This is a genomic window from Pseudosulfitobacter sp. SM2401 (genome assembly GCF_042932805.1).
Taxonomy (GTDB): Bacteria; Pseudomonadota; Alphaproteobacteria; order Rhodobacterales; family Rhodobacteraceae; genus Ascidiaceihabitans.
In genome coordinates, this window is the sequence record NZ_CP170633.1 from 1 (window position 1) to 55,373 (window position 55,373).

The 55,373-nt window shown below is 55.3% G+C and carries 59 protein-coding genes and 1 pseudogene (1 of these 60 running past the window's edge); 43 read left to right on the plus strand and 17 right to left on the minus strand.

The genetic code is table 11. The features are described 5' to 3' along the window. Positions 1-234: 234 nt before the first annotated feature. The 7 genes from ACFIO0_RS00005 to ACFIO0_RS00035 all read left to right on the plus strand — a co-directional run bounded on the left by ACFIO0_RS00005 (position 235) and on the right by ACFIO0_RS00035 (position 8,334). Positions 235-807, plus strand: coding sequence for a hypothetical protein (locus ACFIO0_RS00005; protein WP_390912397.1), 573 nt, complete (start codon positions 235-237; stop codon positions 805-807). A gap of 377 nt (positions 808-1,184) precedes the next feature. Continuing rightward, positions 1,185-2,765 carry an ABC transporter substrate-binding protein gene (locus tag ACFIO0_RS00010; RefSeq protein ID WP_390912399.1) on the plus strand — a complete coding sequence of 527 codons (1,581 nt, stop codon included), beginning with the start codon at positions 1,185-1,187 and terminating at the stop codon, positions 2,763-2,765. Positions 2,766-2,856: 91 nt separating this feature from the next. Beyond that, positions 2,857-4,422 carry an ABC transporter substrate-binding protein gene (locus tag ACFIO0_RS00015; RefSeq protein ID WP_390912401.1) on the plus strand — a complete coding sequence of 522 codons (1,566 nt, stop codon included), beginning with the start codon at positions 2,857-2,859 and terminating at the stop codon, positions 4,420-4,422. 51 nt (positions 4,423-4,473) lie between these two features. Then, positions 4,474-5,454: an ABC transporter permease subunit gene (locus ACFIO0_RS00020; RefSeq protein ID WP_390912403.1), complete on the plus strand. Its 981-nt coding sequence runs from the start codon at positions 4,474-4,476 to the stop codon at positions 5,452-5,454. Further along, positions 5,454-6,398: an ABC transporter permease subunit gene (locus ACFIO0_RS00025; protein ID WP_390912405.1), complete on the plus strand. Its 945-nt coding sequence runs from the start codon at positions 5,454-5,456 to the stop codon at positions 6,396-6,398. The genes ACFIO0_RS00020 and ACFIO0_RS00025 overlap by 1 nt, the downstream gene beginning before the upstream one ends. Next, on the plus strand, positions 6,398-7,372 hold the full coding sequence (locus ACFIO0_RS00030; RefSeq protein WP_390912407.1) for an oligopeptide/dipeptide ABC transporter ATP-binding protein: 975 nt from the start codon (positions 6,398-6,400) through the stop codon (positions 7,370-7,372). Before ACFIO0_RS00025 ends, ACFIO0_RS00030 begins: the two co-directional genes overlap by 1 nt. Next, complete coding sequence (locus tag ACFIO0_RS00035; protein ID WP_390912409.1) at positions 7,372-8,334, plus strand: oligopeptide/dipeptide ABC transporter ATP-binding protein; 963 nt, start codon at positions 7,372-7,374, stop codon at positions 8,332-8,334. Before ACFIO0_RS00030 ends, ACFIO0_RS00035 begins: the two co-directional genes overlap by 1 nt. Positions 8,335-8,452: 118 nt before the next feature. Here ACFIO0_RS00035 and ACFIO0_RS00040 read toward each other — a convergent pair whose 3' ends face one another. Next, a complete protein-coding gene (locus tag ACFIO0_RS00040) occupies positions 8,453-8,917 on the minus strand; it encodes an Rrf2 family transcriptional regulator (protein WP_390912411.1) in 465 nt (154 codons plus the stop codon). Positions 8,918-9,024: 107 nt separating this feature from the next. Between ACFIO0_RS00040 and ACFIO0_RS00045 the strand changes: the two genes are divergently transcribed. The 5 genes from ACFIO0_RS00045 (at position 9,025) to ACFIO0_RS00065 (ending at position 12,759) form a co-directional block, all read left to right on the plus strand. After that, positions 9,025-9,651 carry a peroxiredoxin gene (locus ACFIO0_RS00045; RefSeq protein ID WP_390912413.1) on the plus strand — a complete coding sequence of 209 codons (627 nt, stop codon included), beginning with the start codon at positions 9,025-9,027 and terminating at the stop codon, positions 9,649-9,651. A gap of 57 nt (positions 9,652-9,708) precedes the next feature. Continuing rightward, positions 9,709-11,118 carry a cytochrome ubiquinol oxidase subunit I gene (locus tag ACFIO0_RS00050; RefSeq protein ID WP_390912415.1) on the plus strand — a complete coding sequence of 470 codons (1,410 nt, stop codon included), beginning with the start codon at positions 9,709-9,711 and terminating at the stop codon, positions 11,116-11,118. An 11-nt stretch (positions 11,119-11,129) separates the two neighbouring features. Next, positions 11,130-12,131, plus strand: coding sequence for a cytochrome d ubiquinol oxidase subunit II (gene cydB, locus ACFIO0_RS00055; protein ID WP_390912417.1), 1,002 nt, complete (start codon positions 11,130-11,132; stop codon positions 12,129-12,131). Next, positions 12,131-12,241, plus strand: coding sequence for a DUF2474 family protein (locus ACFIO0_RS00060; RefSeq protein ID WP_390912419.1), 111 nt, complete (start codon positions 12,131-12,133; stop codon positions 12,239-12,241). The genes cydB and ACFIO0_RS00060 overlap by 1 nt, the downstream gene beginning before the upstream one ends. A gap of 77 nt (positions 12,242-12,318) precedes the next feature. Next, entirely contained in the window at positions 12,319-12,759 is a 441-nt protein-coding gene (locus tag ACFIO0_RS00065; protein WP_390912421.1) for a hypothetical protein, read from the plus strand. 290 nt (positions 12,760-13,049) lie between these two features. Here ACFIO0_RS00065 and ACFIO0_RS00070 read toward each other — a convergent pair whose 3' ends face one another. Beyond that, positions 13,050-13,973 carry a LysR substrate-binding domain-containing protein gene (locus ACFIO0_RS00070; protein WP_390912423.1) on the minus strand — a complete coding sequence of 308 codons (924 nt, stop codon included), beginning with the start codon at positions 13,971-13,973 and terminating at the stop codon, positions 13,050-13,052. A gap of 101 nt (positions 13,974-14,074) precedes the next feature. Here ACFIO0_RS00070 and ACFIO0_RS00075 point away from each other — a divergent pair, with 101 nt between their 5' ends. From ACFIO0_RS00075 to ACFIO0_RS00090, 4 genes are all read left to right on the plus strand, one after another. Further along, positions 14,075-15,061, plus strand: a complete 987-nt coding sequence (locus ACFIO0_RS00075) for a sterol desaturase family protein (RefSeq protein WP_390912425.1) — start codon at positions 14,075-14,077, stop codon at positions 15,059-15,061. Beyond that, complete coding sequence (locus ACFIO0_RS00080) at positions 15,062-15,844, plus strand: 3-methyl-2-oxobutanoate hydroxymethyltransferase (RefSeq protein ID WP_390912427.1); 783 nt, start codon at positions 15,062-15,064, stop codon at positions 15,842-15,844. After that, positions 15,841-17,109, plus strand: coding sequence for an FAD-dependent oxidoreductase (locus ACFIO0_RS00085; RefSeq protein WP_390912428.1), 1,269 nt, complete (start codon positions 15,841-15,843; stop codon positions 17,107-17,109). The genes ACFIO0_RS00080 and ACFIO0_RS00085 overlap by 4 nt, the downstream gene beginning before the upstream one ends. 226 nt (positions 17,110-17,335) lie before the next feature. Next, positions 17,336-17,524, plus strand: coding sequence for a lysozyme inhibitor LprI family protein (locus ACFIO0_RS00090; protein WP_390915380.1), 189 nt, complete (start codon positions 17,336-17,338; stop codon positions 17,522-17,524). Between the two features lie 436 nt (positions 17,525-17,960). Here ACFIO0_RS00090 and ACFIO0_RS00095 read toward each other — a convergent pair whose 3' ends face one another. The 5 genes from ACFIO0_RS00095 to ACFIO0_RS00115 form a co-directional block, all read right to left on the minus strand. After that, on the minus strand, positions 17,961-18,896 hold the full coding sequence (locus tag ACFIO0_RS00095) for a radical SAM protein (RefSeq protein ID WP_390912430.1): 936 nt from the start codon (positions 18,894-18,896) through the stop codon (positions 17,961-17,963). Positions 18,897-18,912: 16 nt separating this feature from the next. Continuing rightward, a complete protein-coding gene (locus ACFIO0_RS00100) occupies positions 18,913-19,227 on the minus strand; it encodes a hypothetical protein (RefSeq protein ID WP_390912432.1) in 315 nt (104 codons plus the stop codon). 120 nt (positions 19,228-19,347) lie between these two features. Next, positions 19,348-19,674: a hypothetical protein gene (locus ACFIO0_RS00105; protein WP_390912434.1), complete on the minus strand. Its 327-nt coding sequence runs from the start codon at positions 19,672-19,674 to the stop codon at positions 19,348-19,350. A 35-nt stretch (positions 19,675-19,709) separates the two neighbouring features. Then, on the minus strand, positions 19,710-20,825 hold the full coding sequence (locus ACFIO0_RS00110) for a hypothetical protein (protein WP_390912435.1): 1,116 nt from the start codon (positions 20,823-20,825) through the stop codon (positions 19,710-19,712). 10 nt (positions 20,826-20,835) lie between these two features. Beyond that, positions 20,836-21,120, minus strand: a complete 285-nt coding sequence (locus ACFIO0_RS00115) for a hypothetical protein (RefSeq protein ID WP_390912437.1) — start codon at positions 21,118-21,120, stop codon at positions 20,836-20,838. 317 nt (positions 21,121-21,437) lie between these two features. Here ACFIO0_RS00115 and ACFIO0_RS00120 point away from each other — a divergent pair, with 317 nt between their 5' ends. The 3 genes from ACFIO0_RS00120 to ACFIO0_RS00130 are packed head-to-tail and all read left to right on the plus strand — an operon-like array spanning position 21,438 to position 24,521. After that, on the plus strand, positions 21,438-22,334 hold the full coding sequence (locus ACFIO0_RS00120) for a YcaO-like family protein (protein WP_390912439.1): 897 nt from the start codon (positions 21,438-21,440) through the stop codon (positions 22,332-22,334). 23 nt (positions 22,335-22,357) lie between these two features. Continuing rightward, complete coding sequence (locus tag ACFIO0_RS00125; RefSeq protein WP_390912441.1) at positions 22,358-23,800, plus strand: hypothetical protein; 1,443 nt, start codon at positions 22,358-22,360, stop codon at positions 23,798-23,800. Positions 23,801-23,816: 16 nt separating this feature from the next. Continuing rightward, positions 23,817-24,521: a hypothetical protein gene (locus ACFIO0_RS00130; RefSeq protein ID WP_390912443.1), complete on the plus strand. Its 705-nt coding sequence runs from the start codon at positions 23,817-23,819 to the stop codon at positions 24,519-24,521. Here ACFIO0_RS00130 and ACFIO0_RS00135 read toward each other — a convergent pair. Then, positions 24,462-26,393, minus strand: a complete 1,932-nt coding sequence (locus ACFIO0_RS00135) for a BTAD domain-containing putative transcriptional regulator (RefSeq protein ID WP_390912445.1) — start codon at positions 26,391-26,393, stop codon at positions 24,462-24,464. The two genes, ACFIO0_RS00130 and ACFIO0_RS00135, sit on opposite strands and share 60 nt — an antisense overlap. 276 nt (positions 26,394-26,669) lie before the next feature. Then, entirely contained in the window at positions 26,670-27,038 is a 369-nt protein-coding gene (locus tag ACFIO0_RS00140; protein WP_390912447.1) for a hypothetical protein, read from the minus strand. Between the two features lie 304 nt (positions 27,039-27,342). On the opposite strand from ACFIO0_RS00140, the gene ACFIO0_RS00145 reads away from it, so the two are divergent. Then, the gene (locus tag ACFIO0_RS00145) at positions 27,343-28,299 is read left to right on the plus strand and encodes a GNAT family N-acetyltransferase (RefSeq protein WP_390912448.1); all 957 of its coding nucleotides are present in this window, start codon (positions 27,343-27,345) and stop codon (positions 28,297-28,299) included. Then, positions 28,299-29,189 carry an EamA family transporter gene (locus ACFIO0_RS00150; protein WP_390912450.1) on the plus strand — a complete coding sequence of 297 codons (891 nt, stop codon included), beginning with the start codon at positions 28,299-28,301 and terminating at the stop codon, positions 29,187-29,189. Before ACFIO0_RS00145 ends, ACFIO0_RS00150 begins: the two co-directional genes overlap by 1 nt. A 100-nt stretch (positions 29,190-29,289) precedes the next feature. On the opposite strand, the gene ACFIO0_RS00155 is transcribed toward ACFIO0_RS00150, so the two are convergent. After that, positions 29,290-29,694 carry an Rrf2 family transcriptional regulator gene (locus ACFIO0_RS00155; protein WP_390912452.1) on the minus strand — a complete coding sequence of 135 codons (405 nt, stop codon included), beginning with the start codon at positions 29,692-29,694 and terminating at the stop codon, positions 29,290-29,292. A 174-nt stretch (positions 29,695-29,868) separates the two neighbouring features. Between ACFIO0_RS00155 and ACFIO0_RS00160 the strand changes: the two genes are divergently transcribed. Genes ACFIO0_RS00160 through ACFIO0_RS00190 form a run of 7 tightly spaced genes read left to right on the plus strand, consistent with a single transcriptional unit; the run spans position 29,869 to position 35,639 of the window. Then, positions 29,869-30,084, plus strand: a complete 216-nt coding sequence (locus tag ACFIO0_RS00160) for a DUF6525 family protein (protein WP_390912454.1) — start codon at positions 29,869-29,871, stop codon at positions 30,082-30,084. A gap of 11 nt (positions 30,085-30,095) precedes the next feature. Continuing rightward, positions 30,096-31,619 (plus strand): ABC transporter substrate-binding protein, encoded by a 1,524-nt coding sequence (locus tag ACFIO0_RS00165; protein WP_390912456.1) that lies wholly within the window; start codon positions 30,096-30,098, stop codon positions 31,617-31,619. After that, positions 31,616-32,299: an ATP-binding cassette domain-containing protein gene (locus tag ACFIO0_RS00170; protein WP_390912458.1), complete on the plus strand. Its 684-nt coding sequence runs from the start codon at positions 31,616-31,618 to the stop codon at positions 32,297-32,299. Before ACFIO0_RS00165 ends, ACFIO0_RS00170 begins: the two co-directional genes overlap by 4 nt. A 32-nt stretch (positions 32,300-32,331) precedes the next feature. Continuing rightward, positions 32,332-33,018: an ATP-binding cassette domain-containing protein gene (locus ACFIO0_RS00175; protein ID WP_390912460.1), complete on the plus strand. Its 687-nt coding sequence runs from the start codon at positions 32,332-32,334 to the stop codon at positions 33,016-33,018. Beyond that, entirely contained in the window at positions 33,018-33,953 is a 936-nt protein-coding gene (locus ACFIO0_RS00180; protein WP_390915381.1) for an ABC transporter permease subunit, read from the plus strand. The genes ACFIO0_RS00175 and ACFIO0_RS00180 overlap by 1 nt, the downstream gene beginning before the upstream one ends. Next, complete coding sequence (locus tag ACFIO0_RS00185) at positions 33,946-34,740, plus strand: ABC transporter permease subunit (RefSeq protein ID WP_390912462.1); 795 nt, start codon at positions 33,946-33,948, stop codon at positions 34,738-34,740. The genes ACFIO0_RS00180 and ACFIO0_RS00185 overlap by 8 nt, the downstream gene beginning before the upstream one ends. After that, entirely contained in the window at positions 34,737-35,639 is a 903-nt protein-coding gene (locus ACFIO0_RS00190; protein ID WP_390912464.1) for an EamA family transporter, read from the plus strand. Before ACFIO0_RS00185 ends, ACFIO0_RS00190 begins: the two co-directional genes overlap by 4 nt. 453 nt (positions 35,640-36,092) lie before the next feature. Here the strand turns inward: ACFIO0_RS00190 and ACFIO0_RS00195 are convergent, their stop codons facing one another. Next, positions 36,093-36,785 carry a LysR substrate-binding domain-containing protein gene (locus tag ACFIO0_RS00195; RefSeq protein ID WP_390915382.1) on the minus strand — a complete coding sequence of 231 codons (693 nt, stop codon included), beginning with the start codon at positions 36,783-36,785 and terminating at the stop codon, positions 36,093-36,095. A 36-nt stretch (positions 36,786-36,821) separates the two neighbouring features. Next, a pseudogene (locus ACFIO0_RS00200) lies at positions 36,822-37,010 on the minus strand (LysR family transcriptional regulator); the annotation flags it as partial. A 199-nt stretch (positions 37,011-37,209) separates the two neighbouring features. On the opposite strand from ACFIO0_RS00200, the gene ACFIO0_RS00205 reads away from it, so the two are divergent. From ACFIO0_RS00205 to ACFIO0_RS00270, 14 genes are all read left to right on the plus strand, one after another. Beyond that, the gene (locus tag ACFIO0_RS00205) at positions 37,210-38,262 is read left to right on the plus strand and encodes an extracellular solute-binding protein (protein ID WP_390912466.1); all 1,053 of its coding nucleotides are present in this window, start codon (positions 37,210-37,212) and stop codon (positions 38,260-38,262) included. A gap of 56 nt (positions 38,263-38,318) precedes the next feature. Continuing rightward, complete coding sequence (locus ACFIO0_RS00210) at positions 38,319-39,368, plus strand: ATP-binding cassette domain-containing protein (RefSeq protein ID WP_390912468.1); 1,050 nt, start codon at positions 38,319-38,321, stop codon at positions 39,366-39,368. Beyond that, entirely contained in the window at positions 39,365-40,207 is an 843-nt protein-coding gene (locus ACFIO0_RS00215; RefSeq protein WP_390912470.1) for an ABC transporter permease subunit, read from the plus strand. The genes ACFIO0_RS00210 and ACFIO0_RS00215 overlap by 4 nt, the downstream gene beginning before the upstream one ends. Beyond that, on the plus strand, positions 40,204-40,995 hold the full coding sequence (locus ACFIO0_RS00220; protein WP_390912472.1) for an ABC transporter permease subunit: 792 nt from the start codon (positions 40,204-40,206) through the stop codon (positions 40,993-40,995). Before ACFIO0_RS00215 ends, ACFIO0_RS00220 begins: the two co-directional genes overlap by 4 nt. Positions 40,996-41,026: 31 nt before the next feature. Beyond that, positions 41,027-42,136, plus strand: a complete 1,110-nt coding sequence (locus ACFIO0_RS00225) for a DUF917 family protein (RefSeq protein WP_390912474.1) — start codon at positions 41,027-41,029, stop codon at positions 42,134-42,136. 15 nt (positions 42,137-42,151) lie between these two features. Next, the gene (locus ACFIO0_RS00230; RefSeq protein WP_390912476.1) at positions 42,152-42,544 is read left to right on the plus strand and encodes a hypothetical protein; all 393 of its coding nucleotides are present in this window, start codon (positions 42,152-42,154) and stop codon (positions 42,542-42,544) included. Continuing rightward, positions 42,510-42,746 carry a hypothetical protein gene (locus ACFIO0_RS00235; protein ID WP_390912478.1) on the plus strand — a complete coding sequence of 79 codons (237 nt, stop codon included), beginning with the start codon at positions 42,510-42,512 and terminating at the stop codon, positions 42,744-42,746. The genes ACFIO0_RS00230 and ACFIO0_RS00235 overlap by 35 nt, the downstream gene beginning before the upstream one ends. A gap of 210 nt (positions 42,747-42,956) precedes the next feature. Continuing rightward, positions 42,957-43,934, plus strand: a complete 978-nt coding sequence (locus ACFIO0_RS00240) for a substrate-binding domain-containing protein (protein ID WP_390912480.1) — start codon at positions 42,957-42,959, stop codon at positions 43,932-43,934. After that, positions 43,931-44,950, plus strand: coding sequence for an extracellular solute-binding protein (locus ACFIO0_RS00245; RefSeq protein WP_390912482.1), 1,020 nt, complete (start codon positions 43,931-43,933; stop codon positions 44,948-44,950). The genes ACFIO0_RS00240 and ACFIO0_RS00245 overlap by 4 nt, the downstream gene beginning before the upstream one ends. A 75-nt stretch (positions 44,951-45,025) precedes the next feature. Further along, the gene (locus ACFIO0_RS00250; protein WP_390912484.1) at positions 45,026-45,847 is read left to right on the plus strand and encodes an ABC transporter permease subunit; all 822 of its coding nucleotides are present in this window, start codon (positions 45,026-45,028) and stop codon (positions 45,845-45,847) included. A 4-nt stretch (positions 45,848-45,851) separates the two neighbouring features. Continuing rightward, the gene (locus tag ACFIO0_RS00255) at positions 45,852-46,628 is read left to right on the plus strand and encodes an ABC transporter permease subunit (RefSeq protein ID WP_390912486.1); all 777 of its coding nucleotides are present in this window, start codon (positions 45,852-45,854) and stop codon (positions 46,626-46,628) included. After that, positions 46,621-47,634, plus strand: coding sequence for an ATP-binding cassette domain-containing protein (locus ACFIO0_RS00260; RefSeq protein WP_390912488.1), 1,014 nt, complete (start codon positions 46,621-46,623; stop codon positions 47,632-47,634). Before ACFIO0_RS00255 ends, ACFIO0_RS00260 begins: the two co-directional genes overlap by 8 nt. Next, on the plus strand, positions 47,631-48,539 hold the full coding sequence (locus tag ACFIO0_RS00265; RefSeq protein WP_390912490.1) for a nucleoside hydrolase: 909 nt from the start codon (positions 47,631-47,633) through the stop codon (positions 48,537-48,539). Before ACFIO0_RS00260 ends, ACFIO0_RS00265 begins: the two co-directional genes overlap by 4 nt. Next, a complete protein-coding gene (locus tag ACFIO0_RS00270) occupies positions 48,529-50,307 on the plus strand; it encodes an adenine deaminase C-terminal domain-containing protein (protein ID WP_390912492.1) in 1,779 nt (592 codons plus the stop codon). The genes ACFIO0_RS00265 and ACFIO0_RS00270 overlap by 11 nt, the downstream gene beginning before the upstream one ends. A gap of 148 nt (positions 50,308-50,455) precedes the next feature. Here the strand turns inward: ACFIO0_RS00270 and ACFIO0_RS00275 are convergent, their stop codons facing one another. Genes ACFIO0_RS00275 through ACFIO0_RS00285 form a run of 3 tightly spaced genes read right to left on the minus strand, consistent with a single transcriptional unit; the run spans position 50,456 to position 52,634 of the window. Further along, positions 50,456-51,010 carry a YbhB/YbcL family Raf kinase inhibitor-like protein gene (locus tag ACFIO0_RS00275; RefSeq protein ID WP_390912494.1) on the minus strand — a complete coding sequence of 185 codons (555 nt, stop codon included), beginning with the start codon at positions 51,008-51,010 and terminating at the stop codon, positions 50,456-50,458. Beyond that, the gene (locus ACFIO0_RS00280) at positions 51,007-51,969 is read right to left on the minus strand and encodes a YHYH protein (RefSeq protein ID WP_390912496.1); all 963 of its coding nucleotides are present in this window, start codon (positions 51,967-51,969) and stop codon (positions 51,007-51,009) included. Before ACFIO0_RS00280 ends, ACFIO0_RS00275 begins: the two co-directional genes overlap by 4 nt. 23 nt (positions 51,970-51,992) lie before the next feature. Beyond that, the gene (locus ACFIO0_RS00285) at positions 51,993-52,634 is read right to left on the minus strand and encodes a PEBP family protein (RefSeq protein ID WP_390912498.1); all 642 of its coding nucleotides are present in this window, start codon (positions 52,632-52,634) and stop codon (positions 51,993-51,995) included. A 203-nt stretch (positions 52,635-52,837) separates the two neighbouring features. Here ACFIO0_RS00285 and ACFIO0_RS00290 point away from each other — a divergent pair, with 203 nt between their 5' ends. Continuing rightward, positions 52,838-53,689, plus strand: coding sequence for a polysaccharide deacetylase family protein (locus ACFIO0_RS00290; RefSeq protein ID WP_390912500.1), 852 nt, complete (start codon positions 52,838-52,840; stop codon positions 53,687-53,689). A 69-nt stretch (positions 53,690-53,758) separates the two neighbouring features. Here the strand turns inward: ACFIO0_RS00290 and ACFIO0_RS00295 are convergent, their stop codons facing one another. Together ACFIO0_RS00295 and ACFIO0_RS00300 are read right to left on the minus strand one after the other, a co-directional pair. Continuing rightward, positions 53,759-54,109, minus strand: coding sequence for a hypothetical protein (locus tag ACFIO0_RS00295; protein WP_390912502.1), 351 nt, complete (start codon positions 54,107-54,109; stop codon positions 53,759-53,761). A gap of 218 nt (positions 54,110-54,327) precedes the next feature. Continuing rightward, on the minus strand, positions 54,328-55,373 hold the 3' portion of the coding sequence (locus ACFIO0_RS00300) for an ATP-binding protein (RefSeq protein ID WP_390912504.1). Its footprint extends 283 nt past the window's final position; 1,046 of the gene's 1,329 nt are visible here — the last part of the coding sequence; its start codon lies off the right edge, out of view; its stop codon occupies positions 54,328-54,330.

A 55,373-nucleotide genomic window follows, 5' to 3' on the forward strand; every position in this document is an offset into this window, starting at 1 on the left:
TAATCAATAGCGGATGTTCTCTCTGCGGACTTTGCTGTCTTTTGCTTGACGTTCACAAATGTCTGATTAGGCTTATTACATGCAATTACGTGCCAGCAACAAAAGCATGAATTTTTGGTAAATCCGCGCCTCCCTCGCCCATTTCGCTCGGCATTAACTCGTCTGACAATTGCCTTCGCGTCTATGCTTTTTCTGGCTGGATGCGAGTTCGAGCTTTATAGATGGAAGCAGGCTGTGTCGCTCGTCGTCAATACGCCATTCGGTCCAGTGACAAGTACGTCAATCCAATGGGTCGAGGTCAAAGAATATGACAAACCACTTTTTGCGACTACTACGAAATATGAGCGCAATGGAGGCGGCGGCCCCATCATTTTGAACATGGGCGGCGACAATGTGTTGTTTGGCGTTTTTGAAGGGTTTCAATTTGCTGAAGGGACCGGTGTTGGTTCTGAACATGGCGGATACGTTTACGAAAACATGACCACTGAAGTTCTGCCCGAGGCGAGGGAGATTGATTTCCAGTCCGACAGGGCAAAACGTGGGTTAACCTTCTTTCGATTTCGCAATCTGAACGATCCACTTAGTGGCGAATTGGTCGATATCGAAAATCTCGCGGCGCATTTCGGAGAGGGGTATGCTCTCCAGGATGGATTTCTTGCCATTACACATCAGCCCGTCGAAGAAGGTCGTGCCGAAGCGTTGCTGCCGTGGCTCGCGACGTACGAAGACGACATCTTTCTAGATCGAAATGTTTATGACCGAGGCACATTGGCCCCGAGTGCGATCATTTCGGGGTTTGAAAGATGACTTCTCATTTTTCGTGATCTTTTCAGAAACGCTTTTCACCCCGATAAAGGACATTCGTTCATGATGCAGCATTTGTTTGTTTGGGTTCAAAGCGGACGTTCTCCGCGTTGCTGCATCACCGCACTACACTTATTTGCGTAACGTCACGAGGGGCCTCATCCGGATCTTTGATCGGCTTTGAATACATCGCACTGCAGTTGTCTGAAACCTGACATTGGCTTTGAGCCGGTCACAATACGCCGTGCAAAACGTCACTGCTGCTACCAAGATTCGCCTTACGAAATGCAAATTTGGTTGAGCGAATTCGTCGAGGGCCTTGCCATTGGCGAAAAATGAATCAACCTTGAGTGGGAAGATAACAACCATGGGGAATCTCGATGAAACCGACAATGGCACTCACAATCAGCGCTTTGCTGCTGAGCACAGCTGCACCACTTAGCGCGGAAACGCTGCGTTGGGCACGTTCAGGGGACGCGCTGACGCTTGATCCGCATTCGCAAAACGAAGGGCCGACACATACGATCCGCCACCAGATGTACGAACCGTTGATCATTCGCGATGTGACAGGCGCGTTTGAACCGGCGCTCGCCACGGACTGGGCCCCAAAAGTGGACGATCCAAATGTCTGGGTTTTTAACCTGCGCGAAGGCGTGAAATTCCATGACGGCGCTGACTTCACATCTGAGGACGTTGTGTTCAGTTTTGAACGTGCCAAACAACCCAATTCCGACATGAAAGAACTGATCGGCTCCATCACCGAAGTGCGCGCTGTTGGCGATTATTCGGTCGAAATTGTCACAGACGGACCGAACCCGATCCTGCCCTCAAACCTGACCAACCTTTACATGATGGACAAAGGCTGGACCGAAGCGAACAACACCGTCGACGTTCAGGACTTTGAAGGTGGCGAGATCACTTTCGCGACGACACATGTCAACGGCACCGGGCCTTATGTACTGGCCAGCCGCGAACCTGACGTGAAAACCGTGATGACGCGCAACGACGCCTATTGGGGCCGTGACCAGTTCCCGATGGAGGTCAGCGAAATTGTCTATACTCCGATCCAGAATGCAGCGACCCGTGTGGCTGCCATGTTGTCGGGCGAGATTGATTTTCTGCAAGACATGCCGGTGCAAGACCTTGCGCGCGTGAATGCCGTCGACGGATTAGTGGTGAAACAAGCACCGCAAAACCGCGTGATCTTTTTTGGAATGAACCAAGGGGCAGCTGACCTTGAAGGGGATAACGTCGACGGTGCGAACCCGTTGGCCGATGTGCGTGTGCGCAAGGCGATGTCGATGGCCATTAATCGCGATGCGATCCGCCAAGTTGTGATGCGCGGACAAAGCGCGCCTGCAGGTATGATTGCGCCTCCGTTTGTGAACGGTTGGACAGCAGAGATGGACGCGGAATCCTCGACTGACATCGAAGGTGCCAAAGCCCTGATGGCAGAGGCAGGATACGGCGACGGTTTCTCTATCCGGCTTGATTGCCCGAACGATCGTTACGTGAACGACGAAGGCATCTGCCAAGCGGCTGTTGGCATGTTGGGTCAAATCGGCGTCAAAGTGAACCTCGATGCCAAACCAAAAGCCCAGCACTTCCCGTTGATTACCGATGGCAAGACCGACTTTTACATGTTGGGTTGGGGTGTGCCGACATACGATTCAGAGTATGTGTTTAACTTCCTCGTGCACGGCCGCGAAGCCGAAATCGGTACTTGGAACGGCACCGGTTACGCCAACGCTGATTTGGACGGCATGATCAAATCGTTAGCCTCAAATACCGATCTGGACGCTCGTAATGCTGACATCGCCAAAATTTGGCGCGTCGTTCAGGATGAACAGCTGTACATCCCGATCCACCACCAGGTTCTGAACTGGGGGATGTCAGACAAAGTTGGCATCGAGGTTGATCCAGAAGATCAGCCAAAGGTAAAGTACTTTACGATGAAATAGCCCTACATGCGGCGGGCCAGTTTCTTGGGCCCGCCGCCTTTTTTACAAGCACCGGTGCACGCATCCGTTTCGGCTCAGATTAGGAAATAGAATGTTACGAAATTTAAGCTATGCCGCACTCATTGCCGCGGCCGCCTCCACCACCCACGCAGAAGAATTTACGTGGGCCGTTACAACCGACCCTCAAACGATGGACCCCCATGCGGTTAACTCCGCCCCGGTTCTGGGCTTCTTGAACAACGTCTACGAAGGGCTCGTGCGGCGTGGTCAGGACATGGCGATCGAACCGGCCCTCGCAACCAGTTGGGAAGCGATCGGGGCAGGGGACGGATGGCGTTTTAATCTACGCAAAGACGTCACATTCCAGGACGGTGCCGCATTCACAGCCCAAGACGTACTGTTTTCATACGAACGCGCATCCAGCGACGAAGCCGACACAAGCAGTTGGTTTTCGCCCGTATCCGAGGTTGTCGTCGTTGACGATTTCACAGTCGATATCATGACGACCTCGCCTAACCCGATCTTTCCCGACAGTATCGCCAACTGGATGATCATGGACAGCGATTGGGCCACGGCGAACGAAGCCGCCCGTCCCAACAAAGAAAGCGGCAACTACGCCACGCTCAACACCAACGGCACTGGTGCCTTTGCCATCACAAACCGCGAGCCGGGCTTGCGCACTGTGCTTGAACCGCACGCAGGCTGGTGGGGCGAGGCGTCCCATAACATTACCCGAGCCGAACTGACCCCGATCCAGAACCCGGCTACGGCCCTCGCCGCATTGCTGTCGGGTGATGTTGATTTCATCAACCCCGTGCCGGTACAGGACGTCGCGCGCTTGCAACGTGATGCGAACGTGAAAGTCATCCAAGGGATTGAGGCGCGCGTGATCATGTTGGGGTTCCCACATGAAGCAGCGGCTTTGAAATATTCGCTTGAGACATCGGACGCCAACCCCTTTGCTGATCCGCGCGTCCGCCGTGCTGTGGCGCATGCGGTCAACGTTCCTGCAATCTTGCAAACGACCATGCGCGGCAACGCAGAGGCGGTGAACCAACTGGTTAGCCCTGCAATGCGCGGCTATTCCGATGCGTTGGGCGGTGACGCGGCCTATGATCAGGATGCCGCGCGCGCGTTGTTGGCCGAAGCCGGATACGCCGACGGTTTCTCCTTTGGTCTGAAATGCCCGAATGACCGCTACCTGAACGACGAAGCGGTCTGTCAGGCGATTACCGCCATGTTGGCCCAAGTTGGTCTGCGTGCCACGCTAGATGCAATGCCGGTTCAGAACTACTGGCCAGAACTGCGCGCCGACAATTACGATATGTACCTGTTGGGTTGGTCGCCCGGCACGTTTGACGCCGAACACCCGATCCGTTTTCTTGCCGCGACCCCGAACGAGGAAAAGCGTCTTGGCAGCTGGAACTTTGGTGGCTATTCCAACGCGCGTGTTGATGAATTGCTGCCCATGATCCAATCGGAAATTGATGATACCAAGCGTCAGTCAATGCTCGATGAAGTCGCACAGACGTTGCAGGATGAAACGGCCTATGTGCCGCTTTATGTTCAGCCTCTTGTCTGGGGGACCCGCGCCAATATTGATCTGGTGCAACGCCCTGACAACTTCTTTATTCTGCGCTGGGTGACAGTTAACTAAGACCATTTGGGGGGCCGCGCAGGCCCCCTGGACTTTGGGGAATTCACCATCATGCTGGCCTATATTATCAGACGCGTTGTGCAATCCGCGCTTGTTTTGCTGATCGTGGGACTGACGGCATTTTCGATGTTCCGCTTTGTTGGTGACCCGATTGACAACATGCTGGGGCAAGAACGCACGGTTGCGGATATCGAGCGACTGCGCGAACAGCTTGGTCTCGATCAATCGTTTCCCGTGCAATACTATAAATTCCTGACTGAGGCCGCGCAGGGCAACTTTGGGGTAAGCTACCGACAGGGACGGCCCGTGGCCGATATCTTGATCGAACGCGCGCCTGCCACGCTAGAACTTGCAGCCGTGTCTGGAATACTAGCAATCGCATTTGGCATCGGCTTTGGCGTCTTCACTGCAATCAGGCGCGACGGGTTCTTGGCCAATTTCATTATGTCAGCCTCCCTCATTGGCGTCTCGCTGCCGACCTTCTTAATCGGGATATTATTGATCTACATCTTTTCGGTCGAACTGGGATGGCTGCCCAGTTTTGGACGCGGGGAAACAGTAAAAATCGGCAATTGGTCCACGGGGTTGCTGACAGCCTCAGGGCTCAAAGCGTTGGTTTTACCCTCCATCACGCTTGGGCTTTACCAGATGACCTTGATCATGCGCTTGGTACGCTCAGAAATGCTCGAGGTTCTGCGACAGGACTACATCCGTTTTGCCCGCGCGCGGGGACTACGTGAAAGAACGATCAATTTCCGGCATGCTTTGAAAAACACAATGGTGCCCGTGATCACGGTCATCGGCCTACAGCTAGGCGCGATCATTGCGTTTGCGATCATCACCGAAACGGTGTTCCAGTGGCCAGGCGTGGGCTTGTTGTTCATCAACGCGGTGCAATTTGTCGACATCCCGGTCATGGCCGCATACCTCATGCTGATCTCGGTCATGTTTGTGGGGATCAACCTGATCGTGGACATCCTTTATTTCTTTATCGACCCACGCCTGCGGGTCGATCGCGCGGGGGGACACTGATGACTGACGTACCATTAAAGCCAGCAGAGCAATCGCGGCTGCGTGTTTTCCTCGATAGCGACGTTTTCTACATGTTCAAAACGTCACCCGTCGCCGTGGTGTCGACACTCATTTTCGCAACTCTGGTGTTGTCAGCTATCTTTGCGCCACTCATTGCGCCCACTAACCCGTTCGACCCGGCATCTTTGAACCTGATGAATGGCTTCACGGGGCCTATGACACCCAATGCGTTCACGGGCGAAAGCTTTTTGTTGGGCACTGATGATCAAGGACGTGATGTGTTTTCAACGATCCTGTACGGGATGCGCGTGTCGCTGTTTGTAGGGGTGGCCGCCGTCCTGCTTGCGATGGTGCTTGGCATCACCTTGGGTCTGATCTCGGGCTACGTCGGTGGATGGACAGAAACCATCATTATGCGCACCGCCGATGTGCAACTGACCTTTCCATCGATCCTTGTGGCGATGTTGATTTTTGGGGTCGCCAAGGGGATCACCCCGGTTGAATACCGTGATCAGATGGCGATCTGGGTCCTGATTTTAGCCATCGGTCTAAGTGATTGGGTACAGTTTGCCCGCGTCGTTCGGGGGGCTACGATGGTCGAAAAGCGCAAAGAATACGTTGAGGCCGCCCGCCTCATTGGTCGCACGCCCTTTGCGATCATGCTGCGCCACATCCTACCCAACGTCCTGTCGCCGGTTTTGGTGATCGCCACGATCTCGCTTGCCTTGGCGATCATCGCCGAAGCGACGCTGAGCTTTCTTGGTGTGGGTGCACCTGCGACGCAGCCCTCGCTGGGGACATTGATCCGCATCGGGCAAGGGTTCCTTTTTTCGGGCGAATGGTGGATTTTGCTGTTCCCCGCCGTCACGCTGTTAACCCTCGCGCTGAGCGTTAATCTGCTGGGCGACTGGCTGCGCGATGCGCTAAATCCAAGGCTGCGCTGATGTCTGATGTTGCATTGTCGATCAGGGGTTTGTCAGTCGAAATTCCCAACCGCGCCGGAATTGTCAAACCGGTTGACGGTGTAAGCTATGACATACATGCCGGCGAAATTTTGGGGGTTGTCGGGGAAAGCGGCGCGGGTAAATCCATGGCTGGCAACGCGGTGATTGGTCTGTTGACCCCACCGGCCCACATTGCAGCGGGCGAAATACGGCTTAACGGAAATCGCATTGATTTGCTCAAGGACGAAGACATGCGCCGCTTGCGTGGAAAACAGATCGGTATGGTTTTCCAAGACCCTCTGACCTCGTTAAACCCGCTTTTGAGTATTGGTGATCAGCTCACCGAAACCATGTTGACCCATCTGGATATCAGCCGCAGCGAAGCGGACAACAGGGCAATTGCCGCGCTGGAAGAGGTTGGCATCCCTGGTGCCGCCGAACGTATTGATAGCTATCCACATGAATTCAGCGGCGGTATGCGACAGCGTGTCGTGATCGCTTTGGCCTTATGCGCAGAACCTTCGCTGATCATCGCGGATGAACCAACGACAGCGCTGGACGTGTCAGTTCAAGCACAGATCATTGCGCTTCTCAAACGCCTGTGCCGGGATCGGGGCACTGCGGTGATGCTGATCACCCATGATATGGGCGTGATTGCAGAGGCCGCGGACCGTGTAGCCGTGATGTATGCAGGGCGTCTGGCCGAACTTGGTAATGTGCGCGATGTGCTGACTGCACCCCGCCATCCCTACACCTTTGGTTTGATGGCCTCGACACCTTTGGCGTCACAGGGCAAAGCGCGGCTGCACCAGATTGAAGGCGCGATGCCAAGACTTAACAAAGTGCCAGAGGGCTGCCCATTTAACCCCCGCTGCGCGTATGCCCAAGACAAATGCCGCGCAGCCCCCGCTCCACAAATCACAGATGGCCACGCTGCGTGTTGGTTCCCCATGGCCGTGGAAAAGGTATCGTAATGTCGCTGATATCCGTTAAATCCCTCACCCGGGTGTTCGACGTGTCCAAGCCCTGGTTGAACCGTGTGATCGAACGACGCGCAAAATCGCTGCTGACCGCCGTTTCCGAAGTGGACTTTGAAGTTGCTGAACGCAGCACCTATGCGCTTGTTGGCGAAAGTGGGTCGGGGAAATCAACGATCGGGCGCATGCTGGTCGGGCTTTTGACGCCCACATCCGGCAGGGTCGAAATCAACGGTGTGAGCCTCGCGACCGAAACAGACGCTAGCAAAATCGATCTGATCCGCTCTGACATTCAAATGATTTTCCAAGATCCCTTTGCCTCGCTGAACCCGCGATGGCGGGTGCGCGACATTATCGTGGAACCCGTTGTGGCGCGTGGTGGGGATGCGACTGGTCTGGCCGAAAAACTGTTAGAACAAGTGGGGCTTTCCGCGCTTGATGCAGGCAAATTCCCGCATGAGTTTTCAGGGGGGCAGCGACAAAGAATTTGCATTGCCCGTGCGTTGTCTTCTGAACCAAAACTGATCGTGTGCGACGAACCGACATCGGCTCTTGATGTGTCGGTACAAGCGCAAGTTCTAAATCTGATGAGCGATCTCAAGGATAACTTCGGGCTCACATACGTTTTGATCAGCCACGATCTGACAGTGGTCCAACACATGGCGGACCGTATTGGCGTGCTCTACCTTGGCCGCTTGGTTGAAGAAGCCAGCCCCGAAGATTTGTTTGCTAACACCAAGCATCCATACACCAAGATGCTGCTAGAAGCTGCACCCCGCATGGACGGGTTTGGCCGCGAGGCCGAACTGCCAGAGGGCGAAATCCCCGATCCCATCAACCCACCAACCGGCTGTGCATTCCATCCGCGCTGTCCAATTTCGACCGATATTTGTAGAAAAGATCGACCAGTAATGCGCAGTTTGAACAATACACGCGTGGCCTGCCATCTCGCAGAATAGTTCAGTCTAGGTTTTGCCATTGCTTGACCTGCAAACGTACTGCGTTTTTGCATAGCCAGCTGAAGCTGCCCTTGGTTCCAAAAACCATAGCGACGGACAGGGTCAGTGATTTGTCTTCCTATTCGACCGCCGCTTCAATCCGCGGCAAATCCAGCGGTGCAATCCGCTCCATCAACTGCCCTCGGTTTGAGGCGATATTTGCTATTGTCAGACCGTCAAGCACCGCCATGAAGGCCGCAGTTGCCTCCTGAATCTTTTTCGAAAGGACACAGATGCCGATCAGCGGGCACGTGTTCTTTTCAGGGTTAAAGCACTCGACGACGTCCATCGGGCCTTCGGTAATCCGAATGACATCACCCACGATGATGTCGGCAGGCAAACGTGCGAGGCGAAATCCGCCGCCACGCCCACGAACGGTTTCTAAATACCCCGCTTTGCCCAGCTCATGAACAACCTTCATGATGTGGGGACGCGATATATTGTGGATTCTTGCCACGTCTTCAATCCGGACAAGCTCGGGGGCTTTGAGCGCTGCCAGCTGCAACGCGCGCAGCGCATAGTTGGAATAACTGGTTAATTTCATGGTGCTTCCTGTTGTCGCACCTCAAAGATACATTCAAAGTATTGCTTTTGTAAATGGGCTTTGTTAGATGCCTTTTAAACCACTATTCAAAATATAGGATAAGAGCCATGAGCCTTAGAATTGGTGACACAGCCCCTGATTTCCAAGCAGAAACGACAACAGGATCAATTCAATTTCATGATTGGATCGGGGATGACTGGGCGTTCTTTTTCAGCCACCCTGCGGATTTCACTCCTGTCTGCACAACCGAAATGGGGCGGACTGCGCAGCTGGCAGAACAGTTCGTGACGCGCCACGTAAAACCCATTGGTCTGTCCACTGATACTGTCGTCGAGCACGTGAAATGGATCGAGGATGTCAATGACACGCAAAACACTATTTTGCGTTTTCCCATCATCGCTGATGCTGATCTTGGCATCGCCAAACTGTACGACATGATCCACCCAAACGAGAGCGCGACAGCTGCTGTGCGCTCTGTATTCATCATCGATCCCAATAAAAAGATCCGCCTGACCATGACATATCCCATGAATGTCGGGCGAAATTTTGATGAAATCCTGCGCGTGATCGACGCGCTTCAGACTGGCGACAAATTCAACGTGGCCACACCTGCAGATTGGGTGCCAGGCCAGCAGGTCATCATCCCGCCGTCCGTAACAGATACAAAAGCCGCGATGTCATTCCCGCATGGCTACAAAACCATCCGCCCCTATCTGCGGACCGCAAAGCTGTAACCAAGGCGCTTCCTGTTGCGCCAAAAACAACGACCACTCCACAAAAGAGGCAACAAGATGTTCGACAGTCTGACCGCAGAAATGCTGGCGCGTATACAGTTTGCATTCACCATTTCGTTCCACATTGTTTTCCCCGCTCTCTCAATTGGATTGGCCAGTTACTTGGCGGTACTGAACGGACTCTGGCTGCGTACGCGCCAAGAAACCTATCTGACCTTGTTCAATTATTGGAAGAAAATCTTTGCCGTGGCCTTTGGGATGGGCGTCGTTTCGGGCATCGTGATGTCCTACCAATTTGGCACAAACTGGTCAGTGTTTGCGGATAAAACCGGTCCGATTTTGGGGCCACTGATGGCCTACGAAGTGCTATCGGCCTTCTTTCTCGAAGCTGGATTTCTGGGGATCATGCTGTTCGGGCGCGAACGTGTTGGCGACAAATTGCACATGTTTGCCACAGCGATGGTTGCCTTTGGCACCTTGATGTCAGCCACTTGGATTTTGTCCGTCAACTCGTGGATGCAGACGCCAGTGGGCTATGGCATCAACGAACTGGGGCAATTTGTGCCACAAGACTGGTGGCAAATCGTATTCAATCCATCCTTCCCCTACCGGTTGGCCCACATGGTTTTGGCCGCCTACCTTACGACTGCATTGTTGGTTGGCGGTGTGGCAGGTTTGCATTTGTTGCGGGACCAAAAAGATGCGCCTGCACGGCGGATGTATTCCATGGCGATGTGGATGATTGTGATCGTCGCGCCTTTGCAAATTTTTGCCGGCGACCTGCACGGCCTCAACACTTTGGAACACCAGCCGATCAAAATCATGGCGATGGAAGGACACTATGACAGCCACCCCGATGGGGCACCGCTGATCCTGTTTGGCATTCCCAATGCAGACCAAAAACGGATCGATTACGCAGTCGAAATTCCCAAACTGTCCAGCCTGATCCTCAAGCATCATCTGGACGCGCCGATGGACGGGCTTGATACTATTCCCGATGCTGATGAACCCCCTGTCGCCGTCGTATTCTGGAGTTTCCGCATCATGGTCGGCCTTGGCTTTGCGATGCTGGGGCTTGGCGCCTGGAGCCTGTGGCGGCGCGTGCGTGGGCGACTGTATGACGGGCGCGGGTTGCACTGTGCGGCCATTTTCATGGGGCCGATGGGTTTTGTCGCCGTTCTGGCAGGCTGGATCACCACCGAAGTCGGCAGGCAACCCTTTACGGTGTATGGCCTGTTGCGGACCAGTGACAGCCTTGCACCAGTCGCAGCACCCGCCGTTGCAGCATCGTTACTGGCATTTATCGTGGTCTATTTTTTCATCTTTGGCGCAGGCACGTTTTATCTGCTGCGCATGATGAACACACCCGCCGGAACACCGCATTTGGGTCTAAAGGACGGACCGATCCGAACTGCAGGGCTTGCGCCGATTTCCCAGTCCAATCCAGACCCCATTCCCGATCACTAAGGAGCATCACGATGTTTGAACTTTCTTTTATCTGGGCTGGGATCATCGCGTTTGCGGTTCTGATCTACGTGATCCTTGATGGCTTTGATCTGGGTGTTGGAATTCTATTTCCTGCTGCAAACAGTGAGCAGGATAAGGCGCGCATGATGAATTCTATCGCTCCGATCTGGGACGGAAATGAAACGTGGTTGGTGATGGGCGGCGGCGGATTGTTTGCTGTTTTCCCGCTGGCCTACGCCGTCATTATGCCAGCACTTTACATGCCGATCATCTTGATGCTGTTGGCCTTGATCTTTCGCGGAGTCGCGTTTGAATATCGTTGGCGCACACAACGGTGGAAGCCAGTTTGGGACGTCGCATTTTTTGGCGGATCGCTTGTCGCCGCCTTTATGCAGGGCATTGCACTTGGCGCGTTGGTGCAAGGGATCAAGGTGGCGGACAGGGCCTATGCTGGTGGTTGGTGGGATTGGCTTAGTGTGTTTTCGGTGCTGACAGGGCTGGGTGTGGTCGTGGGTTATGCCCTTTTGGGGGCGACATGGATCATTTTGAAAACCGAAGGTCAATTGCAACGACAGATGCAAATCTATGCGTGGTGGCTTGGCGCAGGAACGTTGCTGTTCATCGCAATTGTCAGCATCATGACCCCGTTTCAGGACCCTGAGTATTTCCAACGCTGGCTTAACTTGCCCGGCAGCCTTCTGAGCGTTTTAATGCCCGGTGCCGTTATCGCTGCCGCATGGGCGTTGTTCACTGGCCTGAATGCCGGCAAAGACGCGCAACCGTTCCTTGCCGCGCTTTGCCTGTTTGTGCTGTGTTTCATCGGCATTGGCATCAGTTTTTACCCCAACATTGTGCCGCCTGGCCTGACGATAGCTGACGCTGCCGCCCCGGATTCCAGTCTGCGCTTTGCGCTGGTCGGAACCGTAGTTCTCGTGCCGCTGATCCTTGGCTACACCGCGTATGCCTACTGGGTATTTCGAGGCAAAGTTGACCCGGCTGAGGGGTATCACTGATGCAGTCTACACTTTGGAAAAAGCTAGGCTGGTTTGTCGCTTTGTGGATTATGAGCGTCCTCGCCCTCGCAATTGTCGCCTATGCCATTCGATTGGCGATCGTCCCCTGACCGACGGTTTCTGTTCTTGGCCAAGTATAATCCGGATGCAGGGCCACCCAATTTCACCACACCAAAGGAGCTTTCAAATGCGTATTTCCACCTTCGTAACTGCGTCGGTCATCGCCTTTGCTCTGGCCTCTACTGCCCAGGCGAAGGACCCTAACAAGCTGATCACGATCCTCACTTCTTCCGAACCACAAACCCAATTGATGGCCATGGTCCTAACCCTAAATGCCATCAATGCCGGAGCTGAGGCCGAAATGTTACTGTGCGGTCCTGCAGGTGACATCGCGCTCAAAAATGCCCCTGCATCGGCTGTCACCGGACAACCACCTAGGGACGTCAGCCCCCAAGGTCTGATGCAAATGATGATCGCGAAAAAGGTGCTAAAGGTTCAGGTCTGCGCCATTTATCTACCAGGAAAAGGGACCGACGCGTCAGTATTGATCGAGGGTGTTACCCCTGCAAAACCCGATGCAATGGGCGCTGCGATTGTCACCCCAGGAACATCTTTGATGAGCTTTTAGGACACTGACATTCGTTAAATGGTTTCGTGAACGGCGACCGTACGATCAGTTCTTTGCCAAGGGGTCACGCTTGCCATATCGCTTTCATCGGCCGCTCCTTGTCGTGGAAGTCCAATGAATTTAGTGCGCAAGACGATCTTTTATGGCGCAAACGCGAAACCATCATCAAAGCACTTTTCCCTGTGTCTCTGCATCCGTCAGAGATTAGTGTCACTCGGCTTCATCAGGCGACCTCAGCGGACACTCGAGAACGAAGCAAGACCCAGAATAGCAAGTGTTTGCATCATCGATTAGTCATTCAAGATGCAGTGTTGTGTGTTGGGGCATGCAAAGTATTCGCAACACGCCTGGACGAAATCCAGAACAAGCCGCCTGGGCCGCGATTTGCTATAGCCGATGGCCAAAGTGAGCGGCGGGAGAGCGTCTGAAATTGGCCGTTCGACAACTTGTGCGCCGCTGTAGGTTTCGGATGTCAGTGGACGCATGTTCAGGATGGCGAGGCCGCGTCCTGCCGCCACGAGGCTGCGCACCATCTCGGTTGAATTTGCGTAGGCTACGATGGGGGCCTGCCGCATCCCCGGCTCAAACAGCCCCTCGTAGTAGGATGCCGCCATAGGGCGGTTGAGAACAACCAATGGCTCGCAAGAAATCTGCGCCATCGAGATTGTAGCTTGCGGCGCGAGCGCATGGTTCGATGGCAACACGCAATAGGGCGGCGCTGCGATAAGCGTGTCATATGTGACAGAGGGGCGGACATCCTGAGCGACGAACACGATGACGTCATAGGTGCCATCAATCAGCCCGTTCTGCGCCTGATCGTTATCACATTCTTCCAACTCAAACACGACGTCCGATCCGTTTGGCACAAAGGTATCAAGGATTTGCGGTAAAAAGGCAGGCGCGATCGGGGCGTAATATCCGATCCTCAAGGTCCCGCTCAGTGATTGCTTCAGATCGGCCCCCTCGACAAGCATCGATCGGTATTCGTCCAGCAGGCGTTCGCATTTCTGGGCCACGTCGCGACCACTGGCATTTGCCTGAATGCCGCGCGCCCGCTGTCGCGAAACAAGGGTCAGATCAAATTCTGCTTCAACCTGGTCAATGGCGGTAGAGATTGCAGATGCGGCGATATTTAACTCCGCCGCGGCCTTTGCGATATTGCCGTGCCGCAAAGCCGTCGTGAAATAGTTCATTGCTTTAAGGGTGAGTGCCATAAAAACCTCTGATTTTCAGAACAAGTTTATCGTTTAATACTATTTTTCAGATTAGGCAAAGCATGTCAGGGTTGCAGGTGATACAAAATGCGAGGTTCACCATGTCTGACGCCCCCCTCAAAGGTTGGAACCACACACCGGACGTTCCGTTGCAGGTTTCGCCGCTCTTTAGTTGGCCCCCACGCCCGATGGCATTTTTGGCCTGGGTCTGGAATTCGTGGTTTTTTATCACTGAGCGACTGATCATCGTCGCGATTGCCTGCATTTCGTTCTACGGGTTCCAACCACCATTGGCGGAAACGCAAACGCTTGCGATTGGTTGGATCGCAGAGATGTTCATCCGCAATGTGGTGTTGATGACCCTCGTGGCAGGGGGACTGCATCTGTACTTCTATACCTTCACCAAGCAAGGGCAGGCGCTGAAATATGACCCGCGTCCGCTGATGAAAAACGGGCGGCAATTCACGCTGGGTGGGCAGATCCGCGACAATATGTTTTGGACGATAACCAGCGGCGTGACCGTTTGGACAGCCTACGAAGTGCTGATGTTCTGGGCCATGGCCAACGGATATGCGCCAATGCTGACATGGGCTGCGAACCCCATCTGGTTTATCGCCCTGTTTCTACTGATCCCCGTCTGGGAGAGCTTTTATTTCTACTGGATCCACCGGCTCCTGCACATTCCGTTCTTCTACAAACACGTGCACGCGCTGCACCACCGCAACATCAACGTCGGGCCTTGGTCGGGCATGGCGATGCACCCGGTGGAACACTTGATCTTCCTTGGGTCCGTGCTGATCCACTTTGTCGTGGCCGCACACCCGATCCACATTCTGTTTCACCTGCAATATTACGCCCTGACCGCCGCCACGACGCACACCGGGTTCGAAGGCATGCTCGTCAAGGACAAGAACCGCCTAAAGCTGGGCACGTTCCACCACCAGATGCACCACCGCTATTTCGAGTGTAACTACGGATCGCTAGAGCTACCGTGGGACAAATGGTTCGGATCGTTCCACGATGGCACTGTGCACTCTGATGCCAAAATTCGCGAACGGCGCAAAAAACTCACGAACGGAGCCAAGTAAATGGGCGGTATGACGATCAAAGACTTGCGCGAGGCCAAAGGCAAACGCACCATCACTTATGTGCAGGTCGCATCCGAGGAGGAGGCAATTGCCGCCTCTGTCGCAGGCATGGATATGATCGGGACCGCCTTTGTGCCCGAACGTGCGCACTGGGCCAGCGCGGTGCCCGATACGCATTTCCAATACGGTTTGCCGTGGGGCAAACACGCGTCCGACATAGAGGCTCTGCGCGATGCCATGAACGCAATGATGGCAGGCGCGCAATCCGTCTATTGCGGCTATAGCCCGCGCATCGTTGAGGCTTTGGCCCGTGAAGGCGTCCCGGTGATCTGCCATGTCGGGCTCGTGCCGCCCAAGGCCACGTGGACTGGCGGGTTCAAGGCCGTCGGTAAAACCACGGAACAGGCCCAGATGGTTTGGCAACAGGTGCAAGAGTTCGAGGCGGCGGGTGCTTTTGCCGTCGAGATGGAGGTCGTTGCAGCGCAATTGGCCACCGAAATTACCGAACGCACGTCCATGCTGACGATTTCGCTGGGCTCCGGTGGTGGATGCGATGCCCAATATCTTTTTTCTGCGGATTTGTTGGGGGAAAACCGTGGCCACATTCCACGCCACGCGAAAACCTACCGTAACTTTGCCGCCGAGCGCGACAAAATGCAGGCAGATCGCATTGCTGCATATGGCGAATATATCGCCGACGTGCGCGACGGGACGTTCCCAGACGTGGCACAAAGTGTCGCGATGAACGCCGATCTTACCGCTGTATTTGTCGACAAATCGTGACTGATCCGGTTGATTCCACCCTTTCGACGGTCGTCATCGGGGCGGGACAGGCCGGATTTGAAGTTTGCGCCAAACTGCGCGAGCTTGGGATGACAGGTCCGATCACTTTGATCGGTTCAGAACAGCACGCGCCCTATCAACGCCCGCCGCTATCCAAGGCGTATCTACTTGGTAAAATGGAACTTGCGCGACTGTTTTTGCGTCCGTTACCGTTTTATGACGACATGGATATCACGCTAAAGCTGGGGTGTGATTGTGTTGCAATTGATCGCGAGGCCAAGACGGTCGTTTTAGGTGATGGAACGCGTGTTGGTTATGACAGATTGGTGCTGGCGACCGGGGCTTCGCCAATCCAGCTGCCCGATGCCATCGGGGGCGGTTTGGGTCGGGTGCATTGCATGCGCTCGCTTGCCGACGCCGATGCGTTGGCTACGAGATTTGTACCGGGCCAGCATGCATTGATCATCGGAGGCGGATACATCGGGCTTGAAGCTGCCGCCGTTGGCGCGGCGCTGGGCATGAAAGTCACGCTGGTCGAAGCATCGACGCGCATTTTAAAACGGGTCGCCGCAACAGAAACTGCCCGCTATTTTCGCGACCTTCACAAAAGCCACGGCGTCGACATCCGCGAGGGGGTGACAGTTATGCGGTTGACCGGCGACACGTCGGTGACGGGTGCTGAACTGTCCGATGGCAGCGTTCTGGACGTTGACGTGGTTGTCGTCGGTATCGGCGTGCGCCCCAATATCGACTTGGCAAAGGCGGCAGGACTTGAGATCGAGAACGGCATCAAGGTCGACGCGGCTTGCATCACCAGTGATCCCGCAATTTTGGCGGTCGGTGATTGCGCCTCTTTCCCGCACGCGGGCGGGCGCATACGTTTGGAAAGCGTGGGAAACGCTATAGATCAGGCGCGCGCGGCGGCGGAAGCGATCACCGGCGCGCAAACGCAGTATACTGTAAAACCGTGGTTCTGGTCGGACCAGTACGACGTGAAGTTACAAATTGTTGGCCTGTCGCAAGGGTATGACCGTGTCGTGGCGCGAGCGTGCGACGATGGGAGGGCATCATATTGGTATTATGCCGCGGATCAGTTAATTGCCGTCGACGCGATGAATGACCCGCGCGCGTATATGGTGGCTAAACGATTGATTGATAATGGGAAAAGCGTTGATCCCAACCTGGTATCAGACCCCAATGTTGATGTGCGGTCTTTGCTGCAAAGGGTGCGAATGGACGGTTTTCACGCCGCTTTGCTTCATTAAGCAAGTCTGTGCCAGTGCCAAAAAAACGAGGGTATTGGAGCGAACTTTATCACAGCAATTTGTCACATCTGACTGACGATGACGGGAAAAGTAATGAAAGTAGTTTTGAGCGCGTTTGTATTTTCAGGTCTTGTGTCTGGTGCTCTTGCCGGTGACACGAATTGCGGAAGCGTCGGCAATCAGAACTCCATGACTCTGTGCGCTGGGCAGGACCATGACGCTGCGGATGGTGCAACGCAAGTGGATTGCTTATCGGGATGCTCAGTGCGCATTTGCCAGCGCCGGGACGCAAGGGGGCAGTGTGCACCCATACGTTCTCTTGACTTGTCTTGCTGAACTAACCCGCATGCAGACCCGGATGCTAAAGCGCCAGTTAGAATGTGTTGAAGGTGACCTATCTTGCGGCGGTCAATGAATGCCGCGTCTTGGCCCTACTTTTGCTTGCTCTGGCAGTGCAGGCAGACCGTTTGGCCGATCTGCTGTCGGTCGTGATCTTGCTCATTCCACCTACTTTGACTGATGCACCGCTTTTGCGTCCCACGGCGAAAGCTCCTTAAACCTGCGTTTGTTGAAACTTATCCAAAGGTCGACGTCGAGCTTCGCCTATTGCCCGCTAGTACAGCCATGCTTTTGACACCGATCCCAAGCCCTTGATCCACTCTGCGCGGCCTAAAAGTGTTTGCCCAGGGATGCTAAAAACGTGGCCTCAATTTGGGCAGTAGGTAAAGCATGGCCTGCGTAAATGGCATCGATAGGCAAGGACCACTGGATGCATCACTAAGTACGACAGAAGTGATTACCTTCATGAATTTATCTGCAGATGCGTTTGAGTCGGTCTGACAGCTCCAGCGCTAGGCTTGCTTGGCAACGTTTGCGAATTCTCGGTAAAACGTGCAGGCTGCAAGGCGTTTGCAAGCGTCCAGCGCGCAATCTACAGCTGCCGCTGTTTGGTCATTCAGACGGCAGTTGACCACAGGGTCGCTGACGTGCCCTAGCGCGAATGTGTTTGAAACATCGTAAGAATAGGGCACCAACCAGCCGTCGTCCCGGATAACGATGGGGCTGATCAGTCGCCCATTTTGTGCAGGGGGCTGCGTGTTCAACATGGCACCAGACACTGCGTCACAATGAAACTGGACGTTAGGGTACAGTTTGCTGAACACCTCGGCAATCAGGATCAAGCGCATCAGGGCTTCTTGTGGAAGTTCTGCGCCAATGATGTCCACCGACTGCGACGCCCGCCCAACGGCCGCGATCGGATGCAACTGGATTTGCTGAATTCCGTGTGCAATCAGATCGTCAACTACTTGCGGTAAATGCGGCAAAGATTGTTGTGTGACGGAAACCACCGCGCCAGTCGACTGCCCGTCGTCAAGCAATGTAGAAAGGGCAGTGAGTGCGCGTTTGAACGCACCTTCCTTTTGTCGGATTGTGTCGTGCAGATGTTGCGGACCATCGATGCTGATGGACGCGTGTTGCACATGCCCGGCTTGCATTGTGCGCAATAGACGGTGTGGATGGGTTCCATTGCTGATGACGGATGTTTGATACCCCTGCGCAGTCAATCCTTCGGCCAGTGCCTCGAATTCCGCGTATAAAACCGGCTCGCCCCCCGAAAGAGAAGCGAGCCGGTATCCTTCGTCTGCAAGTCGCGCCGTGGTCGATAAAATCGTGTTCACTGGTAAGCCGTTGCGGACATCGGGAGAAGACGAAGAATAGCAATGCAGACAAGTGTAATTGCAAAACCGCGATGGGTGAATTTGGACAATTGGGTGACGTGTCAGCATGTTGATGGCTCTCAATTCAAAGGGAGTGGGTCACGCGCAGGCGGGATTGGTTTTGAATGAGAATCCCTTCTGGAAAAATCTCGATCTTGCGAATTTTGCCAAGACGATCATCCATAAAGTCGGACAAATCGAAGTCCGGCAAACCGGAATCGTAGCGATGTTCGATGCACATACCAAGGGTGCAAATGTCGTAATCAATGATGGGAAAGCGCGCTTCGCTCATGGCTTTCGCGATCTCGCTTAACCGATTTTTGGGCAGGGGTTTGCTCGCCAACGTTAGGGTCAGCGCCTTTAGCAGGTCATCGTGTGTCGGTGTGTTTTGGTCTGTCATTGAAGTGTTCCTTTTGGTGGATCGGAAAATAAATTCAGGCTTTGGGTGGGCGGGAACTTTGTCATCCTTCAGGTGTCTTTGCAGGGTATGTGGATGTTCCAGCGTCGCTTGTTCGTTGTGCTAATGCGCTTCGCTGACGTCCAGTTCGCACAGGATGTCGCCCTGCCACAAAATCAGCACTTTGGTGTATTGGCCTGAATTGGCTGGTCCTTCAAAGCGCGCATCATGGTACTGGAATGCCTGTGTGCCGATACCACCTGTATTGCGGATTGATAGATCCAGTTCCAAGGTGCTGCTGGAGGTGCGGGGGGCCGCATTCGGACTGAGATGGGGCAGATCAGCGCTGCTTTTTGTCTCGACCTCACCTGTGACGATGATCTTGAAGGGACCGGGACGCTGCAGGTTGACCCAAGCGGAAAAGTCGCGGATTGGGGGTGGGTTTTTCATGAAGAAATCTCCTAATTTTGAGGGATGTATCGGCTTTAAAATGAAAGCCTGAGGTTCAGGGTTACCCCGTCGACGTCTTGCATCGTCAAGCGGTCTTTGCCCTTCTCGTAGAGCAATTCAAGCGAGGTGCGGTTGTCCTTTGACAGGCCTAATCTTGCCGCAGCATCGTATTTGACAGCCGTTACGCTGTTCGAAAAATCATGGTAGGCACTGACCCCGGCTGACAGGCGTAACCCGTGATCACCGACGCTAGAAAAGGTGTATCCCGCACCAAGATCAAAACCGGCCCATGCATGTTCAGTGCCGCTGACCAGCCCCGAATTGCCGCCTTTTTGCACGGTCAAATAGTTGACCTGAGCCCCGAACGACCAGTCGAAGGACCGTTTTCCAAAGTCACCTTGCAGGCCGTTCAACCGGCTTTCGAAATGATATGGTTTCCAGCTTGCCGTTAAACCATAGACTTCTGCGTCACCCTGAAAATCTGTGCGAAAATATGGCGCGATCGAAAATTCTTGCAGATCAAAAACCCCACCAAAGACCTGGAATTGACCAAGCACACCAAAGGACAAATCGCTTGTTCCCGTGGCTGTAGAGTCGCCTGTCCCGTTGAACGAAATGTACGGTGCGAGGGCAAATGCAGATAGCGCTGCACCTGTCGGCTCTTCTGTGGCTCCTGCCAGCAGGCAACGATTGGATGCACCTTTTGGCACCCAGGCCAATGCGCCCGCAACTTTCCAATCCGTCTGACCGCTCAGCCGATCATGCGAAAGAGAAAAGAGCGCGCCATTCTTTGAGGGTAAAACTGCGTCTGGGCTGTTGAGCGACAGTTGCGTAACGTTTTCTTGCAACACAAACTGCGACCCAGTTTTGCAGCGTTCTGCAAGGCGAAGGTAGTAGGGACCCTCGGCAAGTTCATTCACAGGGATGCTATCGGCTTCTCCGCTCAGAAAGGTGCCAAGCCGCGAGGTTTGAGGCGCGGAAAGGTCTGCCGCCAAATCTTTGAGGGCTTCGATCTCTGGGCCGCGCTCAATGAACCCGTCGTTGTTAAAATCGCGTTTCTTGATCTCTGACAGAGGCAGCGCGGTTGCGTGTGTCGCGATCATGGTCGCGGCAAAAGTGCTGGCGAGACCAGCGTTGAAAAATCGATTCATTGAAATGTTCCTAACCGAAATGAATGAGCCAACCGCGAGAATTGTAATCTTCGATGACAGCAGTCAGCAGATCCTCGACGCTTGGTTTTGAGACGACCTCACCGGGTGCCAGAAACACCCCGTCAGCGACAAAGCCCGGTAGGGCGTTCAGAACGTTCAAATATGCTGAAAGCGTCGTAGCGCCGGGCCCGATGTGGGTCGCAACCTTATGATTATGGGCGACTTTCTTGCCGCTGGTTTGCTTCAACCTTTGAAACACCCGATCACGGATGGTGAAGTAACTTTGCTTTGCCATTTCTTTTTTCCCCTAATTTTGTCAGGCTAAATTTCATAGCCTTGTGTCGTGAAAGCATCTTGGGAATGAAGCGTAACTGCGGCGTGTGATTTTTGCGTGACGCAGAATTTCGGGCAGTATTTTCTGAAGGAATTCAGGGCGATTTTCTTATTTTTTACCTGTGCAGATTTGGAATCTTCGGGTTGACTGGGGATCACACCGCAAAGGGAAGGCCAGTTGGGACATGACCAGATCACAGGAAAATCACAGCTCACTGGCAATGTGCATGTGAACGCGCCAGTGATCTTGATCGATAACACCAAAGGAACCGCCTAATTATGCACGAGACAGGGCACGAAAAGCAGCTGATTTCCTATTGGGAACAAGACTGTTGGGATTGGCGCGAGTCCATTTTTGCACCACATATTTGTATTATCGAAGCTGTGACGTTGGTCGGCAAAACTGCAAGCGGTCTGGGCAATACACGTGACGATGCGCTGCAACGATGCCTGAGTGAAACTGCAGAAATTATGGCGCGCCGTGCCCTGTCCAGCGAGCCGTCAAAACGCGTATCTGTCGGGCAAACGGGTATCGCGGCGCATGTCGATCCAGAATACGCGCAACTTAATGCGCTTTACGAAGCCCACGAACGGGTTGCCATCTGGCAGTGGTGGTTGGGGCAGGGGAGCGCTCGGAAAATTCCGGATGGATGGTTGCTGCTGCATGGCTTTACCGGCTGGCTTGATCAAAAACGCGCAACAGCCGAGATAAAACGCGTGACTGCGCTTTGGTCTCTGACAACAACATCTGACATTCATACGGTGGTCTGCAAGTCCGAATACCCCAATGGGCAAGATCCGATATTGGGGTTCGGGTCTTCGGCCTGCGTGGTTGACGCGGCCCGTAAGGCACTGCGTGAAACCTTGTTGATGGAGCTTAACCTAATGGAGGTCCTGGCTGTTCGCAGCGGATATTCGACGCGCGACGTCAGCACGATTGAGGCCAAGATCAAAAACTATGCGCTGCGATGTCCCGCAATATTGCCACAAGACGAGGTATCCTTGCGTAAACAAGCGTTGGGAAACATGCGCCTTAAAGAGGTTGTGAGCAAGGCGGTGTGTTCACCGAAATTTCGCGACATCACACCACCTGACCAGTATCGGGTCGTCTGGCAATGCTGCATCGAAGGGACGTCGCAGCTGCATGCCAATGGCCCCGCAGCCCCTTTTATGTAGCTATTTATAGAAAGAAAAACCCAATGTCAGATACAAATAAACGTCAAAAGATATTTGAAGCATTTGAGATGTCTGCCGCGGGGTGTTGTTCAAACAAGTATGCCAAACCGTTCGGGCTTCAACTTGACGGCGACATGGCAAAACGGGTTCTAGATCCACCGCAAAACGGCGATGGCGGCGGGGGGCAGGTCGGCCTTCCTGAATTTGATCTTTCCAGTCGGGATTGGCGCGATGCGTGCTTGCAGAGCAAGATGGAGGTGCCTGCCGGATACACCTATTTTGGTCAGCTCATTGGCCACGACCTTGGTCATAGTGTTCCGCTTGCGCAAGTCCCGCACACCGAACGTCCGCGGGATGTGCAAATGGCTGCGCAAACCGATTTTGAACCAACCCGATACAACATCATCGAAAACCCGCTGACCTTGGGGACACTTTATGGCGCTGGGCCAGTAACGCTGCATCATCTGTTTGATCCCAAAACTTACCTGTTCCGTATCAAACGCCGCAATGTGATGACCCATGCCCATGTCGGTGGGGATGCCAGCGTGCGCGCGTTATATGACAGCCGCAACCGCGACACCCATGTTCTGCATCGGCTGACTGCGATTTTAATGAAATTTCATAATCAAGTGGCGCGCCGCGCTTACTTGGCGCTTGAATCCGATGGTCAGTCGCCAAAAAACCGCAAAGAGACAAGCTATGTTCTGGCGCGAGCACATGTTTTGGAAGTTTGGCACCATTTGATCGTCACGGACTTCCTTCCTCAATTTGTCCATCCGGATGTTATGGCTTTGTCCACGGCGGACCTTGAAAGCTATCCTTTGCTGGGTGAAACCAGCCTTTTGCATGGGGTGATGCGGGCGTTTCATGCGCTGCCGCGACGGAAATACAAATTCCCCGAGCTGCGCAAATTGAGTGAATTGTTGTTGGCCTCGCCAGAGGATGATGAACGGATCATAAGCGGCTGGCCGTTGGATTGGTCGTTGTTTTTTGATGGTCAGGCTGGCGGTACAAAGACAGGTGTCTGCGCCAGTTTTTCGCCCAAATTCGCTCCGGTGAACGGGATTTCCATTGCCCAACTTGATCTTGCAACAGCGCGCATTACCGGCGCACTAAAACTGCAAAGCACTGCGGTGGCAGGCATCCGTTCACAAATGCCGCCTGAGTGGAGTAATCGCCTGTCAGCTGCAGTCTTGGCACAGGAATTTACCAGCAAACATGCCAGTGCTTTTGATTGGTCGGTAGATGCCGCTGACATAAGAAAAGCGCCGTTGTTTCTTATCCTGATGATAGAAGCGCAGCTTTATGGCGACAAAGGTGGCTTTGGCCACTTGGGCAGCATCATGCTGCGGCGCACGGTGATGCACGCGATTGGCCAAGTGCGCTTTACCAGCCCTGCGTATGTGGTCGCAGATTTACCGCGGCCGAATTCGATGCTCGAACTCATTTCAATGACAGACCAATAAAGTAAAGGACTTTACCATGGATACCTATACCATCGTCGGACGCAAGATCGACCAAGGCAAGACACGATATCTTCATTCAGACGGATCAATCGATCAAAATCCAAATAATAATGGTGCAGCGGGCACCGCGTTGACGGTCGAATTTATCGGCAAAAAGATTATCGAACTGTCACAAAATGCACATCTCGAACGGGGGTCGCCGGAATATCTGAAAGTCACTGAGCAGCTGAGAAATGCACTGGTGGTCAAAGGCCCCTTCAATCACGACCCCAACGATCCAAAGCTTGAGGAATTGTTGGACAACGTAACGGTTGAACTGAAGTACGATGAGCGCACGCCATTGGACAAAAACGTGCGAACATTGGTGATCCCGGCCAAGGATACACTGGCGTACCGCGAGACATTTTTCAAAGAAAAAGATCAGATTCCGGGGTACGAGCCACCGCTGACTTACGAACTCGATCGGTTGATGATGAGGCTTTACTTCAATCGTTTGATCAAAGAGCTAGTGACCGAATTTACCGGTACTGACGGGCAGCCGTTGTCGCAGGCTGATCAGAATAAAATGGCCGAAGACGTCGACAAAAAGCTAGGCAGCTATGATGAATTACTTGCTGACGCCGAGGATGAAACTGAACTAAGCATGGTGAGGATTCTCGCGTCACCTGTTGCAGCTTTCCACCGTGCGATCGGCATCTATATCACCGAAATGTGCGATTGATTGGCCCTGAAAAGCAATTTGATTGAGCGTTTGCCGTAAATCTTCACGCACGGCTTCGTTTCGCAACGGAAAACATGAAACATACCAATCGATCACGCTGCGTGGTGTTGCTGCGTGATCGCCATACCACGTCGCGCTGATTTCTTTGAAATAGTCGCCGAAACGGCAGTTTGCCGCGTCGGTGTCTCCCAATTTTATCAGAGCTGCACTGTGCCATCCGCCCACAGTCGACATCAGGCCATCACCTCCAACGCAGTAGCGCACTGTGTCTTCATAAGCGCCCACAAGATATCCCGCCGCTGCGAGGTAAATCTGGTGAAACGGCTCCATTGCCTGAGGCAATCGGGACAAATCCGTGATCATCTCTTTTGTGCGTGCAGCGTTGTCACAAAACGCAAACCCGAGTGCCGAAGATGCAATCGTGTGGGCGTTTTGCGGGTTCAGCAAAAGCGATTGCTCAAAGTGGAATTCGGCAAGGTCGAATTCTGATTTATGACAGTAACACCACGCCAGCACGCGGTGTGCACGGGTGTCCATAGCATCGGCTGAAACCGCCTCTAGCGCGTGGTTCAATGCCATGTCTTTAAGGTGATTGGCCTGAAATGTTCCTGGCCTCAGGACATGGCGAATGTTGTAGATACCGGCAAGTTCCGCATGTGCGGGGCCAAAGTCCGGAACTTCCTGAGTGATCCCGCGCAACAACACCACAGCCTTTTCTTCGTCGGTTTTGGTCCAGGTGCCTTTAAGGGCCAAAGACTGTAACCAGCGGTCATACAGCGCGGCGCGGTTGTCCACACTTTGCCTGTCCGCCACGACAACACGCAGCGCATTGCCGATATTCAGCACCAGCAGGCGCACTTTGCCGGACCAGTCGTTGTGTGGGTCATCGATCAGCTCTGACCAGAGCAATTCGCGACGTTCGGTGTGGATGACCTCGACGGACAGGCGGTATTTGCCATCGATTGAAAACAGCTTGAGATGAATCGATAGAAAATCGTTGCCCATTGGTTTGGAGCCGACAACTTGCCACTCGCGAAAGCGGCTGAGCACGCTGCGTAAATCACTGACCAAGACGGACTGAAAACTTGCATCGCGTCGGCTGAGTCTGAGGTTTTCAACTTCTTCCACAACCAACGTTACCTTTTGGCGCGCAGGTTTGGCGGGGTTGCTTGCCCTGGCCCCTTCAGGGTCAAGTTTGATGGCTGCCAGCAGCTCCATCGTGGCGGTTTCGGGCTCTTGATCAAATTCTTCGTCTAGCGCTACGTAAAGGCGATTATAAAGTTCGATCGCGCGCTTTGCCGATTGGGCTCGCCAATGGTGCAGCATCAACCAACGGGTGCCAATTTCATTGTTGGGATCGATGTCGATAAGAAATTCGGCAGCACTGAGAGCGCCGTCACCTGTGCCCGTTTCAACAGCGTGCTCTAAAGTTGCGCGGAACTTGGAAATCGCGCGATCACGGGTAATTGCAAGCCAGCCGTCAAAGGTGTCGGATATCCCAATCAACAAATCCAGATGTTCCAGAAACGAAGTGATCGTTCGCGACGCTTTGACGAACTGTGTTTGGTTTTGCAGTCCGGTCGCAAGATCACTCAATAAGCACCACTCACGCGGTAAATCTGTGGAAATGCAGCCATTGCCGGTCAGAAGGGGCAGTGTGTCGGCAGCGTCCGAAGTTTGGCGTAAATGCCGCACAGTTTGGCGGAGCGACGCGTATGATTTCCCTGATTTTGATTCTTGCCAAAGCAGATCAATGATCAACTCGTTGCGTCGTTCTCGGCCGGGTGCCAAAAGCAGGTACATCGCCAATGCGCGTGCCTTTTTCAGCTTAAGTGCCGCCAAAAAGCGCCCTATTTCCTCGTAATTAGGCATTTAAAAACTATGAAGGTTAGCTTTCGACTTTGCAATCTAAGTTTCTTTTCATCGTCATAGGGTGAAAAGAGAGATCGTGACTCCGGTTTCTTTTTTGATGACATTCGTATTCAAGTTTAGGCTATTCAATTTGAATAGAAACTGCCCGATCCCACGATATTGGATTATGAGCGGCTTTATCGCACAAAAATGTGTTCGATCCTGATCGTGCGCCAAATGGGTTAAGGCAACACCTGTCGGCGGCCTTATCTTTGCTGAAATGAAGACGTACACGCATTATCCAAGATGTGTAGAAGTGTATGACCCTTGGAAAGGGGGCGTCGCATTTCCCATACCCAGGTCAGTTGAACAGGATAGGCCTGTGTAGGTTTGAAAGGGCAAAAGGCGGCCCTTATCCACACAAAGAACGGGCAAGCTGTAGTGTTGGGCAAGCAGCATGCTACCTGCACCAGTCCCGCAACCTAAGTCGGCAATACGTGAGTTCTCGGGGGTATTTGGAAGCCTACGCAGTATGCTTTTGGTAAAAGCACCGTCGCCGGGGCCTTGGCGCTCAATGTCACCATAAAAGAGTGTCATTGCTTCGCGCATCGTCATTTCATCAGTATTCATTTGAAGTCTTTCAGTAAAAACAAAAATAGCGACCATTGGAACACTCCAAGGCCGTCAATCACTTGCAACACTGCGTTTTCGCATCGTGTTGCTAGGTTCCTACATTCTCCAACATTTAATGCTCCTTATCGTTTTGAGCTTCTGTCATGCTTTGAGTGCTATGAACGAAAAGGAACAGCAACAATGGCCGTGCCGCCGACCTGACCCGCTAATTCTTACCGCGATAATCCGACCAAGCCCGTCAGAGGTCGGTTGTGAGCAAAGACTCACAGATTTTTGCGCTGCGGCTAATGTCCGGTGAAACTAGACAGGTTCAGAACTTTAGTTGTAAAGTACAACTATGAATCAGATACTCAACACACCTCGCATCGACAAAATGCGCGCTGCTTCACGACATATCGTGCGCGAGCTTGGCTTTATGCAGAAGGGATTGGCTGGCACTGAGCTATCCCCATCAGCGGTGCATACGATCATCGAACTTGGATATGGCACTGTGACCAATGCAAGCGACCTCGGCGCGCTTTTGCATCTGGAAAAATCTAGTGTCAGTCGCCTTATTCAAAAGCTGCAAAATGAAGGTCTGATTGAAGTGGGGCCGGACCCCAGTGACAAGCGATTCCGCGTTCTTTCGTTGACGCAGGATGGGCAAAGCCTGCTGGGCGATGTCGAAAGATTCGCGCGGGGGCAACTTCGTTCCGCCTTGGATGTGCTGTCGGCAACCGACGTGTCTCAAATTGAAACGGGTCTCATCTTGTTTGCAAAATCGCTGAGTGCAAAAGGCGCGCGTGTAACGGGCGCTCTGCCGGAAGTCGAAGTGAAGGAGGGTTACCGTTCGGGCATCATCGGTTCAGTGGCGCAGCTGCACGCCTCATTTTACTCGAAATACTATGGGTTTGGCGCTGTTTTCGAGCGGAAAGTCGCATCTGAAATGTCAGAATTTATGGGACGCATCGACAATTCAGGAAACGCATCATTTTCCGCTTACGTGGGCAACGAACTTCTGGGGTCCGTTTCTCTTGATGGCGAGGACTTGCGCGATCGCGCTAGTCATCTGCGGTGGTTCATAGTCAGCCCCAAAGCGCAGGGTATGGGTATCGGGAGCCTTCTGATCGGCAAGGCTACGGCCTTTTTGGACGACAACGCCTTTGATCGAACGCGCCTGTGGACGTTCAAAGGATTGGATGCCGCACGACATCTTTACGAAAAGCACGGCTTTACTCTTGCCCATGAGACACCGGGCACGCAGTGGGGAACAGAAGTTATCGAGCAAGAATTCGTGCGGCATCGCGGGGAGTAGTGAAGAGATTTCTTCCTTACGTTGCTGCGTCTTTTACCGGCATACAGGTTGGCGCAGCACTTGTTGCAAGTGAAGTTGTTGTCAGTACAACTGGAGCCGCAGGACTAGGGTTCTTGCGATACCTGATCGCCAGCATAGTGTTGGTCCCTTTCTGGATTGCCAGCCAAAAGCCACGCATCAAATGTAGTGACATCTGGCCGATTTCGTTTATTGGCATTGGGCAATTCGGTCTTCTCATTGCGATGCTGAACATCGCGGTCCTGCTCGCATCGTCCGCGCGTGTGTCGTTCATTTTCGCAACGCTGCCTCTAGCAACTCTCGCTTTCGAGCGTGCCGTTTTTCACATGCACATCAGCAAAACAGAAACGTTTGCCATTCTACTGTCATTGCTTGGCATTGGTGTGCTTCTTGGGACTGATCTTTACGCATCAGCGACAGGACCATTTGAAGTTTTGGGTCTTTTGGCGGCACTGGTAGCGACACTGACGGGCGCAGTTTGTTCAGTATACCTCCGGCCTTACGTTCAGAAGTATGGTGGGGCTCAAGTCAGCTTGCTTGCGATGCTGGCATCCCTCGTTCCACTAGGCGCATTCGCAGCTTGGGAACCACAAGGGCTTTCGATGGAAGGCTGGACCCACATCACGGCTCTTCTCGTGGTCGGGATTGGTTTATCCAGTGGAGCTAGCTTCTGGTGCTGGCTTTATGCGCTATCACGTATCCCAGTGGGTCATGTGACAGCGTTCCTTGGGCTTAGTCCTGTGACGGCCACCATTCTGTCAATCACATTCAAGCAGGATGCGGTGACAATCTCGGTGATCACCGCCTTAGGTTTCATACTTACAGCACTTCTCGTTTTAGTCTTTGCGAAAGAAACCAAACCGCCTGCATAACCGAATAGCAGACCTTCATAGGTCAGCATCGGACAGCAGGAAAGTCCCGCGTCTGGATCATTTAACTCTGCTTGGGCGAACGGCTGCTTTGGCCCATTGGTCAAGATCCACGCACCTCAGAGATTGAGGTTTCGCCAAGGCGTTGGACCAAGCTTTGTTCGATGTCTTCCAGCACTCCAGCGACCCGCTTGTGCAACGCATGTTCCACCGAACAAGACGGCGCGTCATTGTTGCCGTCGCTGGCAACTAGCCGTTCATCCAGCGCAAGGTAGACATCAGCAAGTGTGATCTGTTCTGGCACCCGCGCCAGCCGCCAGCCACCTGCGTGCCCTTTCTCAGAGGTCAGTAATCCTGCTTCGCGAAGCCGCCCTAACACACGCCGGACCACCACCGGGTTTGTACCTGCGTGTTCCGCAATATCGGCAGAGGTGCGCGTTTTGTCAGGATCACCCGCCATGTGACTGAGGGTGTGAAGGGCCAGAGACAGGCGGCTATTTCGCTTCAATGTGGTTCTCCGCGTATTTTCGACTTCACGTAACATTATGTGTTGCGTGCATCCAGTAACTTCATTAGTTGCGTGAATGTATTCTTCCAATTTCTGGCGAACAAGATGTCTGCACACAACAAGCGCAATCTGGGGCAAACAAGCCTTCGCAGCAAGCGTCGCAATGCGAATCCTATGCAAACCTATGATGCTTTGCCCGCACCGTTGCGCCATTGGCTTGGTCAAGCGGCCCTTCCTTGGTCGCCCACATCTGCGCGGCGCATCTGGCAAAAGGCGCATGCCAACGGCCAAAGCATCGAAGAAACGCTGTCGTCGCTGTCAAAAGCCGAAGCCAAAACGCTGTCGCGCGACAGCTACGCTTCTCAAATCAATAATAACTCCCAAGCCTAAAGGAACGATTTATGTCTTTTATAACAAGACTTACCCTTGCGACCCTCTTGGCGCTCAGCCCGGTTTTGCCCGCGTCGGCCCAAGACGCAAGCCTCACCATTTCTGTTGGCTTTGGCCCAACAGCAGCGGTGCCAGATCCACGGGCGGGCTATAACGGTTGGATGTCGAACCAGACCGGGGTGACGGAAACCCTGATGGGTATTGATTATGCGCTGAAGCTCTACCCCCGTTTGGCCGAAGACATTGAACAGGCGTCTGCGACCACGTGGCGTGTCACATTGCGCGACGGCCTGATGTTCCATGATGGGTCGCCCGTAACGGCACAAGCGGTGGTGGATGCGATTGCGCCGATCTCAGACGCAGACCACGCGGGGTATAATGCGCGCACCGCAAACCTTCTTGATCTGGCGTCTATGTCGACGGATGGCAGCCGTGTTGTTGTGTTTGAAACAAACAGCCCCAACGCTGCTTTCCCTTGGACCTTGTCGGACCCGGGCATTGCCGTTCTGGGCACAGCGTCCGAAGCGTTCCCGATCAACGCAACAGGCCCTTACGTTTTCAAAGAAGCCATTCCTGAGCAGCTTTACCGTGTTGAGGCCAATGCGGACTATCGCCTTGGCACACCGGGCCTAGAAGAAGTGCGCGTGGTGGGTATTCCTGATCCGGGCGCATCGACTTTGGCCTTTGAAGCTGGCGAAGTCGACATGGTGATCAACTATCCCGAGACGGACTTTGCCCGGATTCAGGAAACCGGCGCTGTTGGATACACGGCCCCGACCGCGCGGCTTTATTTCTACACGATGAACGCGGCGAATGGTCCGATGGCGAACCCGTTGATCCGGCGCGCCGTGTCAGTTGCCATCGACCGCGACGGCATTGTGCAAGCAGCCCTTTCGGGTGTTGGCGGCGTGCCCGCGGGTACGGTTTATCCCGCCGGAATGGGCTGGGCGGCAGACATCGCGCCGGTCTATGATCCGGCCTTGGCAGAGGAGTTGCTGGCAAAGGCCGGTGCTGTGAAAGAAGGCAGCACATGGATGCTGGATGGCGCACCTTTAGAAATTGACATCGTGACCTATTCGTCCCGCGCGGCATTGCCCACGACCGCCGTATTGACCCAAGCATTCCTGCAAGCCATTGGCGTCAAAGCAAATGTGCGCGTCGGCGAATACGGTGCAAGCAACGATGCGATTGCGGATGGCACAGCCGACATGTTCTTGCAGGCATGGGTGACAACGCCGCAAGGTGACCCCGGTGCGGTATTGGAAGCCTTGCTGAAATCCACAGGTGGTTCAAACGCCGGCGGCTACAACAACCCCGAACTGGATCAATTGCTGGCCGATGGACGCACCACGTTTGATCAAGACGGGCGTGCGGCGATTTATGACCGTGTGCAGGAAATCATCGCGGCAGACGCAGCCATGATCCCGGTCTTTCACGTCAGCCAAACCAATGTCGCGCGCGCAGGCTTGACGGGCTATGCCGTTCATCCGACAGAGACGTATTGGATCACACATGAGACTGCTTTGACGGAATGACGATACACGCAATCGGCCTGAGCGCGATCCGTTCAGGCCGCACCATTCTCTATCCCACAAATGTGGACATCAAGCCCGGGATGCGCGTCGGGCTTGTTGGTGCATCCGGGTCAGGCAAATCAACGCTTGGTCATGAACTGATCGACGCGCTGCGGACGCAGGGCCAAAGCGTTTCCCATGTGCCACAAAGCCCGGATGAGGCGCTTGATCCTCTGCGCTCCATGGCGTTTCATTGGCGCGAGGCCGAACGTGCGTTGCATGTCACGCCGGATGCGACACGCCAGCAACAGCTGTTCACAGCACTTCGGATCGAAGGCAGCAATTTGCGCAAACGCCCGTGGGCCTGGAGCCGGGGCATGCAGCAGCGCTTTGTCATCGCCATGGCCTTGATCGGGACACCGGACCTGCTGGTGATGGATGAGCCGACCTCGGCCTTGGACCCGGTCGTCGCGGCAGGCACGATGGATTTGCTGGATGCCTATCTGGCGGATAGGCCCACGGCGCTTTTGCTGATCACCCATGACCTTGGCCTTGCTGCCCGCCGCGTCACACGACTGATGGTTATGGATGCAGGCCACATTGTCGAAGACGCCCCAATAGAACGTTTTCTATCCGCACCTGAAACACCAGCGGCCAAGTCGCTGTGCGCGCATCGCAACTGGCTTGAACTGCCATGTTGAACGTCGATGCAATATCCGTCCGTCGAGGGCCCATGCTGACGCTCGACGATGTGTCCTTCTGCCTTGCGCCAAATCGAAGCCTTGCGGTGGTGGGCGAAAGCGGTGCGGGGAAATCGACCTTGATCAATGCGATCCTTGGGCTGGTGCCTTGCGCGATGGGCACCGTCACATGGAATGCGGCACCCGTGCGCCACTGCCGCCCAGCGCTGGTCATGCAAGAGCCACGCAGCGCATTTAATCCGCGCATGTCGCTGCGCCGTTCGGTCATGGAGCCACTTGTTGCGCAGGGCGTTGCCGCGAACCCGGATCGTCTCGAAATGCTATGCAATGGCCTAGAGATACAGCCCGACCTGCTGGATCGGCGCCCCGCGCAGGTGTCTATCGGTCAGGCGCAGCGGGTCGGTATTCTGCGCGCCTTGATTGCAGCCCCGCCGCTCGTTCTCTTGGACGAACCGCTGTCAGCGCTAGACGCTGTCACGCAAAAACACACCGCGCGTTTGATGGCAGAGTTGCAGCGCAAAGAAGGGTTTGCAGCGCTGATCGTGACCCATGATCTAGGGTACGCCGCAGCCTTTGCAGATGACATTGCCGTGCTGCGCGCCGGTCGCATTGAGGAAATGACCGCGTCGCAAACCTTTGTCCAAGCCCCCCAGACCGACTATGGCCGGACCTTGCGTGACGCCGCCTTTGCCCTCGGGGCGTTGGAGCGCGCGGCGTGATGCGACTGATTGCGAGCCTTTTGTTGCGCGCCGCTGTCGTGCTGGCTGGTGCTGCGCTCGCGACTTTCGCCTTGCTGTGGCACGCGCCCGGCGATCCGGCGCTGGCGATTGCGATCGCCCGTTACGACGCCGTCGTCCCAACCGAGGTGATCGATCTGGTCCGCGCCCAAGCAGGTCTAGACGCGGGGTTCTGGCCCGCTTTTCAGGCATGGATCGGGCCGTTGTTGGTCGGGGATTTTGGACACTCCTCAGTGACGGGACGCGATGTCTGGCCAGAACTCGTGACGGCCATGTCCTACACAGTTCCGCTCGCACTTGCGGGCCTGCTGATTGGTGTTGTGATCTCGGTTCCGTTGGCTTTGCTTGCAACGCAGCACCCCGGGGGCTGGCTGGATCGTTGCGCTGTGGCTTTGGCGTCCATTGGCGCTGCCATTCCCGCCTATTGGCTGGGGCTGCTGCTGATCCTGCTGTTTGCTGTCCATCTGGGGTGGCTGCCCGCCATGGGCGCGCGAACTTCGGCGCATATTGTGCTGCCTGCACTGACGTTGGGATTGGGTGTTGCTGCCTCGCTTACGCGTATCCTTAGATCAGGTCTTTTGGAGGCCCGCGATCAGCCATTCTTGCCCGCCTTTCGACGACGTGGAGTGGGCGCGCGCGATATCGAACGCGATCACGTTGCCTTGCACGCCGCGATCCCCGTCGTGACAGTCTTTGGCCTAGAGTTAGCCTTCTTGCTAGAAGGTGCCGTCATGGTCGAGGTCATTTTTGCGCGCCCCGGCCTTGGCAGTTTTCTGGTGAACGCTATCGAGGCCCGCGACTTTCCCAAAGTTCAGGCCGTTGTCCTGCTTGCGGCGGTGCTGTTCGTGATCGTCAATCTGCTGATTGATCTGCTTTACCACGCCCTCGATCCCCGGATCGGAGAGCCGCATGCGTAGTGTCTGTGTTCTTGCGATTGTCTTGGTGTTGCTGGCGCTGCTTGGGCCGTGGCTTGCGCCTTTTGACCCCACGCAGATCAACATTCCGAACCGTCTAAGCCCGCCAAGCGCTGAGTGGTTGCTTGGTACGGATGCCTTGGGGCGGGATATACTGTCGCGGTTGCTGCACGGCGCGCGTTGGTCCCTTGGCCTTGCGTTTGTGATCTCTGTCATTGGTCTTTGCATCGGGACACTTGGGGGTCTGTTGGCCGCACAAGGCGGCAAGCTGGCTGATTGGGTTGTGATGCGCACAACCGATACGTTTCTGGCGTTCCCCGACCTTGTCGCCGCTGTGGTCATTGCGGGGGTGTTGGGTGCCGGAACCAGCAGTCTGATCTTTGCGCTGACCGTGACCGGATGGATGCGCTACGCCCGTGTCGCGCGCGGCATCGGGTTATCGCTGCAAACGCGCGGCTATGTTGTGCAGGCGCGGCTTGCCGGTCTATCGCCGCTGGCCATCGCCCGCTGGCATTATTTGCCGTCGCTTTTGCCGTCGCTGACTGTCGTGTGGACTGGCATGTTCGCCCGCGCCATTCTTGGAATTTCAGCGCTTGGTTTCCTTGGGTTCGGCGTGCAGCCCCCGATGCCTGAATGGGGCACGATGCTGCTTGATGCGCGCATCCACATGCGTTCGACGCCTCTGCAAATGATCTGGCCGGGCCTTGCCGTGGTCTTTTGCGTCCTTGCGATCAATCTGGCAGGTGATGCCTTGCGCGATGCGCTTGCTGAACAGGAAAACACACAATGAAGACAGGAGATCACCCCCCCCTCGGGATCACCTTACGTGTGCTGTCTGGTCTGTTGTTTGCGGGCATGGTGATCTGCGTCAAAGCCGTCAGCGAGGCTGTGCCGCTGGGCGAAATCGTCTTTTTCAGGTCCGCGTTTGCCATCATCCCGCTGGTTATTTTCCTTTGGCTGCGGCGCGAATTCCCGCAAGGGCTGGCCACCAAACGCCCATTCGATCATTTGCTGCGCGCAAGCTTCGGCGCACTGGCGCTGTTTGCATCATTCGCAGCCATCGCCCGACTGAATCTGGCCGAAGCGGTGCTGATCGCGCAGCTCTCTCCGGTCCTGATGGCTGTTGGCGCAGTCTGGTTGCTGGGCGAACGCCTTACGATCTGGCGGGCCTGCGGGTTGATGTTGGGCTTTGCGGGGGTCGTGGCGATGGTCTGGCCCGAGATCGGCACAGGTGGCGCATCAGATGCCCGACTGATCGGCCTGTTGCTGGCATTGATGTCGGCAATTCTGGGTGCATTGGCGTTGATTATGGTCCGTAGCCTGAACCGAACCGAAAGCCCCGGCGCGATCGCCCTATACTTTGTTATCGCCTCAATGTTCGGCGCGCTGCTCACATTGCCCATCGGATGGGTGATGCCAAGCGGCTGGACCCTTATCATGCTGGTTGGGGCGGGCGTGTTTGGTGGTTTTGCCCACATCGCGATGACCCTTGCCTTCCGCTACGCCGAGGCAACTCGGCTGGCCCCGTTCGAATACATCGCGCTCCTCTGGCCGTTGCTGGCGGATCTTCTGGTCTTCAAACTCCCGCTTTCAACAAGCTTTCTGCTCGCCGTCCCTCTTGTGTTGCTCGGGGCTGCAATTGCGACGTTAGAAAAAAGCCAGATTTTGCAAAGGAAAGCAGCGCCTTGAAGACTTGGTACTTTCGCCAATAGGCGCAGGTGGGCCAAAGCGGCCGCTGGCGCTGTGTCCATGCCACAGTCATCAGTGCTTGATTCAACGTTTTCTTGGACGAACAAAGCAATACGCAGCCTGCAAAACAGGTGTTCGGCGCATGGCCACAGCAAAGCAAACGACCAGCATGCCTTGCTTGCACCACTGATGAACACAACCTCAACGAGGCCAGCGCAAAAGCCAGCAACAATGAACATGTTGCTTCTTGATGTTGGCAGCCGACCTAAGGTTCTTAGATCAAAGCCAGCCAGTCAGATGATACCCAGCGCCGTAGCTGGTGGAGTAGATAGTCACGCATTTTCCCGAGTTTCCCCGAAGCCGATCAAAGCCCAATCTTGATACAAGACACCCCTTGGCAAGCACATCCAAGACTCTTGATGTGTGCATAAGGCTGCCTGTATGTTGATCCGCCTAGCCATCAACACACGGGCGAAATTCGTCCCACAATTGTTGGGCAACATCGCTGTGGGCGGCCGATTTCATTCGAACCGCATTGAACCCCGAAACAACACTGTATATTTCGGGTGCAATTTCAACCAGATTGCCTGCTTTAACCCATTGATTTGCATAGTGTTTGGGGATCAACCCAACATGGGTTCCAGCGAGTGTTAGATACGCGGTTGATTCAACATTCCCTTGCGAAATGTCAGCACTTTCATCCAGCAAATGCATGTCCAAACTATCCCCCATCGGATTCATAAAGAAGCTATGTGCGGAGATTTCAGATGTTTTGAGCAACTCCGCCAGCTTATCCGGATCCGTCACATCGCTGCACGGGTGATTTGGGGCGCAGTACAGCCCGCTGAGTTCATCGTAAATATGGAGTGTATCGATATCTTCCGGCAGTATTTCGTTGGTTGCAATCCCGACAATCGCAATATCCAGGCGTCCGGCCCGCAGTTCCGTCAAACAGTCGAGGTAATCATAAACTCCGATCCGCACAGCCATGTCATTGGACTTTGATTTGACGCTGTTGATCGCGGCAGGCAAAGGGTTTTGCGCATCGGTCACAAGGCAGTCAACAACGCCGATGCGGATGCGCTGCACCGACTTTTCACCTATTGCATTCAACTGGTTGGCGTAGGCATCCAGATGGTCCAGCATCTGGTTCGTCTGATCCAGCACTTCTTGGCCAAGCGGGGTCAGGGAAAACCCCTGTGCACCGCGATTACACAGTCGCACATTCAGGCGTTGTTCCAGATTGGCGATGTGCGAACTGATGGCGGGTTGACTGATTCCCAGAACGGCTTGCGCTTTGACGAATCCACCGGATTCAGCAACCGATTTGAAGACCCGCAAGAGCCGAAGATCAATGTCCGAAAGTCTCATGGGTGGTCCCGAGCCTTTGTTGTAACGTCTTTAGAACTGGGTGTATTTTCATTTTACCGAAGCTGAAATCTGCTGGATTGACAAGAGGGGTTGCCATTTTCAGCGCCCCTGCCTAGCATTATATCAGATCAAGCACGCATTTTTTCGACTTCCCCGATCCGGTTTTTTAACAACCGAAACCATAATCGTGGGGAAACGAATGTCACACTCAATCAAACGTATCGCGCTGGCGGCGGGCCTTGCCTTTGGCGCGCATAGCGTCGCGTATGCCGAAGAAATCACCGTCAGCGCGTGGGGCGGTTTCTTTGAGGAAACCCTCAAAGAGGTCATCTATCCGGGCTTTACGGCAGAAACAGGGATCACCGTGCGCTCGATCGCGCAACCCGCTGATCAGGCGTGGTTGACACAACTGACCAATGCCGCACGCGCCAAAACAGCGCCCGCTGATCTATCGCTCGTCGCGGACGAGGTTCTGATCCGTGGTCAGGCGATCGGGCTGTGGGCGACGCTGGATGGTGCCAATATTCCGAACACACAAACGCTGATCGACGGGTTCACCAAAACCAGCGACGACGGCAAACTATACGCCGTTGGTGCGTTGTCTTGGTACACGACCCTCGTCACCAACACCGACGCCTCGCCAGGTGCGCCGACCACTTGGGCTGACTTATGGAGCCGCGACTGGGACGGTAAACTCGGTCTGACATCCAACGCGAATTCCGGCCTGATGGAGGCTACCGCGCTGACCTTCTTTGGTGGCTATGACATCATGGAAACCCGCGAGGGATTGGAACAGGTGATCGCCAAAATCGCCGAGTTGAAACCACAAGTTCAACTTTGGTATCGCGACGAAGGGCAATTCCAACAAAGCCTGGAAGCAGGCGAATTGGCTGGCGGATTGTACTACCACGACGTCACGATGCTGTCGGCCGCAGATGGCTTGCCCGTGGTCTCTACCTTCCCAAAAGAGGGCGGCATCCTTGGTGATGCATACTGGATCGTGCCACGCGATTCCAAAAACGTCGCCGCAGCCGAGCAGTTCATCAACTACATGAGCCGCCCCCAAGTGCAGGCGGAAATGGCGCGTAATCTGGGCATTGCACCGGTGGCGAAACGCGAAACGATGGACCTAACGGATGAAGAATTCGCAGCTGTTGGCACCACGGGCACACCGATCCGCACGCAGACACACATCCATTTGCGCGAAAGCGATTGGCTGTCTGATGCCTACCTCGAAATGATCTCCAAATAACCTGATGGCGCCGGTCCGCTGATGGGCCGGCGACACTTTGCGAAAGGACATGCGTCATGGCTCACTTGTCGCTCACCAACATTGAAAAGACCTTTGGCACATTCCAAGCTCTTAAGGACGTGAACCTCGAGATAAAGTCGGGTGAGTTTATCTGTCTGTTGGGCGGGTCGGGATGCGGCAAAACCACGTTGCTGCGGATCGTTGCCGGGCTCGAAACGCAAACCTCGGGCGAGATGTTGCTGGACGGGTCCGACCTGTCAAAGGTGAATTGCCATGAACGCAACGTCGGCATGGTTTTCCAAAGCCTTGCCTTGTTTCCGCATCTGAATGTTGGCCAGAACATCGCATATGGGTTAGAGGTGCGTGGTGTTCCCAAGGCCGAACGCACTGCCAAGGCGATGGAATTGCTCGATGTTGTCGGGTTGTCTGGTCTGTATGAGCGCCCGACATCCGCCCTGTCTGGGGGCCAGCGTCAGCGCGTCGCAATCGCGCGGGCCTTGGCAATCAAACCTGAATTGTTCCTGATGGATGAACCGTTTAGCGCGTTGGATGCGGGCCTTCGCGAGCACCTCCAGATCGAGGTGAAAAAACTGCAACGCAAATTGGGCGTCACGACTATTTTTGTGACCCATGATCAAAACGAGGCGATGTCGATCGCGGACCGCATCGTTATTTTGAACGAAGGTCGGGTAGAACAGGCGGGCACACCAACCGAAGTTTATGCGCAACCGCAAACGCGGTTTGTCGCGGATTTCATGGGCACCAACAACATCTTTACGGCGACGTTTTCGCAAGCCGGTGAGGTATCGCTGGATAACACTCCAATTGGCGCTGCAACCGGTGATCTGGCGGAATTGAACGGCAATCATTTGATCGCAGTCAGGCCCGAATATCTTGAACTGGAAACTGTCACACCGGCCACCAAAGGCCTTGTCGGGACGGTTGATTTTGTTCGCCTGCTTGGCGCGTCAATCGAGACCGAACTCAGCGTTGGCGCGCGAAAATTTGTGCACACGATGGTGTCAGACAGGGCACCCAAATTCGCTGTCGGCGACCAGGCGGAAATCCACTTTGATCTAAATCATGCGTGGGTGATCCCGTCATGAAACATCTCAAACCCGCACATTTCATCGGGCTGTTCCCACTCAGCATGATGGGTCTGTTTTTCCTCGGCCCTTTGGCATTTATGATCGTGGTCAGCTTTTATGAACGCGACCCGCTTGGCTTTTACAATGTGGCTTTTGTCTGGGACAATTACGCCAAATTCTTCTCGTCATTCTACTACACCATCTCGATGCGGTCGGTCTGGTCGTCCGCCTTGGGCGCGGTGTTGGTCGTCTTATTAGCGTTCCCTGCGATGTACATCATCGTCGACATGCAGCGCCGTTGGCAGCTGTTTTGGGTGATCCTGCTTTTGTCGCTGATGTGCCTTAGCGAAGTCATCCTTGGTTTTGCATGGTTGATCCTTTTGTCCGAAAGTTCTGGCATTCCCAAATTCCTCGGCTGGGTCGGCCTGTGGGAAGACCCGCGTTCGCTGTCGCCCAGCTTTGGTGCGATGCTGATCGGGTTCATCACGCTTGGCTTTTCGCTGGTGGCCCTGATGTTTTACCCGCAAATGGCGCAGCGGGATCGCAGCATCGAAGAGGCCGCTAGAACCTTGGGCACCTCACCAGCGCGCGTGTTCACCAAGGTTGTCCTCCCGAATTACCGCGCAGGGATCATTGGCGCGGTTGTCACGATGTTCGTCTATTTCCTTGGTGTATTTGTGATGCCCACGATGCTGGGGCGCCCCCAAGATTGGAACATGACCGTCATCATCACCGACAAGGCGGTCGGTGACGCGAACATGCCACTGGGGGCAGCATTGTCGGTCATCATGCTGCTGTTCACACTCTTGATTATTGGCGCGCTGATGTTTGCCTCACGACAGGAGCGCACGTCATGAATGGACTGCTAAAACGACTGTTCATCTGGGCCATCGCTGCGGGACTTATTCTGCCGTTTTTGATCGTGGCTGGCGTGTCGGTGAACGCAAACAGCAACATTTCGTTCCCACCATCAGAGCTTTCGCTGCGCTGGTACACCGTGCTGTTCACGGAACGTGACTGGTTGATCCCGATCCGCAATTCGCTGCTGATCGCGGTCATCGCGGCCACAATTTCCGTCAGCATCGCATTGGCCGCAAATTATGTTCTGTGGCGTTTGAAATCCGGTTTTGGCACGTTTGTGTTCGTCTTGGGTGTCGGGCCATTCATGCTGCCCCCGATCATTATCGCGATGGGGGCCAGCGTGTTCTGGGCCGAAATCGGCATGTATGGCCGCGTTGAGGCGACGATCATCTCGCACGGCGTTTTCTTTGTGACGCTGCCTTTGGTTATCATCTCGCGCGGGTTTGCGGCCCTGTCCGATGATGTGGTCGAGGCGTCGCGCACCATGGGGGCCACGCCATTGCAAACCTTTACCAAAGTGATTTTCCCGCTGGTCCTGCCCTACGCCATCACGGGCTACGCATTGGTCGCGATCATCAGCGTCAATGAATATCTGATCTCGTATATGGTGTCGGGCTTTGCCGTCGAAACCCTGCCGATCCGCATCTTTAACAACGTGCGCTATGGTTACACGCCCGTGGTTGCATCGGCCGCGATGGCCTTTGCGCTGTTCACCATCGGGGTGCTGCTGGTGCTGTCGATGTTCACCGACCTTCTCAAACTTCTCGGGGCATCACGCGACTGATCGCAGCGTTGCGCCCGTATTTGGAGACACTATGAAAAAGCTATCAAGACAAGACCTAGAGGACATCCTGCACGGTGCGGCCATTCTGGGAACCGGTGGTGGGGGCGAGCTGACCGAAGGCCTCGCAATGATCGACGATGCGCTGGACAAAGGTAAAGAATTCAACTTGGTCACCCTGGATGAAGCGCCCCAAGACGCGCTGGTCTGTACGCCTTACATGTTGGGTGCAATTTCGGCACTGCCCGCGGATCAAGAGCAGTTTTACGACCGATTGCCCCGCAGCGGCGAGCCGTCGATCCTGACAGCGTATCGCCGTTTTGAGGATTACCTTGGCCGCAAATTCTACGGAACAATCCCTTGCGAATTGGGTGGGTCAAACACCGCCACTGCCTTTTATGCCGCTGCAATGTCGGGGGCCTATCTGATTGACGCAGATCCCGCCGGACGTGCGGTGCCGGAAATCACCCATTCGACCTATTACATCGAGGGGCTTCCTGCCGCGCCCATCGTGATGGCCAATGCATTTGGTGAAACTATTATCTGCGAAAACGTCATGGACGATGCCCGCGCCGAACACGTTGTGCGCGCCCTGTCCATGGTCAGCCGAAACGATATTGCAGCGATTGATCACGCGCTTGAAATCCACGAAATTCGGGATGCCGTTATCCCCGGCACAATCAGCATGGCGCTGGAAATGGGCAAATCAGCACGCCAAGCGCGGGAACAAAATCAAGACGTTGCCGCAGTCATCGCGGATACCGGGGCAGGGTTCGTCGCCTTTCGCGGCAAGGTTGGCGCAAGCGATTGGAAGACCGAAGACGGCTTTACCATTGGCAACGTTTCAATCGCGGGTGCTGGCGTGTTCAAGGGCGATGAATACCGCATTTGGCTTAAGAATGAAAACATGATTGGCTGGCTGAACGAGGCCGTTCACGCAACGATCCCAGACATGATTTGTATGATCGACATTGGCACGGGCGCGCCGGTGACAAACCCGAATTACTATCAGGGACAAGACGTCGCGGTGGTCATTTTACCAGCGCCCACACCGTTCACAACCGCCAAAGGGTTGGCAGCATTTGGCCCTGCCTACGCGGGCTTGGATCAACACTACAGCCCCTCACTTCCTACACCTGAATGAGCAAGGATCAACACTTTGAGCGACACAAAAGAATATAAGGTTGGTGAATTATCAGATACGGTGCCCGCGCCAACGCAATACGAAACCCGCCCCTTCAAAAAGGGCCGCCCGCCAGAGCCGCTCCAGTTTGAGATCAACCTGACAGCCGAGGCCCACGACCGCCAAAAGAAGTCCGGCATGGTGCAGGTGAACACCCCCGGATTTTCGCCGGTAAAGCTGTATTGCGATGAACAAACCCCCGTTGGCGATGACACAGCACCGCCGCCCTTGGCCTATCTCTGCGCCGGAATTGCGTTTTGCCTGATGACCCATCTGACTGACATTTACACCGCCCGAAAGATCAAAATTAAGTTCGATGAACATCGAACAGAAAATGCGTTTTCAGACCGACCTCAGCAATATGCGTGATTTGGGTCATACGACTGAGGGCGAAACGTTGGGCATCGAAACGCATGTGCTGATCGACAGCGACGAGCCCCAAGAACGCATTATGGATTTGATGGACGAAGCGGAAAACGCCTGCATGGCGCACCATGCTTTGCGCGACCCGATCCCTTGGCAGTCTCGTCTGATTTCCAACGGACAAGAGGTCGCGAAACGTAGCGGGTGATTTCCGGGCAGGGGCATTTGCGCGCCTGTGGTGGACTTTTTGTGGCGGCGCGGCAGTTCCGATACTGGCTCGCAACGGACCTTTGGGGGGAGCACGATCTAACTTTGGCTTGATTTTTCTTGATCAAAGCGCTTCTCGCTTAATCGTTTAACCAAACTCGTTGACTCGACTGTCGCTGATTGGTTAAACGTTTTACCAGCGGAGGCTGTCATGACCAACATCAAACAAATTGCGACGGACATGGGCGTATCGGTCGCCACGGTTTCGAACGCCTTGACGGGTAAGGGTCGCGTGTCTTCCGAAATGGTGGAACGGATCAAAAAACGGGCGACTGATCTTGGGTATCGCCCCAGTCTTGCCGGCCGTGCGTTGCGCAGTGGCCAGTCGGGCATCCTTGGTTTGGTGATGCCCGATTTGACCAATCCGCTCTTTCCACGCATCGCGCAAAACCTGTCTTTGGTGGCGGATGGGCGGCAGTTGGGCATCTTGATCGCGGATTCACGCGGTAATCCGGACGAGCAGACCCAAGCAATCGATCGTCTGCTTGATCGGGGCGTGGACGGTCTGTTGATCGTGCCCCAAAAGGGGACTGCACCGGGATTGCAGCGGGTTCCGACGGTGATCATCAACACTGCCTCGGACCCTGACAACACGGTCAGCGCGGATCATGCGGGCGGCGGTCGATTGATCGCGCAACATGTTGCATCTCTGGGTCACAACCATGTCGTCATCCTTGGGGACGACCCTGTGTCAGAGGTGCAGCGGGATCGGGTCAACGGGATGCGCCACGGATGCCGCACCGCTGCTAACGTCCAAGAGTTTTGGGGCGAGGACGGCATGGACCGGCTCATTCCCGCGATAAAAAACGGTGCAACTGCGATCATGACCACGTCAGATTTGTTAGCGCTGCGTGTCCATTCTCATTTAACGCGCCACGGAATTGTGGTGCCGCGGGACGTGAGCCTTACGGGGTTCGATGATCTGCCGTTTGCGACGGCGATGCATCCGATGCTGACCACAATCGCGCAGGACGTCGAGAAAATAGCGGACGTCGCAATTGACCGGCTGATGCGCGCCATTCAGGGCGATCAGCCGCCAGCTGAAACCACAACGATTCCGATGCGTCTTGTGATCCGTAATTCCACTTCACCTGAAAACAAAATGACCAACCTGGAGACAAATCAATGAAACACACTCTCTCATTATCGGCGCTGTGCTGCGCGCTTGCGACCAGCGCGTTTGCCCAAGACAAAACCTTGACCATCTCGACCTATTCCTTTGCCCAAGACGCGTACAAAGCAGCATTGTATGACCCGTTCGAGGCGATCTGCGACTGCAATCTGGTGATCGAAACCGGCAACAGTGTTGAACGCATGTCCAAAATCGAAGCCAACGCCGCTGACCCGGTCATCGACATGGCCGTGATCTCTTCGCATGATGCGTTGGCTTTGGCGCGCAAAGATTTGTTGGCACCGCTTGACCTTGCGCAACTGTCCAACCACAGCAAACTTTACGCCGCAGCCCAGGACCCGATTGGCGGCAACATGGCCGTCGGATACACGTTCTACGCCAGCTCGATTGTCTACCGCACCGATCTGGTCAAGATCGACAGCTGGGCGGATTTGCTGGATGAAAAACTGGCTGGAAACGTTGCACTTCCCAACATCACAGGCACGCAAGGCCCGTTGACGTTGATGATGCTGAACAAAGCGGCTGGCAACGACGGCACGGATTACACAGGCGTGATTTCCGACATTGGCACGCACGCGGATGACATCGTGACGTTCTATTCGCGCTCGTCTGAATTGGCGCAATTGATGAACCAAGAAGAGGTCATCGCAGCCCCCGTTGGCCGTTTCGCCTGGAGCCGTTTCAAAAGCTCGCCGCTGCCGTTTGCGTGGGCTGAACCTGCCGAAGGTCAAGCCGGCGGCATGAACGTGATGATCATGACCAAAGGCAACGGCAACGAAGAGCTGGCGCACATGTTCATGAACTACTGGTTGTCCACTGAGGTACAGACACGCATCGCCGAGGCGTTGATCGATAGCCCCGCAAACACCGAAGTTGTCGTCAGCGACGAGGTTGCCGACAATCTGACCTACGGCGCAGAGCTGATCAATTCGCTGAGCATCCTGTCGCCGGCGGACATCATCGACAACCGCGAAGCGTGGGTCGAGCAGTGGAACACTGAAGTCATCCGCTAGTAACGCCTGCACTTCACGTCCGGGGCGGTCACCGGATCGCCCCTCACTTTCTCAGCTCAGGAACGGAACCCGCAGATGTTCTCAAATACCCGGACGGGTCTTGCCCTTGCACTGCCCGCCGCAATTTTCGCACTGCTTCTTTTTATCCTACCCGTTGGCATCCTGTTGTCAGAAGCGTTCCAGTCGGACGCCGGGTGGACCATAAAAGGCTACACAGATTTCTTCGCAAAGCCGCTTAATCAAACGGTGTTTTTGCGCACTCTAAAACTGGGTGTGCTGGTTGCAGGCATAGCTGCCGTCATCGGATACGCCGCCGCATTCAGCATCACCAACCTGTCCCCCAAAGCACGCGGACGGGTTTTCGGGCTTGTCATTTTGCCGCTGATGATCTCGCCTGTGGCGCGGACCTATGCGTGGATCGTCATTCTGGGCCGGACCGGCATCGTGAATGACACAATTGTTGGGCTGGGTCTGTCCGACACGCCGATCCGGTTGCTGTTTACCGAAACCGCCGTCTTCCTTGGTCTGCTGCAACTGTTCATGCCGTTGATGATTATCTCGCTTCTGTCTGCGATGGAAAATATCCCGCGTGACGTGATCCCTGCGGCGCGCGTGTTGGGTGCGAACTGGTTTCAAGTGTTCTTCAAAGTGATCCTGCCGCTGACCAAAGAGGGTTTGGTGATCGGCGGCACGCTTGTGTTTACCGGCGCACTTACGGCCTACATCACACCCGCAATTCTGGGCGGCTCAAAGGTGCTGATGCTGGAAACGTTGCTCTATCAGCGCGTCAACGTGGCCAATGATTTTGTCTCGGCCAGTGTCATTGCCATGATCCTAATCGTGATGTCTTTTACAGCGAACCTGCTGCTAAAACGTATCGCCACGGCGCGGGTGTAGCCACATGAAAAACCTCACCTCATGGGCCATCATCGGCGTCACGCTGACGTTCCTGATCGGGCCGTTCATCATCATCATTTTCGCGGGCGCATCTGCCGGCGAGGCCTTGGCGTTTCCGCCCGATGGCCTGTCGCTGAAATGGTATCTCAAGGTCTTCACCATCGAGAGTTTCCGCCAAAGTTTCGTGCTGTCGATGGGGCTTGCGATCTTTGGCACGTTGTTCGCTTTGCTATTGGGCATCCCGGCCGCCTACGCACTGAACCGCTATGATTTACCGGGGGCTGAAATCATCCGCACGATTGTGGCGTCGCCCATCATCGTGCCGGGTATTATCGTGGGCTTGGCCTTGTTGCGCTACCTGGTCATTCCGCTTGATTTCACGGTGACCTTGGCGCTGTTTCTGGCGCACACCGCACTTGTGTTGCCCTATGCTGTGCGCGTCGTGTCATCGAGCCTCAACAACCTGCGATCCGACATGGAAGAAGCCGCCGTTTTGCTGGGCTGCACGCGCCTTCAGGCCTTTACCAAAGTCGTGCTGCCCAACATTCGCGGCGGTGTTTTAGCGGCGTTCATCTTGGGCTTTGTGACCAGTTTCAATCAGGTGCCCGTGTCGCTGTTCCTGTCCGGGCCGGGGGTGAAAACCTTGCCCATCGACATGCTCGCGTACATGGAAATCACCTATGATCCATCGGTGGCCGCGCTGTCTGCCTTGCTGGCCTTTATGTCACTCGCCATCGTCTTTGTCGCCGAACGTCTACTGGGGTTTTCTCGCTATGTCTGAACAATATGTAAGCCTATCCGACCTAACATTGTCGTACGGCAAAACGGTTGCGGTTCCGAACCTGAACCTTGATGTGGTTGAGGGCGAACTGATCGCGCTGTTGGGTCCGTCGGGCTGCGGTAAAACCACAACCATGCGTGCCATCGCAGGCTTGCTCGCGCCGACCGCAGGCACCATCGCGATTGATGGGCGTGACGTCACGCGGGTTGCGGCGAACAAGCGCGGCATCGGCTTGGTGTTTCAATCTTATGCGCTGTTTCCGCACCTGAGCGCGTTTGAAAACGTCGCCTTTGGGTTGCGCCTGCAAAAGCTGTCAGAGACCGAAATTCGCGCCCGCACCCAAGCCGGCATCGCCACGGTCGGGCTGAGTGGGTTCGAGAAACGCAAACCTGCGGAAATGTCCGGTGGTCAGCAACAACGGCTCGCGCTTGCACGGTCCTTGGTGATGGAACCAAAGGTGCTGTTGTTGGACGAACCCCTGTCAAATCTTGATGCGCGTTTGCGGTTGGAAATGCGCACCGAACTGCAACGCGTCCAAAAGAAAACCGGTGTTACGATGGTGTTTGTGACCCACGACCAATCAGAAGCCTTGGCCCTTGCGGATCGCATCGTGTTGATGAAAGACGGCAAGATCGAACAGCTTGGCACGCCGCATGAACTCTATGCTGAACCGGCCACGGCCTTTGCCGCAGAATTCATGGGCTTTGAAAACATCTTTCGTGTGGAGGACGGCAACCTCGTCTCTGACGCGGGGACATTGCCACTAGGGTTCGATGCAAAATCCCCAATGCTCGCGTGGCGTCCAAGTGGTGTGCAAGTTGGCCAAGGCCCGTTCAGTGGTCACGTTTCAGCCAGCAGTTTTGCCGGCGGACACCGCGAATACGTCATCGACACCCCGTTGGGCCAGATCAAAGCGGACGCACCGATTGAAACCGCAGAAGTAGCGCTGGGCGAAAGCATCACCTTCGACCTTCCTGAAATCACCGCACGCCCGCTGTCTGCATGAACACGTTTTGGGTCGATACCGATTTTGGCTTTGACGATTTGTGGGCGCTGCTTGTGTTGCGCCATTTGGGCGTGCATGTCGCGGGCATTTCGCTTGTTGCGGGGAATGCGCCGCTGGAACGGGTGGTGTCCAACGCCCTTGGCGCGCGCGCCGCGTATGGTTTTGACGCGCCGATTTATGCGGGCGCTGATCGCCCACTGGTGCGTGTCCCCGAAACAGCCGAGCGTATTTTGGGGCCGCACGGGATGCAGAGCCGTGGGCAGCATTTACCGGATGGCGGTGCATTGCCCGACACCGTTGATGCAGAAAACGCGCTTCAAAACTGGCTCAGATCTGCGCAACAAGGCGAGCAGCGCGACATCCTCGCCATTGGACCGCTCACCAACATCGCGCGTCTGGTTCAAGAGGCACCGGATTTGGCGCAAAACATCACCCAGCTGATCTGGATGGGCGGCAGTGACGGCGCGGGCAATCACTCTGCGCAGGCGGAATTCAACGCGCTAGCTGACCCCGAAGCGGCCGCGATCGTCGCGAACGCAGGCCTGCCGCTGGATGTGGTCGATCTGATGCTCTGCCGCACGATAACCTTTGGCCCGGATGATCAACCGAAATGCGATGACCTGACCCGTGATTTGCTTGGTGGATATCTGGATATCGCATTGACCAGAGGGCGTGACGAAATGGCGATTTATGATCCTGCAGCCGCGCTTGTGGCGTGCCAGCCAGAGGCGTTCGCCTACCGATCGTGCGGGATGACCGTTTCAACGACACCTGATGCGACCTATGGCAAAACGACGTTCAGGCAAAATAGCAATGGATCAACGCGCCTCGTTGTGGGAACGACAGTTGATGCTGCAAAAATCTGTCTAAACGCACTCACGGGGGATCATGCCGATGTCGACTGACGCAAACCTGAATGACCCCATCCTGCGCGCAAATGCGGTCAAAGCAGCGCGCGGTCTGCGCCCTTTTGATAGGCTGGTGCGCAATGCCGTGATGCTCGACATGGTCACCGGGCGCGAGCGGCCCGTCGATATCGGCCTTGTCGGTCCCCTGATCGCCAGCGTTCATACGCCTGACCCAACGCGAAATGCGCACGCCGAACTGGATGCGACGGGCACCTACGTTGTGCCGGGTTTCATCGACACGCACATGCACGTCGAAAGTTCGATGGTTACGCCTGCGGAATATGCCCGCGCCGTGGTGCCACGCGGCGTGACAACCGCGCTATGGGACCCGCACGAACTGGCAAATGTCGCGGGCATGACCGGCGTAGATTACGCGTGTGATGCGGCCAAAGGGTTGCCTTTGCGCCTGTTGCCCCTTGCGCCCACGTGCGTGCCATCCGCCCCGAATTTCGAAGAAAGTGGCGGTGATTTCGGACCATCAGAGATCGCCACACTGCTGGCCCGCCCTGACATCCACGGGGCCGCAGAATTGATGACGATGCACCAGTTGCTGGACGGCGATCCGCGTGTGCAAGGGATCGTTGCGGCGGGTTTGTCCAGCGGCAAACGGGTGTGCGGCCACGGGCGCAGTTTAGAAGGCGGCGATTTGGCCGCCTATGCCGCGGCAGGCGTCGAGACGGATCACGAGCTGACCTCGGCCGCAGACCTGATCGCCAGATTAGAGGCGGGCATGACCATCGAATTGCGCGGCTCACACGCGCATCTGATACCGGAATTCGCCAAGGCGCTTATCGATTTGGGGCACATGCCGCAGACGGTCACGCTTTGCACCGATGACGTCTTTCCCGACGATCTGCACGCCAACGGCGGGCTGAACCATGTGATCGCGATGTTGATTGCAAACGACATGTCGCCCGCGTGGGCCTACCGCGCGGCAACGCTGAATGCCGCCAGCCGGATTGGCCGCCCTGATCTTGGCCTCGTCGCGCCGGGCAAAATGGCGGATTTTGTGCTGTTGTCGGATCTGCATTCAGTCACCGCGTCACATGTGTTTGTGGGTGGTCAATTGGCAGCGACTGCGGGCGGCCTAACCGGGCCTGTCGCCGATACGCCCGTGCTGCCCGCGATTAAAAACACGGTTCGGACAAAAGAATTCGAGGCCACGGATTTCCAAGTGAAAGCCAAGGGGCCGGTCGCGCGTATTGCCACGCTCTCCAAGCCACGGTTCCCCGAATGGGGCGCCCGTGATGTTGCAGTGAACGACGGCACCCTCGTGTTGCCAGATGACATGATCCGCATGGCGGTTTGCAATCGATACGGCCACGGCGCGCCCACGCGGATTGCATTCCTGGAAAACTGGGGCACTTGGACAGGTGCGTTCGCCACAACCGTATCGCACGACAGCCACAACCTGACCGTCTTCGGACGTGACCCCGCAGACATGACGCTGGCGGCAAACACGTTGCGCGATATGCAAGGCGGGCTGGCTGTTGTCGCGGGTGGCAATGTGGTCGCGAAACTGATGCTTCCGGTCGCGGGCTTGATCAGTGAAAAGTCGCTTGCCGACGTGGCAGAGGAATTCGCCAACCTGCGCGCCAGACTTGACGAACATGTTGATTGGCAACCGCCATTCCTTGTCTTCAAGGCGCTGTTTGGCGCGTCCTTGGTGTGCAATGCAGGCCCACGCCTGAGTGATGTTGGCCTTGTGGACGTGTTTGCGGGCAAAATTTTTGAAAGCTGCGTACTTTTGGATGGAATTGGCTAAAGGTCGTCTGAAAAGATCAAGATCAACGGGCTTTTCCCGATAATTTCCAAGTTGTGTTTGATGAGAAAAGTTTGACGCTCCGGTCACTCAGCCGCGCCTTGCACCATGATTTCGGCGGACGGCTGTGGCTGCCTAAGCACGAGCAAATCTAGTTTGTGAACGTGATCCGGGCGCTGTCGATCACCTTGTCTGCCAGACTTGCCGTTAACGCCGACCAGTCGACGGAAATCTCATCATTTTGCGGTAAATCAGCGAGCGGCGCGTTCAATGCGTAAACGGTGATTGTGTATTCATGCACGGCACCAGGCGGCGAACACGGGGGCGTATACCCGGTTTGCCGCGCGTCTTTGTCAGACCCTTCATCCCCGATGGACTGCGGATTGCCACGGTCGATGGCGCGGGTGTCCGCGGGAATGTTCCACAACAGCCAGTATTGGCTGGGCGCATCGCGTCCGGCGACAGCACCGCGTGGATAGTGGTGCATGATCACAGCGAGGCTTTGCGTGCCCTCGGGCAACGGTGACCATGCCAGCGGTGGCGATAGGCCGTCACCTCCGTCGCGCGTGCATTTCAGGGCGCTGGGCAATGCGCCGCCGTCCGTAATTTCAGAACTGGTCAGGGTAAAGTTGCCCTGCGCAAAGCCAGTTGTCGCCAGCGCGGCGCACAGGGTTGATACGGCACATCGATCCCAAAACCTGCTCATCGGCAGAACGCGCCGGTCATCAGTTCACCGTTGTTGGTGACGGTTTGCGTCGTAAAGTCGTAGCAACCGTCTGCATCTGCGGGGGCGTACCGGATGAAATAGGCTTTACCCTCATAGGTGTAATCCATGCTGCGCGTTCCGTCCTTGTTTTGCGTGAAAACAAGATCTTGGACCCCGCCGCGCGGTGGGCGGCCCGGTGACGCCCCGCCGCCAGTTGTGGCAGTCAGTGGACGGACACGTGGAAGTGCATCGAAATCGGGCACTTCGCCCATCAGGCACTGCACAATGTAGGGGGCATCCGGTGAGGTGTGATAGCGGTAGCCAAAGGTGTCGTCGGCTTGGCCGTTGCAAACATCCAGCGTGCCATCGGCGATCACGGACCCGTCGGGGTTGGCATCGCCGTAGATCGGAAAACCGTCAAAGGCCCAGCCGATGATCGCAGCATCACCCGCGTTGGCCATCTGTTCGATCATGCAGGTCGGTGCCGCGTGGTAGTGATAATCGTCGCCGCGTCCGGCGTGGCCACCACAGGCATCAAGCTGGCCGGTCTGGATCGTGTCGTGTTGGGCCTGATGGTGCGCAAGGTCGGCTTGGCTCATCTCGCCGCCGCCGGTGTAGTCGTAGATTGGCACGCCGTTCACCGCGACCCCCAAGGCCGCATCGCGGGTCAGGGGCGTGCTGGCGAGGGTGGGTGCCAGAAGGATCGGCGCTCCGTATTCTGCGGGCACGGGCACCTGTTCGTTTGTGCCGGTGATGCCGGTCATCATTTCATGGTCGGGGTAGGTGTCAGACGTGACGATCGCGTGGCTGTCGGTGCAAGTCACGGTGACGTCGCCGCCAAATCCCGCATCCGCGACGGACGCTGCAACTGCGTTGCAGTGGTCCTCGTGCGCGATGGCAAAGGTCGGGGCCGCGACAATCATAAACGTGATCAGGAGGATGGGTTTGGCAAAGCGCATACTCGGACTTTCATTTTGAACGGTCATTCAACGATCAGGCGGCACAGCACTGTGTTGCTTTGCTCTAGATCGGGGCCCCAGATCAATTCGGCGCCGTCGGACCAATCGATGTCGTCGTAGCCGTCTTTGGGGCCGACTTCGCTGGCGGAATAGACGTTGGCGTTTGGCCAGTCGGAGGCGTCAAAATCTGCCGTGTCCCAACCGTCGGGTTCCTCCGAACTTTCGAAGGTGCAGGCCCCTTTGCCGGCCACCGGGTCTGCTTGGTCTTCGCAGGATTTATCCAGCGGGGCGGCGTGAATAACGCGGCATTGCCAGCCATCATTGCTAACGGCCACCAGTTCGCCCGCAGCGTCCATAATTTGCAAAATCACGCCACCATCACCCATCTGCTGACGCCGCGATCCGATGTATTCAAGGCCGGTATCGTTTTCCTTGAAGTCCTTAGCAACCAGGCCAATCACGAACGGACGCTCGGCCTCGAAAGTGAAACTTTCGGCGTTGAACGACCGCTCTGTGGTGATCGGCACGCTGTCTTGTGCGACCTGCTGGCCGTTGATGCGCATTTCGAACCAGTTGTCGGCCCAAACGTCGGCGGACAGCGTTTCAGCCGTAAGAGGAAGCGAAGACGCCGCGAACATGGCCAACGCGGTGAAGGCGGGATGCATATCTGGATCCTTTTGATAGGTCTTTTATGTTTTACGTAGCAGCGGCTGTTTTCTGTCGGGGCAGCGCCATTCATTCGAATTTGGAGGGAAACCATCGCCAAGGTGTCATGGCGTTGATCGGCGGTTTTGATCGTTCACAATGCCTGCCATACAGGATGTCGAAGAGTGTTGCGCGCAGCCCCCTTTTCGATGGAAAGTGGCGCATGATTTTCAGAACCCTTGTCCCCGCCTTTTATCTGATTGCGGCGTCCTTTGTCGCAACAGCCCAAGCGCAAGAGATTGCGATCACGCTGGATGATCTGCCCTACATTATGCCCTCTCGGACGTCCCCCGCCGAAGGGCTCGCGCAGGTCGAGGCGGTCAATCGCGCGCTGGCCGCCCACAAGATCACCGCCACCGGTTTTGTGGTCGGTCGGCAGTTGAACAGGCGGAGCATTCCGGCACTGCGCGCCTTTGCGGATGCTGGGCACACAGTTGGCAATCACAGCTGGTCCCACCCGGATTATGGGAGGCTAACACTCGAAGAATTCCATGACGAAACGGCACGAACGGATGCGGCGATTTCTGAATGGTTGGGGGATGGTCCGCACCAATACCGGTTTCCTTACTTGCGCGAAGGGGAAACCGAAGCCGCAAAAACCGCAGCTGACGCGGTTCTGACAGGGCTGGGTTACGTGAATGTACCGGTGACCATCGACAATGACGAATGGCGGTTCAACGCCGATTATCTTACTGCCCTTGATGTCGGCGACAGTGCCGCAGCCAAGCAGATCGCCGCGCAATACATCGCGCATATGCAGGACCGAACGGCCCACTTTCAGACGCTCGCACAGGGGGCCCTTGGCCGGGATGTAAAACACATTTTGTTGCTGCATATGAACCGCATCAACGCTGATCATTTGGGTGATTTGCTGGATTGGTATGCCGCCGAAGGCTGGACGTTCATCACGGTAGAAAACGCAATGTCGGATCCGCTTATTGCCGCCCCCGATCTTTACGCCGGACCACGTGGCCTTTCGCAGATTGAACGGATGATGGGTCGCAAGAGCGAATAACCAACATCCAGTTTCGTAACGCACCGCCGAAAAAGGCGATGCTCTTTTGTCCGGATCACGCTGTTTTTGTCAACGGCACGTGGCACTGAGCCAAAGATCACCGTCGACATTCAGTTCATACTGCAACACGCCGTCATCAAGATAGTGATGGTCCGTGCCACGCCGCACAATGCCGTCTGGAATGTACTCAAGTGAAATCTCGCCGTGCTCTTTGGTTTGGAACGCAAAGGTGATGGTTTCGGATGTGGTTTGGATTTTGACCGAGCGAAAGAACTCCGGCATTTGGCCACCGGTTTTCTGGCAAACCTCATACGAGAGAGAAGGGGCCTGCCAGCTTGCAGGCGCGTCTTGCTGCATGGCATTTGCGAGTGTTCCTGCCAAAATGACCAGAGTGAGGGTTGGTGCGAGGTAGTTGTTCATGTCGTGTTCCTTGGTTTGAAAGGCGCGCATGTTGCAGTGCCATTCAGGGGTTTATCCACGTGTCGGCGCGGCTTTGCCGCTTTGCGGATGAAACCAAGGTAGAACGTCATTTTTTCTGGCGATTGTGTGGTTCGTAAACCTATGTAAAAGGTCCCGACGCCTCAGATCGTTTGCTGGCACCGACGGCACACGAGCATGGCGAATTGGGTGGTTTGAATTTAGGGTTCTAGCGTCGCTGGGTTGAGTGTTCGGGTGATTACAGCACGTTTTCCATGTGCGGATTTCATGTGCGGAAAATGTACCGTAACGGTCGAAACAGGATGTGCCGAAATGCTGACTTCAGCGCTGTGGGATTTTGCAATTCTCGACACCAACGGCAGCCCAAGACCGTAGCCCGACACGTTCTGTTTGCCTGGTCCTCTGTAGAACGGTTCGAACACCTTGCTTCGATCACTTTCCGGAATGCCGTTCCCATGGTCGATCACGGCAAGGGATACGCCGTCGCGGTGTGTCTCGGTTTTGATGCGTATGGGGTGCTGTCCGTGCCGCTCCGCATTGTCGAGCAAATTACGCACGAGATGTTGCAACATACGTACGTCGCCGGACACATGGGCGTCGCTCCCCTCAAAGGTGCAGCCTTTGGTTCTGGAACATTCTTTTTGTGCGATGTCCTTTAGGTTTACGGGCGCAAAATCGCCAATCGCAGACCCAGTGTCAAACCCAGTGTCAAATCGGGTCATGGTGATCAGATCATCAATCAGCGCATCCAGTTCCCGAATGTCTTGGCGCATTTCTGCCCTGCGCTCGGGCGTGTTTTTCGTTTCCAGCAACTCGATCCCCATGCGGATACGCGCCAAGGGCGTGCGCAATTCATGCGAGGCGTTGGCGAGCAGAAGCCTTTGGCGATTGACCAAATCCTCGATTGTCTCGGTCGAGCGATTGAAGCTTATGGCAAGTTTTGCGATCTCATCTGATCCATCGACAGTCACCCGCGCAGACAAATTACCTGCGCCAATTTTCTCCACGCCTTGCTGAAGCCGTTCAAGACGGCGGGTAATGCGCCGGGTAAGCGGGTACAACAAAAGCGAGATGACAGCGGCCAGAACGACGAAGGTGATCGTCGCGGCCAGTTCCTCATTTGGTAAACTCATGCGGTTAAGGTCAATGATCAAGACACGCCCGTCGCCTAAGGTGGTCATCCAACGCGTTTCCCCCTTGGTCGCTTGCCAATTGCCAACGGCAACATCGGGGACTGACCAGGGTG

What these genes read in the sequence shown, in the direction of transcription:
- ACFIO0_RS00010 (WP_390912399.1), top strand. Translation starts at nt 1,185, where the DNA reads ATGAAACCGACAATGGCACTCACAATCAGCGCTTTGCTGCTGAGCACA.
- ACFIO0_RS00015 (WP_390912401.1), top strand. Translation starts at nt 2,857, where the DNA reads ATGTTACGAAATTTAAGCTATGCCGCACTCATTGCCGCGGCCGCCTCC.
- ACFIO0_RS00020 (WP_390912403.1), top strand. Translation starts at nt 4,474, where the DNA reads ATGCTGGCCTATATTATCAGACGCGTTGTGCAATCCGCGCTTGTTTTG.
- ACFIO0_RS00025 (WP_390912405.1), top strand. Translation starts at nt 5,454, where the DNA reads ATGACTGACGTACCATTAAAGCCAGCAGAGCAATCGCGGCTGCGTGTT.
- ACFIO0_RS00030 (WP_390912407.1), top strand. Translation starts at nt 6,398, where the DNA reads ATGTCTGATGTTGCATTGTCGATCAGGGGTTTGTCAGTCGAAATTCCC.
- ACFIO0_RS00035 (WP_390912409.1), top strand. Translation starts at nt 7,372, where the DNA reads ATGTCGCTGATATCCGTTAAATCCCTCACCCGGGTGTTCGACGTGTCC.
- ACFIO0_RS00040 (WP_390912411.1), bottom strand. Translation starts at nt 8,917, where the DNA reads ATGAAATTAACCAGTTATTCCAACTATGCGCTGCGCGCGTTGCAGCTG.
- ACFIO0_RS00045 (WP_390912413.1), top strand. Translation starts at nt 9,025, where the DNA reads ATGAGCCTTAGAATTGGTGACACAGCCCCTGATTTCCAAGCAGAAACG.
- ACFIO0_RS00050 (WP_390912415.1), top strand. Translation starts at nt 9,709, where the DNA reads ATGTTCGACAGTCTGACCGCAGAAATGCTGGCGCGTATACAGTTTGCA.
- cydB (WP_390912417.1), top strand. Translation starts at nt 11,130, where the DNA reads ATGTTTGAACTTTCTTTTATCTGGGCTGGGATCATCGCGTTTGCGGTT.
- ACFIO0_RS00060 (WP_390912419.1), top strand. Translation starts at nt 12,131, where the DNA reads ATGCAGTCTACACTTTGGAAAAAGCTAGGCTGGTTTGTCGCTTTGTGG.
- ACFIO0_RS00065 (WP_390912421.1), top strand. Translation starts at nt 12,319, where the DNA reads ATGCGTATTTCCACCTTCGTAACTGCGTCGGTCATCGCCTTTGCTCTG.
- ACFIO0_RS00070 (WP_390912423.1), bottom strand. Translation starts at nt 13,973, where the DNA reads ATGGCACTCACCCTTAAAGCAATGAACTATTTCACGACGGCTTTGCGG.
- ACFIO0_RS00075 (WP_390912425.1), top strand. Translation starts at nt 14,075, where the DNA reads ATGTCTGACGCCCCCCTCAAAGGTTGGAACCACACACCGGACGTTCCG.
- ACFIO0_RS00080 (WP_390912427.1), top strand. Translation starts at nt 15,062, where the DNA reads ATGGGCGGTATGACGATCAAAGACTTGCGCGAGGCCAAAGGCAAACGC.
- ACFIO0_RS00090 (WP_390915380.1), top strand. Translation starts at nt 17,336, where the DNA reads ATGGTGCAACGCAAGTGGATTGCTTATCGGGATGCTCAGTGCGCATTT.
- ACFIO0_RS00095 (WP_390912430.1), bottom strand. Translation starts at nt 18,896, where the DNA reads ATGCTGACACGTCACCCAATTGTCCAAATTCACCCATCGCGGTTTTGC.
- ACFIO0_RS00100 (WP_390912432.1), bottom strand. Translation starts at nt 19,227, where the DNA reads ATGACAGACCAAAACACACCGACACACGATGACCTGCTAAAGGCGCTG.
- ACFIO0_RS00105 (WP_390912434.1), bottom strand. Translation starts at nt 19,674, where the DNA reads ATGAAAAACCCACCCCCAATCCGCGACTTTTCCGCTTGGGTCAACCTG.
- ACFIO0_RS00110 (WP_390912435.1), bottom strand. Translation starts at nt 20,825, where the DNA reads ATGAATCGATTTTTCAACGCTGGTCTCGCCAGCACTTTTGCCGCGACC.
- ACFIO0_RS00115 (WP_390912437.1), bottom strand. Translation starts at nt 21,120, where the DNA reads ATGGCAAAGCAAAGTTACTTCACCATCCGTGATCGGGTGTTTCAAAGG.
- ACFIO0_RS00120 (WP_390912439.1), top strand. Translation starts at nt 21,438, where the DNA reads ATGCACGAGACAGGGCACGAAAAGCAGCTGATTTCCTATTGGGAACAA.
- ACFIO0_RS00125 (WP_390912441.1), top strand. Translation starts at nt 22,358, where the DNA reads ATGTCAGATACAAATAAACGTCAAAAGATATTTGAAGCATTTGAGATG.
- ACFIO0_RS00130 (WP_390912443.1), top strand. Translation starts at nt 23,817, where the DNA reads ATGGATACCTATACCATCGTCGGACGCAAGATCGACCAAGGCAAGACA.
- ACFIO0_RS00135 (WP_390912445.1), bottom strand. Translation starts at nt 26,393, where the DNA reads ATGCCTAATTACGAGGAAATAGGGCGCTTTTTGGCGGCACTTAAGCTG.
- ACFIO0_RS00140 (WP_390912447.1), bottom strand. Translation starts at nt 27,038, where the DNA reads ATGGTCGCTATTTTTGTTTTTACTGAAAGACTTCAAATGAATACTGAT.
- ACFIO0_RS00145 (WP_390912448.1), top strand. Translation starts at nt 27,343, where the DNA reads ATGAATCAGATACTCAACACACCTCGCATCGACAAAATGCGCGCTGCT.
- ACFIO0_RS00160 (WP_390912454.1), top strand. Translation starts at nt 29,869, where the DNA reads ATGCAAACCTATGATGCTTTGCCCGCACCGTTGCGCCATTGGCTTGGT.
- ACFIO0_RS00165 (WP_390912456.1), top strand. Translation starts at nt 30,096, where the DNA reads ATGTCTTTTATAACAAGACTTACCCTTGCGACCCTCTTGGCGCTCAGC.
- ACFIO0_RS00170 (WP_390912458.1), top strand. Translation starts at nt 31,616, where the DNA reads ATGACGATACACGCAATCGGCCTGAGCGCGATCCGTTCAGGCCGCACC.
- ACFIO0_RS00175 (WP_390912460.1), top strand. Translation starts at nt 32,332, where the DNA reads ATGCTGACGCTCGACGATGTGTCCTTCTGCCTTGCGCCAAATCGAAGC.
- ACFIO0_RS00180 (WP_390915381.1), top strand. Translation starts at nt 33,018, where the DNA reads ATGCGACTGATTGCGAGCCTTTTGTTGCGCGCCGCTGTCGTGCTGGCT.
- ACFIO0_RS00185 (WP_390912462.1), top strand. Translation starts at nt 33,946, where the DNA reads ATGCGTAGTGTCTGTGTTCTTGCGATTGTCTTGGTGTTGCTGGCGCTG.
- ACFIO0_RS00190 (WP_390912464.1), top strand. Translation starts at nt 34,737, where the DNA reads ATGAAGACAGGAGATCACCCCCCCCTCGGGATCACCTTACGTGTGCTG.
- ACFIO0_RS00195 (WP_390915382.1), bottom strand. Translation starts at nt 36,785, where the DNA reads ATGCTGGACCATCTGGATGCCTACGCCAACCAGTTGAATGCAATAGGT.
- ACFIO0_RS00205 (WP_390912466.1), top strand. Translation starts at nt 37,210, where the DNA reads ATGTCACACTCAATCAAACGTATCGCGCTGGCGGCGGGCCTTGCCTTT.
- ACFIO0_RS00210 (WP_390912468.1), top strand. Translation starts at nt 38,319, where the DNA reads ATGGCTCACTTGTCGCTCACCAACATTGAAAAGACCTTTGGCACATTC.
- ACFIO0_RS00215 (WP_390912470.1), top strand. Translation starts at nt 39,365, where the DNA reads ATGAAACATCTCAAACCCGCACATTTCATCGGGCTGTTCCCACTCAGC.
- ACFIO0_RS00220 (WP_390912472.1), top strand. Translation starts at nt 40,204, where the DNA reads ATGAATGGACTGCTAAAACGACTGTTCATCTGGGCCATCGCTGCGGGA.
- ACFIO0_RS00225 (WP_390912474.1), top strand. Translation starts at nt 41,027, where the DNA reads ATGAAAAAGCTATCAAGACAAGACCTAGAGGACATCCTGCACGGTGCG.
- ACFIO0_RS00235 (WP_390912478.1), top strand. Translation starts at nt 42,510, where the DNA reads ATGCGTTTTCAGACCGACCTCAGCAATATGCGTGATTTGGGTCATACG.
- ACFIO0_RS00240 (WP_390912480.1), top strand. Translation starts at nt 42,957, where the DNA reads ATGACCAACATCAAACAAATTGCGACGGACATGGGCGTATCGGTCGCC.
- ACFIO0_RS00245 (WP_390912482.1), top strand. Translation starts at nt 43,931, where the DNA reads ATGAAACACACTCTCTCATTATCGGCGCTGTGCTGCGCGCTTGCGACC.
- ACFIO0_RS00250 (WP_390912484.1), top strand. Translation starts at nt 45,026, where the DNA reads ATGTTCTCAAATACCCGGACGGGTCTTGCCCTTGCACTGCCCGCCGCA.
- ACFIO0_RS00255 (WP_390912486.1), top strand. Translation starts at nt 45,852, where the DNA reads ATGAAAAACCTCACCTCATGGGCCATCATCGGCGTCACGCTGACGTTC.
- ACFIO0_RS00260 (WP_390912488.1), top strand. Translation starts at nt 46,621, where the DNA reads ATGTCTGAACAATATGTAAGCCTATCCGACCTAACATTGTCGTACGGC.
- ACFIO0_RS00265 (WP_390912490.1), top strand. Translation starts at nt 47,631, where the DNA reads ATGAACACGTTTTGGGTCGATACCGATTTTGGCTTTGACGATTTGTGG.
- ACFIO0_RS00270 (WP_390912492.1), top strand. Translation starts at nt 48,529, where the DNA reads ATGTCGACTGACGCAAACCTGAATGACCCCATCCTGCGCGCAAATGCG.
- ACFIO0_RS00275 (WP_390912494.1), bottom strand. Translation starts at nt 51,010, where the DNA reads ATGAGCAGGTTTTGGGATCGATGTGCCGTATCAACCCTGTGCGCCGCG.
- ACFIO0_RS00280 (WP_390912496.1), bottom strand. Translation starts at nt 51,969, where the DNA reads ATGCGCTTTGCCAAACCCATCCTCCTGATCACGTTTATGATTGTCGCG.
- ACFIO0_RS00285 (WP_390912498.1), bottom strand. Translation starts at nt 52,634, where the DNA reads ATGCATCCCGCCTTCACCGCGTTGGCCATGTTCGCGGCGTCTTCGCTT.
- ACFIO0_RS00290 (WP_390912500.1), top strand. Translation starts at nt 52,838, where the DNA reads ATGATTTTCAGAACCCTTGTCCCCGCCTTTTATCTGATTGCGGCGTCC.
- ACFIO0_RS00295 (WP_390912502.1), bottom strand. Translation starts at nt 54,109, where the DNA reads ATGAACAACTACCTCGCACCAACCCTCACTCTGGTCATTTTGGCAGGA.